Raw genomic sequence first — 57671 nt, forward strand, 5'->3', positions numbered from 1 at the left:
AATTCTTCTTCTAACTCTTGTAGCTTCTGGGTCGTTTTTATATACAACACGTAATAACCTTGCTTTGCGCCTAAGTAAACCTTAGACAGATTAATAGCTGCTTATCTTGCTTAAGGCCAGTATATTTAGCCGACAATAATACCATCTCAACTCACTTCACCCTATACTAGTCGCCATTACATTACGGATCTCAGTGTTATGGCAGAAAAATGACAGAAATCACCACCCTTAGCCAGTTTTTATCGACAGCAAATACCCAGTTTCAAGTCTATGATATGGGCAGAAGAGTGCAAAATATTGATATAATGGCGTTTCACCAATTCGAGAATCTAACATCGCCTTATCCATATCCAATTCAAGGACATGCTCAGTTCGCTATCGTATTTTGGGATGTGAGCCAACAGCATTATATCTGGTTTCTAAAACTCGCATTAGATGAACGCGGCCTACTGTCACCCGCCCCCAGAACCCAATTCATCAAGATGATCATAGAAGCCTTAGGCCGAGATCCAGCTAAAGAGTTATCAGAAGCAGAGCAACAAAAGCTCGCTAACCATCCTTTCGCTTTTAAACCGTCGGCAGAAAAACTGGCACAGTTTAATGCGCTAGTTAGGAAGCAGCTTAACGGTAAAGCCTCTCCTCAATATGAGTATGCGTACCAATACCTCTCAGGACAAGTCTCAGCCGAAAAGTGGCAACAAGTCGGTCTTCAGGGAATTGCCGATATCTGTGTTAGAGCCAACGAACTCGATCATCTCCAGCAGCTAATCAATAGCTTTGACTACAGTGCTATTGAAGTTCAGATAGCCCTGTGCCAATGTTTAGAGCATCTCACTCTTGAAAGTAGCCTTGCCGACAAAGTGTTTGAACAACTACTGAGTACCGATAAACAAAATAAACTCTATTTTTTACGTGCACTGGCATCGAATGATGAATTATCGCAACAAGCGATTTCATATCTTCAGCAACAAGGATTACTCAATGCCGAAGCTTTGATCACTATTGCGGCAAGAAATTGGACTGCGCTTAAGCATGAACAAACCAGAACTATTTTCTTAGAAGCCCTGGCAAAACAAGAACAACAATTCTTCAATCAAGTATTTGCAGACATTGTAGCAATCCCCTCTTTGCGACCACAGATCCTCGCAGAGCTACGTAATCCAAATCGAAGCCCACAATTAGCATCTGCTATTGGTGGGTTATTTAAGGTCATAAAATCATGATGACAGATTTTTTACTTATCGTTGCACTCGTGGTTGTTGCAGCATTTTTTTGGCAATTAAGACAGATGGCAGAAATTAGTCGCATTTTTGCCCAGAGAGAATGCCAGAAGCAAAAGATACAACTGCTTGCCATTGCTATGGAATCTGCTAAGCCAAGCATAGGCGGCAGTAGTGGACTCACATGGAAGGCAAAATACCTGCTTGAATTTAGTACCGATGGAATTAATCAGTATCAAGCTGAAATATGGATGCACGGAAAAAAAGTTCAGAGGGTTAAATGGCCAATTTTTCCTGAACCAGAATGGCTCGATACACCAGAATCACGCGGCTCAGTCGGTGGTAGCTGTGGCTCTAAAGGCAGCTGTAATACAGGAAAATGCAAATAAGGCTGTAAGGCTGTAAGGCTGTAAGGCTGTAAGGCTGTAAGGCTGTAAGGCTGTAAGGCTGTAAGGCTGTAAGGCAAACATAAAAAAAGAATCTGTGGAAAAGAAAAAGCGCAGCTTCTAGAAGCCGCGCTTTTTGTCTCTTTTGTTAAGCAATCCTGCTATTTATTGTGCTCCCTGCACCATCCATGCGTTCAATATGCTCCCTGCATCATCCCTGTAACTTCCTGTTAGTTCCCTGTAGCAGTGAATATAAATATTAACTGCTACTTCTCCATTTACTCGATAATCCATTAATCGAGCTTACTCAATCCTTGAGCGTGTCCCTTAAAGCCATCCTTGTATATCCGTATAAAGTTCCATTTACTCGATAATCCATTAACCGAGCTTACTCATTCCATGAGCGTGTTCCATTAAAGCCATCCTTGTAAATCCGTTTTGATATATCCCTAGCTTGATAATCCATTTACCAAGCTAACTCATTCCATGAGCGTGTTCCTTTAAAGCCATCCTTGCTGATTCCGTTCAGTACTTTCCATGTATACAACCTTCCAGATTGCAAACTTTCCATCCTGGATAATTTTGCTTCCTTTTAGCATAACGCTCAATCCTAGAGCGGCTCATCCTTGATTGAATCCTTTCTGTGACACTCCCTCTACCACTGCTGATCATCCTGATCACTGTATCCATTCACTTCATACATTTCCTTGTACGAGTTAAATTCTAGATGATCTTGATAATAATAATGCTTAAATACTAAACACTAACATCAGCGCTAACTTGTAGCTACAACACCGATAAAAACAAGTCATTGTTTTTCAAGGTTATATTGTTAATTTTGTGGCGTAACTATGACAAAACAATTCTCTTGGCTTACATTCATGTAAGAGATCTCTTACGCAAGCTAAAGCAAATAAAGATGAAGAGCCACTCAGATTCATCAATTCTGTGCGTATTGCTGTAGAAATACTTGATAGAATAATGCAGGAGCAATTATCAAGGTCGAAGCAGAATTGCACAAGAATATGGATATAGGACCTAGAGTAACGCAGGATAAATTACCGAGAAGCTGGATATAGACCTTGCTTACAGCGCTTTTACTCCCGCTGAAAGATCACATATTTAATAGGGTTGGTATTAAAGATTGGTACATGAAAATGCCGCGCAAAAGAAAGGGCACACCATTAGGCGTGCCCGATACTCATACTCTTTAGCTATCCTGCTAACCTACATGCTCCCTGCATCATCCTTAATTACTTAGCTTGCTTCCTTTCTCTTCCCTGGGTCCATTTATCTGGTGATCCTTATACCAAATCATACTCAATCCTTGAGCGTGTCCTTCTCTCGTTCCTTGAGCCATCTTTTAATCTATCCATGAAATTCACATTCAATATTAGACTCATTATTCACTTTGAAGTGTGAGCTGCATATCAGCTATTCTGTCCATTTAAATGCTCATTAAATCCCTTTAAAAGCGTTCTAACAACAGATTCGATTTCATCCTAAAATCTTTTAACTCGCTGTCATCAACTTAATAACAATGATAATAGCGATAACAGTTATATACTTCAGCTATAAGAAAAACGGTAAGACCTCAGTCACAAGAATATTAAGGGAAACAAATTAACACATTGAATTTAAACAACTAATATTATTCACCATATAAAACAGTGAGTTTTATACCACTTTATCCCACGCAGCTGTAAGAGATATCTCACAGAGGCTCAGGACTATGTTTACTTCACATATTTCTCAGATTTGTGAGTAGAAATGAAAGATTAGCTGAAGAATAAAATAACTTAATTCAGTAATATTAGTATTAGCGGGCTATCCTTGGATTTTGCAGGTTTATCTTTTAAAGACTTGTAAAACTCCTTGGACTAACATCACCCAATCCGCCATAAAACTATACAATGGATATTGAAAAGTTGCCGGGCGGTTTTTCTCAAACATGAAATGGCCCACCCAAGCGCAGCCATAGCCCACTATAGGTAGCAGGATAAGCAGTTGATAATTACCGCTAAAAATACTTACAAAGAAGATAAGCAGTACCAAAATACTACCTAAATAATGCAAATTTCGACAAATTGGATCTTTATGCTGAGAAAGATAGAAAGGATAAAACTCTTTAAACGATTGGTACCGTATAGGCTCTCCCTTATTCATCATTCCTCCTCAAAATATTTTCAATATTAGGATTACTCATTGTCTTGTCCTCGGTAAAACAGTAATTCCCCCTCAACTTTACCGATGAAGAGAGTCTCTAGGACAGTAAAACCATACTGGCTGAACAGTTGAGCATGCTTATGCTCGCTGGCAAAAACACCAACACCATCCATTTCAGGTTGCTCATCACACCAGCTCAATACCGCTTGCACCAACTTGCTACCTAAGCCTTTTTTCTGTTCAATGGGCGAAACAGCGATAAATTGTAAAATGCCACAATTCGGACTCGGCAGGTGCTCTAACAAACAGGATTCTTTCTTGATCAAAGCTTGTGTGGATTGCCAGCCAGTACTGATAAGCATCTTTAAACGCCAATGCCAATACCGTGACTCCCCCAGAGGTAGTTGCTGAGACACAATACATGCAACCCCAAGCATTCTCTCTCCCTCGAATAACCCTATTAACGTCTGTTCTTGTTGCCACAATTCATTTAACTCTTCTCTAATAGCTCCCCTAAGCTTTTGCTCATACATGGAAAGATCACCAGAGTGAAATGATTCAATGAAAAAAGGGTCATCGTGGTATGCATTGTAAAGTATCGAAGCTGCCACACGAAGATCTTCGGCCGTCAGGTATACCGCTCGATAGGATTCTAATATTTGATTATCTGTTGCCATCGGTTTAAGTTATCCCTTGATCTAAATCAATTAACAACCAATGTAGCAAGCAAGTTAAAGCGTGTAAATATTAATCACAAATAGCTTTTTATCCGTCAAATTAATGAAGTTTGATCCATACTAATACTTAAGCCACTAATGTTATTCAGATAAGCAATAGGAAGCCAATAAATGGACACAACACCTCAAGATCTAAGTCATCTTTTTGATCAGTTAGGATTAGATAATAGCGAGCAGAGCATTGCCACATTTATCGCGAACCATACAGTACCGGCACACGTTCTACTCTGTCAGGCTGATTTCTGGAATGATTCTCAGAAGAGTTTCTTAAAGGAAGCAATTGAAGAGGACGCCCAATGGTCAGAGTTAATCGATCACTTAGACGCCCAGCTTAGATAATTAAATTTGAAAACTAGATATTTTTGTAGGCCATATTTCCCCAACCTACTACTGCATTATTACTGATAACCACAGGAGTACATTCATCTTTTGTGGTTTTACCATCCCCCTTGGTACGCTGTGTCCGATAAAAAAGCACATGGACCTCTTTGTCTGTTTGAATATAGGCTTCATTAAAGTCGGCAGTTCCCATCAAGACGGTGACTTGCTCTCGACTCATACCTAGGCTCAACCTTGCCAAGTTTCCACGATTTATATCCTGAGTCTCTTCCCATCCCTCTTGACCATTCCACCCAGTTTCTCCATCACCGATATTGAGTACGCAGCCAGATAAGCTTAAACTAGCAATCCCAATAAATGCCAAACCAATTAAATTTGTTTTCACTATGACTTCCTATTTCTTTATTATGGTTAACTCTGAGAAAAGCAAAGAATAGGCCAATATCGTATCCAATTGTTTAACAAGGATTTAACGAATGTTATTCACGTCACATTGGTCACATTTACTAAACAAGTGAGAAGAATAACTAACTATGAGTCCAATAGAACACGTACTCTCAGCCGCAAAGTCAGTCGCCATGACAGGTAAAATTCCTAGCCTTGCACTGATCAAAACAAAACTCGGCAGCAGTATCCCTATGCCCATACTGATCCAAGGGCTACAGCAATTTAAGGCGATGGACACGAGCGCAGTAGAGAAAATTACAAACCTAAATGAATTGCACACTGCATCCGTTGATAAAGATGAAAAATCAGAATTTGATCAGTTGAAAACAGAGTTTGCTCAATTAAAGCAAGCCTACCAAAACCTTAATTCGCGATTAGAAAAGCTTGAAAACGATAGAATAAAGGCGAATCAATAATGCATGTTGTTGAATTAAGGTTCGAGTGTTTTGACAACACCACCATAACAGCAGCCGAAAAAGCGATTAATGGTTTACTCGAAGCCTATAGAGCTAATGGTCAAATTTTAGGTCGAGAATTCGCCGTTGCATTCAAGGATGGAGAGTTCAATTCTAGGCTATTGATGCCAGAGAAAAGCAGTTTAGCTAAACGTTTTAGTAGCCCCTGGGTTGAGCGTGCACTCTCAGAGCTAACGGATGCTAAATTGCTCGCCCCAAGAGAAAAATACATAGGCCAAGACATCAACTCAGAAGTCAGCAGCTCTGAAACACCCAGCTGGCAGCTCGTTTATACCAGCTATGTGCACATGTGCTCGCCGGTACGAAATGGTGATACCCTGCAGCCCATTCCACTCTACCAACTGCCGGCAACTTTCAATGGCGATCATAAACGCATCATTCGCTGGCAAATTGAGTGGCAAGCCTGTGACGAACTGCAGATGGCTGCAGCAACCAAGGCTGAATTTGCGGCTTTAGAGGAGCTAACTTCTACTTCAAGTGATCTCTTTCGCCGAGGCTGGGATTTGAGAGGTCGCATTGAACACTTAACGCAAATTCCAACCTATTATTACCTCTACCGGGTCGGTGGAGGTAATTTAGCAAGCGAGAAAGCCCGCCCTTGTCCCCGTTGCGGTAATAAAAATTGGCTACTCGATGAGCCTTTATTAGACATGTTTCACTTTCGCTGTGACAGCTGTCGAATCGTGTCAAACATCTCTTGGGATCATCTTTAAAAGAAGGTATGAGTTCCTAGGAACCTAGGAACTCGCGCATAATACCTTGTTACTTTCCGCGCAGGTTGCGCCACATTAATTTAATTCGATTCAAAATTCCCGGATGGTCCAACTCAGTCATAGATTCTTCGATATGAAGTTCAGGAGGCGCCACTCGCGGGGTTAGCTGGGCAATAAATTCATTTAAACTGTTAGTTAATTTTTCAGATGGCGCTTCACCAGGGATCTCAATCCAGATGCTGCCATCGCTGTTATCCACTGTTAGCATCTTATCTCCATCACCCAACACACCGATAAACCAAGTGGGTGCTTGTTTTAATTTCTTCTTCATCATCAAATGACCGATAATATTTTGCTGTAGATATTCAAAATCCGTTTGATTCCATACCTGTAACAGCTCCCCTTCTCCCCACTCGCAATTAAACAACAGAGGGGCAGAGAAATATTCGCCAAAGAATACATCGATTTCAGTGCCGAGCTCAATGTCTAACGCAGTCTCGACATTAGTAAAAGAGCCAGGCTTCTCCCTTTTTACCGGCTTCCAACATACGGTTAACTCTTCATTCGACTCATCGTAATTATTGGTATCGAACTCACCTTCAATACAAAGTGATTCTTCACCTCTAGGATAGTAACGTGGAGATTCACCTAGCTTTTCAAGATAGGTCAGTTGATAAATTTTCAAGAAATTATCTAAAGCAGGTAAAGAAGACACTTAGCAGAAGCCCAAATTTTGAGTATAATATGCGCCTATTTTGACATGGAATTTCTATTGATGACACAAGTTCATGATCCTTATACGGATGCAGAGGCACTCAGTGGCTTAACACTTGGTAAAGCAACGGGCTATCAGTCCGAGTATGAGGCCTCTTTGCTGCAAGGGGTTCCGCGTAAACTTAATCGTGATGCAATCGAACTCAATGAAAGTTTGCCTTTTCATGGTACAGATATCTGGACGGGTTACGAACTTTCCTGGCTCAATGCTAAGGGCAAGCCTGTCGTTGCCATAGCCGAGTTTCAACTCAGCTTTGACAGCGAAAACTTGATTGAATCAAAGTCATTTAAACTGTATCTCAATAGCTTCAATCAAACTAAATTCGACAATCTAGAACAAGTACAAGCCACCTTGACTCAAGACTTGTCAAACTGTGCCGTAGGTAATGTCAGCGTTAAGGTATTTGAACCGAAACAGTTCGCGAGCCAACGCATAGTTGAACTTCCGGGTACTTGCATTGACGATCTCGATATAGAAGTTGATGACTACAAGTTTAACCCTCAATACCTTGAGAACAGTACAGATGAGAAAGCGGTCGTTGCCGAAACGCTTAACTCTAACCTGCTTAAATCGAACTGTTTGATCACTTCTCAGCCAGACTGGGGTAGCGTGATGATCCGTTATCAGGGGCCAAAAATCGATAGAGAAAAGCTGCTTAGGTATCTCATCTCATTTCGCCAACATAATGAGTTTCATGAGCAGTGTATCGAACGTATCTTTGTCGACCTAAAACGTTTTTGTCATTGCGCAAAACTCACGGTTTATGCACGCTACACACGACGTGGTGGCTTAGATATTAACCCTTACCGTAGTGATTTCGAGACGCCACCAGAAAACCATCGTTTAGCCAGACAATAAGCGAAAGAGTTTTAAGATTTTAATAAAAGGATGAGCAACGGCTCATCTTTTTTATTCTCTAGCATTTATCAAAAAAACTCCCCAGTCATCACATTTGACAACCAGAGAGAAAATGAGAGCCTTGCAGCTCTTTGGCTGCTCTATAAGTTTTATCAGTTATCTCCGCAAATTATTGTATTTAACGTATCGGCAGCTCGCAACTCAAGAATATTGATTTACCACTTAAATGAAAGGCCGAACTCATAGAAGTTTTCTCTGTCGGAAAAATAGGTATAGGTAAAATAGGGAGAGAATTTCCAAACCTGCGTCGTAAATGTAATATCGTGATAGTTAAAATTGCCCTTATTGCAATTGATATCTAAAAAACACTGCTTATGGATACCGAGTTCAGGCAAGGTCACCCAGCTATTACCACCTCGTGTATCATAAACATGGTTATAGCTATAACTTACATTCAAACGTTGATGGGCACTCCAGGATACACCCAGCATAATATCGATGGTATCAGAGGGAGTAAAACCTAGCTCGCCCTGATAATCATCACCAAGCTCAAACCCAAGTCTGAATTCATCGGTATACCAGTTATAATTAGTATCGGCCATCAAGATGACCGTTTCACTCACGGGAATACCAGCAAAAACACCCGCACTGTAACCTGCACTATTTGCTTTCGCCGTGACTTCGGTAAACATTAATGAGGTATAAAAGCTTTTACCTACACCCACTTCCCAAAACTCATTGCTGTCATATTCACCAAATACACGCCAGGTCTCACCAAGATCAAAACTCGCATTAAGGGTATACACAGCTTCACCATCTTGAATTTTTACATCTACACCAACTGACTTGTATAAAGGATCACCTTCAACACCTTGTTCTATGACTATGCCTTTAGGCGGAAAGATCAGTTCGATATCATTAGCAATGGAAGTGGCATAAATATTTGCAGAAAAGCCCCCAGCTAAACCATATACAGCGAAAATAAAAAACTTATTCATAGAGCTCTCAATACGTTTAATTTCTAAAGAGCCTACTTTAAGAATAAGAAGACTAAATTATTAGGCGAATCGATTCGATAAAATAAAAAATGGCAGCCCCTCATGGGGCTGCCATTTAGCTGGAATCACTTAATTTTAACGCTTCAATTGAGATTGAACGCGCGCTTTAGCAGCTTGCACTTTCGATTTGATGTTAGACTTCTGAGATGTCGTTAACTTAGAAGCAGCTTTTTCAATATCGAACTTCTTGATGACATGAACAACTCCATTTTCACTCACATTGGCAAAATAAAAGGCATTGGAATCATCACGAGTGATTACATAGACCCCTGAATTTCCAATCTGATGTACTTTACCTACCTCGTCTGTACCTTTATGGATCACACCTTCAGAGTCTATATGGCCAATAATATCGCCATTATTAAATACATAACCGTTATCATTAATTGAGATGTGATTGATGCCGAAATCAGGTACATCATCTGTTGGCGGTAAATCAACAGGTGGTTTAGTCACATCCCAGCCACCGTCAACGGTCGATTTAGCCCAATCCACCGAGATCACGCCATTAGTGACATCAACGTGAAATTGTAGACCATCATTACCAGTTATAAGATACTCATTTTTACCCGAAGACTTTACTGGTTCAACTGTTGCGTATTCTTTACCACCTACATAAAGCTTCCCATCATCATAATGACCTAGAAGCTCTCCATTCATTTTAATGTAACCATCTTCAGTAATTGAAAAATGATTAAGTTCATTACTAGGAACATCTTCGATAGGAGGTAACTCATTATCTGGAACTCCTTCAATCGGATTAGCTGGCGTTCCAGGTATTTCAATTGGATTTTCTAAGCCTGGATTGCTGAAATCTGGATCAGTATTATCAGTTCCGGTTGATGACGTTGAAGAACAGCCTACTAAAAACAGAACTGACATTAAAGCCGTTGCAACGCTAGTCTTTTTAAAATTCATAATATGCTCTCAATTAGGTATACATAGGGAAAAGACAATTTATGACATCCCCAAAATTAATTGGTTGCCTAACAACAGAGCCAAACAAGACAAGCTTATAATCGACCGTATAGGTAACCATCAAACATCCCACGGAATAATTGTGTAAATCACAAATGGAATATACACCTGATATTCCGACTTAAAATTCAACGATGTTTAGAGGTCACTACTATATAAAAAGACTGTATATAAATAATTAGCGCTAGAAGCCGTTAAGACATTCAGCTTGTGAATGTATCAACCTTAATATTGCGGTTTTATTATCCATTAATTAATGTAAACAAGCACTTGAACAAACAATCATCAAAATACCTCAGTACACAACTAAACTTTAACACCTGTAGATTGATGTCATTAGCAAGGCTAATTTCGGGGAGGTTGAACATATTGAATAGCTAAGATAACTAGCTATTTTAATTAAATTGAGTTCCCAACTACCTCACATATTTTATCTCTAAGCCAGATATGAGCCGGATTCTTGTTGTGTTTTCGCTTCCACACCATCTCAATTTCGATATTACGCATCTTAAATGGGGGTTGAACGAGCTTTAAGTTAAACATTTCAAGGTAGTCTTCAACATATCTTTTTGGAGATACACTGATAGCTTCCCCGGCAGAGATAGTATCGAAAGCTGTTAATAGTGAAGACTTAATGCTGTGTACTTTACGTGTAGGCAGGACTTCATCAGTCAATAGATCAACCGCCGTGAGATTGAAACGCCTCATCTTGATTACGACATGCCTCTCATCGAAGTATTCATCCCAAGATATCTCATCCCCAATACGGGGATGGTTTTTTCTCACAACACATACTGGCGTCTCGCTCATGATAAGCTGTTTTTCGAAACGAAGATCCATTGGCAATTGCATATCGATGACAAGATCGGCCTGCTCCTGATAAAGTTTTTCCATGATATCTTCATCATAATCGGGAGGTTCACGAAAAATAATTTCAATAGGGAGGTCTTTAACTATCTCTTCTAACGCCGGCTGTAAGAAGTGAGTAACAACATCCCCAGCTAAAATAACAAACTGGCGCTCAGAGGTGATTGGATCAAATCCCTCAAGCCCCGAAATAGTTTGCTCTATATTAGTGAAGGAATCGTTGAGCTGCTCATAGAGATAATTGGCCATGGCTGTAGGCTTGATGTTACGGCCCGCCCGAACGAAGAGTTCCTCACCTATAACGGCCTTAAAGCGTGTGATGGCATTGCTCACTGAGGGTTGAGTTAAATCTAACTCTTCTGCTGCTAAGGTATATGACCCTGTGCGGCAGACAGCCAAAAATACCCTCAATAAATTTACGTCAAACTGTTTTTGCTGTGCCATTTTCCATTCTCACTTTAACCCTTAATTTCACAAATTACTTATCACTAGATAAGTAATTGTCATATTAATATATCTAAATTTTCAATTAGATATACTTACCCTTGATTCAATAAGACCCAGCAGTGTATTCCTTAGCCACATATTAGCTGGATTTCTGGTTAGTTTACAGCTCCACACCATGTGATATTTGATAGGATTTACATCTAAGGGCAGTGATAATATCTGGAGACCAAGCAATTCAGCATACTGCTTAGCATAAGAGTTCGAAGCTAACGTAATCGCATCACTGTTAGCAGCTGTCGCTAACATGGCCAGTATCGATGCTTGCTCTGAATACATCTCCCTTGTCGGCAGCACCTCATCAGTGAGCAGATCCACCATACTCAAGTTCCCCCGTTTCATATTGAGGACGATGTGCTTTTCGGAAAAATATTGCGCGCGGCTAATCGAACCAGAGATCCTTGGATGCTCTTTTCTCACTACGCAAACAAGTTTATCTGTCATCACCTCCAGGCTATTAAAAGAGGCTAATTCAGGTTTGATCATATCTATGGCTAAATCGACAGTCTCAAGCTGTAGATCTAACTGCAATTGCTGCTCTTGAACTGGGGTCTCCCGAAAGATCAGCTTGATATTCGTTGATTTAAGCCACTGTTCAGCCCCATGATGCAATAAACCAATCATAATTTCATTGGCATAAATATAAAATGTTCGTCGGCTATTTTTCGGGTCAAATGCATCTATGCCTTGCAAACTCTGCTCAATACTAGCCAGTGGTGACTCAAACTGCTCATAAAGACTCAGCGCTGCCGATGTTGGTTTTACCCCCCTACCGACACGAATAAACAGCTCCTCACCAACCGTACGCTTAAGACGGGCAATAGCGTTACTCACCGAAGATTGAGTGAGATCCAATTCTTCCGCGGCTCGGCTAAACGAAGCCTTCTGCAAACCGTTGCAAACACACGTAAAAGGTTAAGATCAAACTGTTTCTGTTGAGGCATAGAACATCCATAAGAATACGTTATTACAACATTAACATTCATAATATAAATATTAGATCAAAGGTTAGCCCCGATTATTCATTAATTCAAGCTGGATATACTGATGTCAATGCATACACTTTGACTAAGGTAAACCCATGAAAAATCTCTTATCTCTGCATCAATAATAGCGGTACTGTCTTTCAACAGTCTTGCCGCTCAACATGAACACGAAAGTATCACCGTCAGCTATCAGGGCAAAGATGCCACAGCTCACACAGCTAAAGCCAATAACGACTTCGCCAAGCAGCTAAACTTCTCAGATACGGCGGCCTTCGATCAGGCCTCAAAAAACCTCATTGCTAAGCTAGATGACAAGGCCGCAGCCATTTTACGCGCCGACTTTGAATATATCAGCGGTAAGGCCCCGGATACAGTCAACCCATCTCTTTACCGTCAGGCGAAATTGAATATGGTCGCCGATGGCCTCTATAAAGTGCGCGAAGGCATCTACCAGGTCCGCGGCACCGATCTGGCTAACTTGACCCTTATCCGTTCAGATCATGGTTGGATAGCCTATGATGTCTTGTTAACCAAGGAAGCAGCCAAGATCTCACTGGAATTTGCCATGAAGAATATGCCCGAAGGTGGTGATCTACCGGTAGTTGCCATGATCTATTCTCACAGCCATGTCGATCACTTCGGCGGTTCCCGAGGGGTGCAGGAACTTTACCCCAATGTGAAAGTATACGGTTCCAATAATATCACCAAGGAAATTGTTGATGAGAATGTATTAGCAGGTAACGCCATGAGCCGCCGGGTCGCCTATCAATACGGCGCGACTTTAGGTATAAACTCTCACGGTATCGTCGATGCAGCCCTCGGTAAGGGTCTGTCCAAAGGTGAGATCACCTATGTTAAACCTGACTACACCTTAAACAGTAAAGGCAAGTGGGAAGCCTTGACCATAGATGGTCTGGATATGATATTTATGGACGCCTCAGGCACCGAAGCCACCTCGGAGATGACCACTTATATTCCGTCGATGAAGGCCTTATGGACAGCCGAGCTAACCTATCAAGGCATGCATAATATCTATACCTTGCGCGGTGCCAAGGTACGTGATGCCCAGAAGTGGTCCAAAGACATCAATGCGATGATCGATGCTTTCGGCGGCGAAGTCGAGACCCTTTTCTCAGCCCACACCGCACCCATTTGGGGTAATGGCGAGATCAACGACTTCCTAAGACTCCAGCGCGATAACTATGGTTTAATCCACAACCAGACACTGCGCCTAGCTAACCAAGGTGTCACTATTCAGGATATAGGCGATGCTATTCAAGACACTATCCCCAAGGCTATCCGCAAGTCTTGGCACACCAACGGTTATCATGGCTCTTACAGTCATAATGCCAAGGCTGTCTACAACATGTATTTAGGCTATTTCGATATGAATCCGGCTAACCTCAATCCTCTACCTACCCACCCAGAAGCCGCAAAGTTTGTCGAATACATGGGCGGTGCCGATGCAGTAGTTAAACGTGCTAAGTCAGACTACTCTCAGGGCGAATACCGTTTCGTAGCTACTGCGCTGAACAAGGTTGTCATGGCGCAACCGGGCAACGATCAAGCACGTCAATTACTTGCCGATACCTATGAACAGCTAGGTTATCAGTCTGAAACCGCTGGTTGGAGAAACATCTACCTTACCGGTGCCCAAGAGCTACGCATAGGTATTCAACCCGGTGCGCCAAAAACAGCGTCAGCTGATGTGATCAGTGAAATGGACATGCCAACCCTGTTCGATTTCTTAGCGGTCAAAATAGATAGCATAAAAGCGGCCAAACAGGGCAAGGTCACGCTCAATGTCGTCACTCCGGATGATAATCGAATTTTATATGTAGAGATGAGTAACGGTAACTTGAATAACATCGAAGTAACAAAGGTTAAGCAAGCCGATGCAACGCTTACAATCAATAAATCCGATGTGACCCGTATACTAATGGGCCAAACTAAACTCAAAACACTACTGGCCGATGGCACAGCAAAATTAAGTGGTGATAAAACAACAATAGATAAAATATCTTCTAGTCTGGTCGAGTTTAAAACAGACTTTGAAATCGTCCCTTTAAAACCTGAACAAGCAAAAAATTAACAAGAAGTATGCCACCTTTTATAAAACTGGCAGATTATAACTAACCTATAAAACACCTAAGGTTTCACCTTGGGTGTTTTATAGCATCAACAGATTCATACCCGTCATTTAATTTTAACTTTCCCTCCTAGGGAGGACTGACAAACCGTCCAAGTTTAGATTTATAATCCAATCTTATTTATCAAGATAAACCATCAAAAGCTAATTTAGATAAAACTAAAAATACTACTTTATAGGTAAGGTTAAGTCTAGGTAAGTCAATGATCTTCGTCACACTTATTACCGTCATATCAAAATCATAGATTAAGTTTGTTTCAGATCAAACAAACCACTGCAATTCACATCTATAACAGTCACAGAGCAATGACGAAACATAAGGACTACACAATGAAAGTTCGTGCACTGACCCTAGCAATTTTAGCTTCTCTTTCAGCCTCTGCTGTTGCCACTGACAGCGTAGACCCATTAAAGAAAGCCTTTATCGATGATTCAAAAATCAACTTACAGTTCCGCTTACGCTACGAAGATGCCGATGTAGATACGGTAGATAATCAGAATCAAACCACATTACGTACCCGATTAACCTACCAAACTGGTGATATCTACAAGCTGTTTGCACTGACTGAAGTCGATGATGTACGCTCCACCGATAATGAACCACTGATAGGCGATTACGAATACACCCAGATCAATCAGGCATTCATCGGCTATCGAGGTCCAGCTGAAACCTTAGTAAAATATGGTCGTCAGCGGATATTATTGGATAATCAAAGATTCGTTGGTGGCGTAGGTTTCCGTCAAAATGAGCAAACTTATGACGCCTTCTCGGTAAAAAATACCGCCATTGAAAACCTTACCGCTTACTATTCTTATATTAACAACGTAAACCGCATCTTCTCCGAAGACTCAGGCAAAGATGAGCATAAGAATAAAACCAGCCTGCTTAACGTGAACTACAAAGCCAGTGAAATTGCCAATATTACAGGCTATGCCTACTTAATTGATAACATGGACGTTGCAGCTTTCTCAAGTGATACCTACGGTATTCGTGCAACGGGCAAACTCAAACTTGATGCAGTCAAACTCAGCTACGAAGCTGAATATGCCCAACAGTCAGAGGGAGAGAATAACCCGACAAGCTATACCGCTAATTATTATAAATTGGGTGCAGGTGTTGGGTTCGAAGGCTTTGGCGCAAAAATAGGTTACGAAGTATTGGGGTCAGATGATGGCAATGCTGGATTTATCACACCATTAGCAACGCTGCACGCCTTCAACGGTTGGACTGATAAATTTCTCTTCGGCGGTATGGGAAACTGGGAGAATGGTCTCGTGGATGCCCACGTCGTACTCACGGCAAAAGTTGCGGGGCTTAAGCTACTCGCCAAATACCATAAGTTTGATTCTGACTACGGTGATATCGATATGGGTAAAGAATGGGGCATAGCAGCCACTTACCCTTTTGCGGAGCACTATGATGTTGGCGTTAAATATGCCAGCTTCAGTGGCGCCGATGCAGGTTACGGCTTCTCGAATGATACCGACAAGCTATGGTTAACATTGCAGGCCAAGTACTAACTCTAAGCTAGAAAGAGCGCGATAAGGTCTTATTTAGGTTACTCCTGCCTATATTAAGGCTTATTTATCCCTCCCTCTTCGAGCAGAGATGGCATTTATGTTGTCACTCTGCTCTTTTTTCATTGTTCGTATACGAATAAAATTATTTTAACAGTTCCGTGATTTCCAGTTTCCGCGCATGGATATCAAGTTTTGAATCGACATCTACACTCACAGCAAATCGATAATCTTCGTTTAACTTGCCGAATAACACCGACCAAGTATCAGCCAACTTTACCGACTCACCCCGGTGAAGATTAAGTTGGATCTCTTCAAAGATAGGTAAGACATTAATACAAGTATCTTTTGCAAATAAATCTAATTTTTTCTTTTTAATCGCAGAAAAATCGAAGCTGAATGATTTAAGAGATAAAGCCAGGCCAAGGCCTTTTGCCTTGATATAGGACTCCTTCAGTGTCCATAAATCGAAGAAGCGTTCTCTTTGCTTATCATTAGGAAGCGCAAGCAAGGCCTCAGACTCTTCATTAGTAAAATAATGATTTAAGATAGGATAGATGTTCGTCGTTTGCCTACATCTCTCTATATCTACCCCTAGTTCACTAATATTATTATGTTCAGCTTTCCCCATCACAGCAACCACCAACCAGTCGCCACTATGACTAATATTAAAGTGCAGCCCACTTTGAACTTGCTGCTCACTAACTAAGGTAGGCTTTCCTTTCTTGCCATATTCGAAACACCAATCCGCCGGAGAAATAGACTCTCCATTTGTACTAGTTTCTTTAGCAACCAGAGATAAGATTCCTCTCAAGAACCCTCTAACCATCAAACCTTTATCTCTGGCTGAAAGCTGAATATAACGTGCGACCTTAATCTGCTCATCTTCGGGTAGCCAATGTCTAATCGAGTCGGCCTGCTCAGATGTCAAAAGTTCATGTTCGAGTGGACAGAAAAAAAGACTAAGCTTCTCTTTGCCGAACTCCAGGGCTGAAATGGATTGACTCAAACTGACTCCGAAATAGTAAAGTAAACTGAAGCGATACTATCAAAGCCAAAGCTGTAGAGATACTAAAAAGCCTCGAAGAAACGAGGCTTTAGTTGAGGTCAATTTCGATATCATCGAACACTTATACCAATTGCTATTATGAACATGAACCGCAGCATACACCTGATTCACCATGTTTTAGCTTATTATCAGCCTCTACTTTTTCATCAGCATAACTAGCGCCTTGCTTCAAATTTTGAATAGACTCCAGCTCAGTTTGAGTGTTTTTTTCTGCCGCACTTTTCTTTTTGAAAAAACTAATAGCCATTAGGATCTCCTTTGACAATGGACCTTAAACATGTATTTTTATAGCATGTTATTAATTCCGACATATTTAGTCAAGTACCTAGTACTAGTTTATGGAACAAGGATTCAAATATCAGAGAATGATGAGTGAAGAATATCGACTAAATCTTACCCTTAGGAAATAACAGAACTAAAAACTCCATTTTAGCTGCACAAACCCAAGTGTCGATGCGCTCTGTGAAAACAAGCTGCCACTGCTACCATCGAATCGCTGCAATACCATCAGCATGGTCCACTCATTTGCCAATGAATAACTCATATTAGCCCCATAAAAGTAGGAGCCATCATCATAAAAGCTATTGCTAAAGGTGAGTCGACTCAGTGGTGAAATGTCGAACCCAAGCTCCAGATAACTGGTCCAGTGAGTAAAACTTAAGGTTCTCGCAGTCAAAGGAATATTTAAATAAAGCAAGGCGCTATCTGACTCAGTGGGTTCTGAGATATGCAGCACAGAGCCTCTGACCATCCAGTTTCTCGCTCCGGTAAAGCTATAATCCATCTCTAGTGTGGCGACACTGGTTGCCTCTAGTCTCTGAGCTCTAGGAGATAAACTCGCTCCATTAGCTAAAGGGTTTATGCCTGTCGGTATGTTAGCGATAGAATCATAAGGAACAGGTTCTTCTATTGGCCAATAATCATATTGAGGCTCAAAATAGCTCACTTCACCTCTAAAGCCTGCGCCGCCAATATCGCCGGAAAAACCAGCGCCCAAAACATGATCAAATCCAGATTTCCCGATTAAAAACTGCAGATCCCAGCTAGCATAGTTAGTTAAATAACGGGCCGCATAGCTGGTTAGTTTGCTATCTTGATTAGGGTTATAAACAAAATCTAATGAGCTAGCAAAGCCAAGTTTACGGCTAATAAGTACAGCATCGGCACCACTGCGCTCCTCATAATCAAAATCATATATCGAATACGCATTGAAGATATCGTTTGGATTCCACAGGGTGCTCATCGCCCAATTAATACGAAAACGCCCGACTCTTGCTTGCCAATCTCCACCAGCAAACTCGCTGGGCTTCCAATCGATATAGGCGCGATCAAACTGGGTATTACCCACCCAGCCTTCGGTATCTAGCCAGGTTGCCGACATATCCCAGTAACCAGGATCTAAGCCTATAAGATCGCCATAACCAGGAATTTTTGCACTATCTCCATAGAACACTCTATTTCGCATCGAGGCATTGAATCTAAGCTCACTGTCGAAGCGATACTCAAAGTTAAATCGCTGATGCAATAGATGATCGACGCTATCGGAAGCAGAGTCTGGATAGGAGATCGTGCCCATATACTTCACATAGCCATCGAGATCCCAATTTTTAGCAGGTTCAAGACCCGGAATAGTAGAAGCTGTCGCCGGGTGCAAGAGTAAAATCGATGAGGTAAGCAATACTGGTACAGTGAAACTCACTGAACTCTTTACTGCACTCTTCACTGCACTTGCTCTTGTGCTCTTAACTGCACAGTTTCCTGTACTGGTTCCTGCACACGGTCCTCAGTTAACTGACCATCTTCAAATACGATGACTCGGCGGGCACGCTTGATAACTCTTGGATCATGAGTTGAGAAGATAAATGTCGTCCCTTCATTTTCATTAAGCTGCTGCATAATATCCAGTAGCTCAGAAGTGCTAGCCGCATCTAAGTTTGCAGTAGGCTCATCGGCCATCACAAACCTAGGTCTAGGTGCTAATGCACGCGCCACAGCCACTCGCTGCTGTTGACCACCTGATAGTTTAGATGGCACCTTATGCAGATGCTCCCCGAGTCCCACACGCTTTAGAAGGTCAGTTGCGCGTGCTCGACACTCATCTTCAGAATGCCCCTGAAGCTGCATCACAAACTCGACATTCTCTAATGCGGTAAGCACCGGCAGCAGACTGTAATCCTGAAAGATAAAACCCACATGATCACGACGAAAACCAATCAAGTCTTTATCACTTAACTGACAGATATCATTACCATCGATAATAACCGTGCCGGATGTTGGCTCATCGATGCCGCTAATCATGTTGAGCAAGGTGGTTTTACCTGAGCCGGAAGGTCCCATCACGGCAACAAACTCCCCCTGTTCAATATTGAGATCTAATGCCTTAACCGCATGCACAGGAAAGTCGGTATCTTGGTTATAAGTTTTACACAGTTGAGTTGTTTGAATACTCATAGTTACCCTTTTCGTTCTTAACGACTGACAATCGATCACTCAATAACGTCATAACTTGCGACGAGCATTAATGTTTTTCAGCCATGGCATCGACCGGACTAAGTTTTAAGATCTGCCTTGCCGGATACAGAGCCGCAAACAGGCTTACTACAATGACAGTGACAAAGGTAGAAAAATACTCCAGCACAGAAACTTGAGGATACAAAGTGGTATCCACGCCTAAAGCGCCGACGCCTTCAGCCATACCACCAAGCTCAATACCGGTAATTTGCAAAATATTAACTAAAATAGAAGCACCGCAGACACCTAAAAGCCCCCCAGTAACACCGAGTAGCCCCGTCTCTAATATGATCAGTGTAAAAACCTTATGCTTTTGCATACCGACAGCCATCAAGACACCAAACTCGCGGGTCCGCTCAAATACCGACATCAACATGATATTGATAATGCCGAAGCCCATTGCCAGCATAAAGATGGCCAGCACAATGGCGTTACTCACGCCAATCTGAGAGATGATAGTTGCCAGCATAGGTTGGATCTTCTGCCAATCTCTGATGCTATTGAGATTGCCTTTGTTAGCAATTTCAAGCTTAGCTTTCACCTGAAGGGCGAGTTCATTGGAGAAGTGACTGCCAATTTTACTGCTAGTGGTATTCAGCACCACAGCTATCTCATGCACGCCATCAAGTCCCGCCATCTTCATCAGATCGCCGCGTCTGACATAGAGGTTGCCATCATCGAAACCTGTTGAAGGCGTTTTGAAAATACCGGCGACTCTAAAGGCCGCGCCGGTGACATCTTTCTCAACATTGCTAGAGGTTAAAACCACTTTTGAGCCTAAACGTAATTTCAATCGGTCAGCCGTTTTTTGAGACACCAGCACAGGGTGTCTGCCCTCAATAGGTAGCCAAGTCCCCGTAACCAGTTTACTGGCAAGTGGGGTAACTTTAGCTTCGTCATCGATATCGACACCATTGATACGGATCCCACGGCTAGAGCGTGCCGATGCCACCATGCCATCGACCAAAAACCGTGAAGACCAGGCTTTGACTTCTGGCATACTCGCTAACGCTTTGGTGACATTTTCAGGGGAATGGATAAGAAGTTTAAGCTCTGGATTATCAACATACTGACGATTATGAACTTGAAGATCACTGGTTTGCCAGGCAATAGCATTATCGATCATATTACCGTACATGCCAGTCATAAACCCCATCATGGTCACCACGCCAATAAGGCCAAACACCATAGCACTGAGCATAATGGAGGTACGTAGTTTATTTCTCCAAAGATTTCGCCAGGCTAAATTAATCAACATAACTAGCCCTCCGTTCAAGCAAGGCAGATATACTTAGATGGTTATAATTATTACGTCGCCAAAGATTCTTCCAAACGAGTTTAACCAACATAGCCAGCCCTCCGTTCAAGCAAGGCAGATATACTTAGATGGTTATAATAAATACGTCGCCAAAGGTTTTTCCACGCTAGCTTAATGAGCATGATCACCTCCCTTTAGCGCGGTCACCAAATCTAAATGGTAAACCCGCCATAGTGGATAGATTAAGCACAACAACATCAGAACGAGTACAATCAGTATCTGGTCGATAAACAGCCATGGCGCTAACATCATAGGAATTATCGGCTCCCAGCCCATGTCTAGCATCAATTGTGCAGTTTCCCCGGTTAACTGTATTGGGTGAAGATTAAACCAGACAAGTATGGGCGTGGCCACAAGCAGGCCAAATACAATACCAAGAAGAGAGATAAATCCAGATTCAAGCATGACTAAGGCAAGCAGCTTGGGCCTTAACAGGCCCGTGGCTAACATAACGCCAAACTCTCGCTGCCGCTCTAAGGTCATCATCAAAATAGTGGCAAACAGCCCAAAGCCTACGACACCATAAAGTAAATACATCATGAATATCCCACCAGCCTTATCCATGGCTATCTGCTGCGCCATCTCTGGAGATAACGCCTTCCAATCACGTACATTGACCTTGTCTGTAAAACCTGCAGCCTTACCTTGCTCGCTATAAACCTGCTTTAACCGATTAACAGTTTGTTCAATCTGAGACAGATTTTTGGTATGCAACACCCAAGCCGTTACCTGTTTATTTGTGCTAAAGAGGGTTTGTGCCAGTGGTAGTGGCATATAGACGAGCTGGTTATCGAGTCCTGATACAGGGAAATGTAGTATACCTTTAATGGTGTAAAGCCCGGCTGCAGTCTGCCCCCGATATCCTTGCCCATACAGCACTATTTCATCGCCAACAGTTAACTCAAAATATTCAGCCAGACCTTGGCCAATTAGTACCTGTTTATCATCTTGCTTAAGGAATCTTCCAGCCACAAGCTTACTGGTAATCCCCGAGTAATCATCTTCAAGCTCAGGCATGACGCCCAGCACCATAACGCCTTTGGACTTATCAGCCGCTGCGGCCAATGAAAAGGACTCTATGCGAGGCAGGACTCGCTCTACATCTGGTAGCTGTTTAGCAATATCGATAAAGGCATCACTTTGGGGCAAAAGATCATCAATACTCTGCGTCTCAGCAAAATTCGGATCTTGCAGCTGAATCAGTCCTGTGGAGAAACGAGCGCTGTTTTCGATATTATTGGCATAGCTCCCCTCTTGGGTGCTACGCATGACTAGAGAGAGGATTAACGCTAAAGCGAGCGCACAAGCTGTGAGTATTGTGCGCCGCTTCTGTCGCCACAGATTTCGCCAAGCAAGTTTTAGTAACATAGATCTCCCTAAAATCAGCTACGAGTAGCGAGTAAAGCTCGTAGCTCGTAACTAAAACCTTAATCCCTTAACGCTTTCATCTGACTTTGAGAGAAAAATTCATCGCCAATATCGAAGTCAAACTGAGCTTCATGGGTGAGCATCTCGGTTTTATTGCCAGGCTTATCGGCTGGAGTCATGGTCATCCGAGTGGCTATTAACCGCCCTCCCATCTTTTTAATATCGAAGGTTTCCATGGTATTGACCAAGTCATCGAATTCATCATAAAACTCAACTTTTCGCTGCAGATAACTATCTTTTGAGATCCATAACCTCACCTTGCTCCACACCACTGGTGCATCGGGTTTCGCGATAGCATCGATAACATAGCTAGCCTCGCCGTCGATAACCTGCGCTTCGACTAACCTATGGTCATAATCGACAACAATGGAGGACTGGTTGATAAGATCATCATTGGTAAAGTCAGAACCCATCCAGGATTGACTCAACATAGATGGGGCAATTTTAACGACACGTTCGATACTCGGGATCCAGTTCCACATCTCTTTTTGACGTTTAAGCGATGCACTGCCTTTATCTTTTGCCGGAGCAGTCACCAGTACCAGTGATAAGTCTTGCCCCTTGGTCCAACTTTTCATGCTCATGGAGCGGATCCAATCTGGGCGAATGATATTCATGGTCGACACAGTATAACTAGCATCCCCGCGCATCTGCTTATCAGATTCAGCCACAATTTCAGTAGCGGACTTAGCCAAAACGAAACTCGGCAGTAATGTAGATAACAGCAAAGTTAAACAAAGATGGATTTTGACGTTTTTTTTCAATGAAAATGGCATAAGTCGTTTCCTCACTACGGTTCCTGTGATCTAACGAGATAGTTGATGCTGGAATAAGTACACAAGAGATAAGCTACTATAAACTACTGAACCAAAACTGAAACATAGATAGGTATGAGTTTACATTGGAATATTTAAATTGTTGTAAGCTAGCACCAGAGGTAATATCTAGCCTTTAAGTCTAAGTCAGTTAAACGCCAAACAATAACTCATAAAAGTGGATAAACAGACTCTCCATTGTGCTCTATAAGTCAGCTTCAAAAACTAGTAGTTTGAACATCTTGATGTTTAATCGCTGCTATTATTTATTCTAAATGTATCCAAGGAACAAAATATGAAAAAGTTAGTAATAATGTTACTTATATCGTTATCCGTTTCTGGTTGTGCAGGCATTGCAACGATTGGGGCCGTGATGTATTACAAGAGTCAAAATCATGAAGTGGCGTCCGTTGACATAGAAGCGCCAGCTAAAAATGTTTACCAAGTCGCTATCAAAACGATTCAAGGAAAACCTAATGTCACTATCGTCAATAAAAACGACTCAGCTATGCAGCTCGACATACTCAAAAATGAGACCAGTGGCAGTATCAAAGTTACGGCTCTTAATTCAAAGTTATCACAATTAACGATTGTTTCAGATCTAACAGCAGATAATGAAACAACACCATTATCTGCTGTATTGAAAATCTGTAACGAACTAAAAGTTAAGTGCGAACAAACTAAGTAACTAAATATTATTTTTCATGTAACTTTGTCAGGGCTTTAATTTTCTGTTTTAATCTAAAGCTCTGGCTTCCATGAAATTAATAGAAGTAGCTGATACTTACGGCGGCAAAGTTAGTATCATCTTGTTGATCATCAAATTGTTTGCTTCCACGTAATGTCGAAAACAATACTCCCCAGCTCTCCCAGCGCATAGCAAAGCCTAAGCTAAATTGATTCTGCTCATGAATTAAGTCGACAGAATGACTATCTTCGAAAGTATTACCGTTTAAGGTAATATCGTTTAAGACATAACGGCCATGCAATGACATAAATACCTGCCAGTAAAAACCATGACCAGATACTAACGTATAGGGGTTAGCACTATGGGAAGCGGTTGGACTCACTAGAGAAAAGGTCTCATCCAGTCCGCTCCCGAGTCTAAAAATTAATGCCATACTGACATCGCTTCTAAGGTTGCCGATACCAGCTTGAGCATAGAAATTAAGATCACTGACAATACTATCTGACAGTGGAAAATCTGCTAACCGCTTTACATATTCAGACCCGACTCGAAATACTGGTTCATTGTTAATTTGATTGTCCCAACCATTTGCCATTGTCGCCGAAATAACACTGTGAATAGCTGTTTGTGTTGGCTCAGCCAGAGCTGCTGGTCCCACAACGCCTACATCGATAATTAGACTTGTTGCAACATTTTTATCAAACTGGCGCAATTTAGCTTGCCATATTAAGACCCCTGCATATGGCCTATCATCAACAATCAATGACTCCTCTTCCAAGTTTGTAGGCGTATACATGCCTTGTTGGATCGAATAACTTACAGTGTAACTCCCATCCTCACCTCGATTGATGTAAGTCCAGTCACTGATATAATGCAACCAAGCTGGAATGTTAACGTCCTCGAAGCTGTTAACTTGGGCTTCTCCCCAAGAATAGGCAACACCGTTAGTGTAACCGTCGTCACTGGGCTCAAGTACGCCAAAAGCATCATTTTCAAAAGTGAATTGCCCCCAACTTGAGGAGGGGGAAAGTACATCAGCGGCATTGGCATCAGTTAAAATAAAAAATGGCAGTGTGAGTGATATAGCAATGATATATTTAAGCATTTCTGTTCAGTAATCTACTTCAGTGCATCTTGATGTGCTTCATAGGCTGCGGAGAAAATAAACATTCTTGTTTCTTGCACGAAATTATCTACATTTGTTCTAATCTGTTCATAATTCAAATGACTGCTACTGTTCTCCAGTACGCCCGATGCTTTAATCACAGCGACACGCTCCGCAAGCGGTTTTAAAGTGACACTATCTACAATTTGCGTCTCTATAATGATCCTAACGTTCTTATCCCGCGTACCTAATGCCATCTTCACCGAGCCAATCACAGCCCCTATTGGGATAATTTCCGTTAACTTGAGATCTTCAGGTTCGGTTGTAGCTCGGCTAATTCGAATGTTCACTTGCGCCACATTTTCACCCGCTTTATCAACAAGTTTCATTGAGGGGGAGATCTCTTGCCGTAAGTGCCCTGTTATCTCATTAGCAAGCTTCTCTAATACCGATTCGGGGATCTGCTTGTCCTGAGTTGAGTCTCGTTTTAGCTCCACCTTAGGCACCAATAAAGCCTTGTAGTAGTGGGGGACTATTGATTTTGACACCCACTGCACGCCCTTCTTATCAGTATCATAATCCACCTCATGTAGCGGTTTATTGGTCAAAGCATCTGTTGTAGCGAGATCTGTTGCTGTTGGCGTTAGACTCGAGCACCCAGTCAAGAGCACGAGTACCAGAGCCAATGTTAAATGTATTATTTTCTTCATAAGAATGTCCTGTTTAAATCAGTTTAAGGGGGCTAAGTTAAGCTAAACGAGATTTAAGCTTTCGCTATTAAGATGAGTTGAAGCCAGCAGCCATTCAACCTGTCCCTGGCTAGCCCATATTTCCTTAATCGCAAAGTTCTTTACTCACTTAGTCCAATAGCAACCTCACTCCTTTGAGCATCACCTGTTTCTATTTCTTGCTGCTTTTTATGATCTTGCGCTAAAAAGGTATAAACCGTCGGCACAACAAACAAGGTAAACAAGGTGCCAATCGACATACCGACGGTGATCACTAAACCGATGGAGAAGCGGCTCTGTGCACCTGCACCTGATGCTATCAGTAATGGCACTACACCTATCACCATAGCCGCAGTGGTCATCAGCACAGGTCTTAAGCGGACTGATGCGGATTTCAGTGCCGCTTCATATTTGCTGCAACTTGTCTCTCTTTGCAGCTGATTGGCAAACTCGACAATTAAGATCCCATGCTTACTAATCAGTCCGATTAGCGTCACTAGACCCACTTCCGTGTAGATATTTAAGGTATCAACACCAAAATAAAGCGGTAGCATGGCACCAAAGATTGACAAAGGGACACTGGTCAAGACGATTAAGGGATCGCGAAAGCTCTCAAACTGCGCCGCCAACACCAGATAGATGATGATCAGGGCTAAGAAGAAGGTTGCCACCAGAGATGAACCTTCCTGTAGGTACTGGCGTAATTGGCCCGACGAGTCTACAGAATAGGACTGAGGTAAAATCTGCTTTGCGCCCTGCTCCATCACCTTATATGCCTCACCTATGCTCACACCCGGCATCATTTTAGCCTCAATCATGGCGCTGTTGAGTTGTTGGAACTGATCGATATTTGAAGGCTGTACACTCTTGGTAATAGTGACTAATGACGCTAATGGCACCATCTCATGGCTCTGAGACTCGACATAATACTGATTCAAATCTGTTGCTGTGTTTCTATCTTCCTGAGGCACTTGAGTAATGACCTGATAACTCCTGCCGTCTAAGGAGAAGTAATTAATGAATCCCTCACTTAAATAGCGAGACAAGACCACACCTATGTCTTGGGCACTGACATTCATCAGCGCCGCTTTATCGCGATTTATAATGACCTCTATCTGCGGCTTACTGAAATTCAAATCGTTTTGAACATAAATAAACTTGCCACTTTTCATCGCGTAATCTTTTAATTTTTCTGCATATTGGTAGAGGTCTTTATAATTTCCCGTGGGTGTTTTCAAAATCATCTGGAATGGCAGCCCTTGTGGCGTACCAGGTAAGTCGGGTGGCGAAAAAGTATAGATCTGCACACCAGGCAAGGTCTTACTGTCGGCTTGAAAACGCTGCATTACCTCTTTCGCAGTCGCTTGTCGCTCACTCCAATCTTTAAGTACAGTTAAACCAAAAAATGTATGATTATTTTGATAGCCGTTGACCATCATATCCATCTGCTTTTCCGGATATTGATTAACAACTTGAGTGAGAGATTGGGTGAAATGCGCTAAATAATCGGTATTGGCCTGAACGGGTCCCTTACCCATCATCATCACCACGCCTTGATCCTCTTGAGGAGCAAGCTCTGATGAAGTATGAGTAAACATAAATACCAGCGCCAATAAGATAGTGCCGGCTAAGGGCCATACCATAGCTCTATTATCCAATACTAAGCTCAAAAGCCTCGTATATTTTTGAGTGATCCCAGCCATAACTGAATCAACACGCTTAACCAACTTCCCCTCTAACACGCTCTTTGACAAAACCTTCGAGCACATCATCGGCGTTAACGTTAACGCGATGAAACCTGAAATCAACACAGAACCTGCCAAGGTAAAGGCGAACTCGGTGAATAATTTCCCCGTAAGACCGCCCATAAAGCCTATGGGTGCGTAAACCGCTGCTAAGGTGATGGTCATAGCAATCACGGGCCCGGCTATCTCTCTTGCACTGACCATTGCAGCTTGTACGGGACTCAATCCATCCTCTAAATGCCTGAATGTATTCTCCACCACCACAATCGCATCATCCACCACCAAGGAGATGGCAAGCACCATAGCCAAGAGCGTCAGTAGGTTGATACTAAAGCCCAAAATCAACATGAAGAATAACGAGCCAATTAAAGACAGAGGTATAGTTACAAGTGGGATCAGCATGGCTCTCATGGAACCTAGAAATGCAAAGATAACGATCACCACGATTAATGCCGCCTCAATTAATGTCTTAGCCACTTCATCTATTGAGGTAGTAATAAACTGAGTCGAATCATAGACAACTGACCCATGCATCCCCTCAGGCAAGCTATCTATAATGTCTGGAAGCACTTTATAGACATCGGCAACTACAGTGAGCGGATTGGAGTTAGAGGTATTGCTGATTGCCGTTAACACCGCAGGCTTGCCATTAAAGTTAACTTGGGCATCATAGGAATTCGCCCCTAACTCTACAGTCGCGATATCCCGCAGATGTATTAAACGGCCGTCGGCCTCTTTTAAGCTGATATTGTTAAAATCGGCAACCGAAGATGCATCGGTATGTGCATTAATGTCCACCTCGATGTATTCATCTTTAATCTTGCCTGCCGCGCTGACGGTATTGTTGCCTTTTATGGCATTTTGCACATCACTGGCAGTGAGCCCTAAAGCCGCCATCTTGGTTGGGTTAAGCCAAATACGCATGGCAAAATCACGTTGCCCAAGAATATCGACTTTAGAGACACCATTCACCGTCGACAAGGTAGGCTTAACGACGCGACTAATATAATCAGAGATCTGCTCCGTAGCCAGATTATCACTAGAAAATGACAGATACAGGATTGGCGATTGAGACGTCGACTTTAAAATACTGGGGTCTTGCACGCCAGTGGGAAGTCGATACTTCACTTGCTGTACCAAAGATAAAATTTCAGTTAAGGCTTTACCTGAGGGATAGTCCAACTTGAGATAGACAGTGATCAAAGACTTACCTAAACTGCTATTAGAGGTCATATAATCGATACCTTCAGCCTGGGCAACCTGCGCCTGTAAAGGCTGTGTCACATAGCCCTGAACACTCGACGAACTGGCTCCCGGATACTGGGTACTAATGGTTATCACTCCGGTTTCAAGCTTTGGATATTGCCTCACCTGCAACATGTCATATGCCTTGAATCCAAGCACTAATAAGATAAGACTCAACACAAGCGATAAAACGGGGCGTTTTATAAAAATATCAGTAAACTTCATCATTATTCCCCCTGGCTATGGTTAACTTCAGCGCTGTTACTACTCACTCTCTTTGGAGAAAATTGAGCTTGACCCACTGATGTTTTATCGGAGTTAGCTGCCACAGCGAACGCCTTGCTGTTATTGAGCAAAACCTTACTGCCTGGTTTTAGTTGCTGCTGATTAGAGGTCACCACTTGCTCACCTACCTTTAAACCTTTGAGTATTCCAAGGTTCCCTCCCCTTTTGCGGCCTACTTGAACGGCGCGGCGCTCAACCTGATACTCAAACATGCCTTCATGTTCTTTACTAGCGAACTTAGTCTCTGGCTTAAGCACATAGACGGCATCACCATAAAGAGAATATGTCACCGCGATACTGGGCAATGGGATCACATGGGCCATGTGATTACTTTGAATGTTGGCTTCAACATACATACCTGAGATAAGCGGTACTCTGGAATCCAGCACCTGAGCACGTATATCTAAGTTATGTGAAACACTGTCGACCATTGGGTCGATGGCTGTGATGCTGGCTATGAAATCCTCATCTGGATAAGTATCGGTTGAGAAGTGAACTTGCTGTTTTAACGCGACCTTAGACAGATAGGCTTCAGGAATTGAAAAATCGATAAATTGATTATCTTGATTTTGTAGCTCAACAATCGATGTCCCCGGCTGAACGTAATCACCTAGGTTCACGTTTCTTATGCCAAGCCGACCAGAAAATGGTGCCTTGATGGCCATAAAGTCCATCTGGGTTTGAATATATTCGACATCAGCCTGACTGGTTGAAAGCTTGGCAAATGACGAATCTACAGCATCTTGGGATGTACTATGAGTCTTTAACAGCTTTAACTGACGTTGGTACTCGAGCTCTGCCAACATCAGATTAGCCAGACTGGTCTTTAGGTTTGCCTTTAGCAGGCTGGTATCTAACTGCACTATAAGTTGGCCCTTCTCAACATACTCACCAGAGCTAAACGCTATTCGCTTAATTTGTCCTGACAATTGCGGAGTAATATTCACTTCTTGGTTAGCTGTCACATGGCCAACAGCCTTGATCTCTTCGAGCCAGTCTTCTTTATGAGTACTCACAGACGTCACAGCGACTGGGGGAAACGAGAAATCCGCCAACTTAGTTTTAATCATGTACTGCTTAAAAAAATAAAAGCCAAACACCAATAAAAGAATAATAGCGATTAATGAAAAGGTAGCGATCACAAACGCCTTCGACATCTTACCCGTTACTTTTCCAAACGCATTCTTTGATACTTCTTCTGACACTAATCTAGACATAGGGGCCCCTGCTCAATCGAAATTCATTTCATAGGGCAGATATTAGTGAATGAGGAAATACAAAAACTAAACTATTTATAAGTTAAACATAATGAATATATTACCTACATTCCTCTCGAGCAATGAGGGCCTCCCTAAATCTGAATTAAGTATTTACCTTCTCGACTCACGAACATAAAACAAACCTCTAAAACAAAATAACTTAGTAATAAAACTTATGACTTTATATATTCTTTATCTAAAGGTTATGTATCTAAGCTTGATTAATAAAGAATTTTTAACTACATTTCGCCAATTAAGCTCGACAAAACTAAAAGTAGTAAAGAGATGATTTCCGTATGATCAATAGAAAATATTTAACTTCAGTATTTATTGCAGCCTGTTTAAGTGTTTCCGGCTGCATAAGTCCCCCTCAAGTTCAAGAAGAACCGACCCCCTTCAACAGTACTGCATCTATGAAGAAACACCTTCAACTCACGACTGCTCAAATTGCAAAAATTAAAACAATTAACCAAAAATACAATGCAAAATCAGCCTCACTTGCGTCTCAAGATCTACGCTTTTTAGAAAGAAAAAGAATGACGAAACAACTTGAGAAAACCCGTAATATGGAGCTTCAGCAAGTACTCTCACCTCAACAGTTAGAAATATTTCAACAAGAAATAAAGAAGCTCAGACGAGATAAAGCCAAGAAGATTATGTGGCACATCTAAAAAACCACATAACTAATAACAAATAAAAACCACTACATACAATGAGTTGACAATAAACCCATTGATTTTATATATTCTTTATCTACAATTTATGTATCTAAAGCCAAGAGAACATAGCCTAGATCTCTAATAACTTTTCCTTAAAGTGGTTTTAGGAGTTAAAAATGAAAAAATTGGCTATAACCTTATTAGCATTAACCTCATTGACAGCCTCAGCAGCCAACTTGGACAGCAACAGCAAGGACTTGAAAATATTCAATAAGAGTATGAGTCAGCTCGAGCAAGTGGATATAAAAAATAGTATTTACATTTCCACCGCTTCCACTCACTTCGATGATATAACCCGTGAAACTGAGTACATGTATGAATTCACTAGCGTAGACAGAGTGAGTGATAAACAGGCTGCTCAGATGAAGCTCAATAAGGCTAAGTCCTATTATATCTACGGTATCAGTGGCCTTAAAAACTTAACCAGCAGCCTATCTAAACGCTTGAGTAAAGATAAGCCAGACTATTTCTCTGCCAGCCTACTGCAAGGCAACAAATACTATAACGGCTTCAGCGAATATATCGCCAAAGTGACGGAGTACAGCCAAGCACTCCCCCCAATCCTTAATTAAAACCAAGATGAGATAAGTCCATAGGCTAAAGCTATGGGCTTATCTCATCTTGGCATAGGTTAGTACCTAGCCCATCTTTTAACGAATCCGAAATCGAAACTGTAGAGTACAAAAATATGCCTCCACTATTAGCTAAAAGTTCGACCAGTATTATCTTTTTATTTGCTAAAATAGGCGCTATCAGCTTGCTGCTGTTTGCTGCACTGACGCCGAATGTGTTTGCCGCAGATTCATACGCTTCTGTCAGTTATGGCACCGTCCAAGAAGCCAATGAGATCGCTAACCCTTGGTATGCTAGCGCAACCTACGGCTATACCATAAAGATGATAGGAGCTGAGAAGCTTGTTCGTATAGAAAGTCAAACTAACAAGATCATGCAAGGCGATTGTGTAGCAATCGACTCAAGTGATAAAGGCAAGTCAGTCAGGCGCACCAACAACAGTTATTGCGCCATTAAGGTCAATGACACAAGTAGCGATAATGAAACTGCGATTAAGTCAGAAACAAGTGTGAAACAGGCTAAAACTGAACATAAAAATAGCCCAAAAAAGGCTAGCAATAACAGCAAGTCAACTGAAATATCTGAAGCATGCCAATCAGCCATAGATCTGATGAAGCAGAAAGATTTTGGTCCAGAGCGCCGTAAAGCCCGCCAGCATGCCTATCAGGTATGTGAAAAGCCCAACTAATCACAACACGCTTTTACACATTCATTTTTGGCCACCTTTCATAGGTGGCTTTACTCGTAATGAGGCTCAATAATTGATATTTATCAGAAACAGCCTAGTATGGCTCATAGATACAATAAGTTAGGAATATAGATGGCAAAGGTAAACTACCAAATTGATAACTGGATCTTCATCCCCCACGAAAACAAGCTCATACTAGACGGGCTGGAAACACTTATCGACAACCGTTTATCTAACCTCTTGTTATATCTCTGCCAAAACCCTATGACCACCTTGAGTCGTGATGAATTGATTGATGAGGTATGGAAGGGCTTAGTACTAACTGATCAAGTCATCACTCAAGCGATATTTGAGTTGAGAAAAATTCTTAAAACCAACCATAAACACCTTCAGGGATATATTATCACCGTCCCGAAGCGTGGTTATAAACTCGACATTGACGTCCAGGTTTTACCTTCAACAAATAAAACAGACACTCACACCGAAAAAGAGAGTCTTGCAGATGGCCACATAACTCATGTGGCCGGAATTAGGCAAGAAGCAAACCCAGATGATAAAAAGCATATCGACTCTATTTCAAATGAAACGGCCGTAGACAAACAAAATATTCAATTAAACCAAGCTAGTGGTTCAAGCAATGCTAAAACTGAAAGTCTTAGCAAGCAGACTCAAAATGATGAAAAGCAGTCAGCCAGGAAAACAACCAGATTAAAAGGGCCTGTTGTCATTACAGCGCTCATATTCTGCCTCATTTTATTGGTCTTTATTAGCCAGTATTCACTCAAATATATTGATCCGGTATCACAAGATAGCTCTCCAGAAGGGCAAGACAAGGCAAATCAGGCCAGCTCAGGAGTCATCTATAACAACTTAGAACCCAGATTTATTCGAGCCAGAATCAGTACCGATTTATCCTCGACACAAGTCCAACATGGGGTCATTTTTAAGATCGTTGAATACCTGAAATATAAGGTGAATTTTCGCATAGCTTTCCATAATACCCCTCACAATGATGCCGCTAAAGAGCTAACGTTTATCATTACCGAAGAAAATAGGCGTTGTTGATCAAATCCTCGCTATAGATGCAGCTACTCCAAGGGTTTGAGCTAACTAGGCAGCCTGTTTCCTAACTGGCATTCCTAGTCTTATGACTTTGTTCATTGCCTTTACACCTGCCAGCGCTTCACCTACTTGAGCATTATAATCTCGTAGGCTAAGTTTCGGACTAATTAGTTGCTTATATCGGTACATTGCTGTTTCAGATAGTGACCGTAAGTGATAGTCATTTTCCTTCTTCCATTGCGCTAACTCATTATTTTTGAGGGCTCTCACAGCCTCGTTTCGAGGGTGCCCATCCTCCCAAAACCCAGCACTGCTTCTTGGTGGGATAGTGGGTTTGCAACCTTTACGCTGAAGGAGTTTGTGACACGCTTTGGTGTCGTATGCTCCATCAGCAGAAACTTGTTTAATCTGTCTTCTTAACGGCTTGATTAATGTGGGTAACACTTCATTATCAGCAACGTTAACCAGAGTGACTTCTGCTGCTACGACTTCATGCGTATTAGCATCTACTGCGAGGTGTAACTTACGCCAGGTACGACGCTTTTCTTTACCATACTTTCGAGTCTTCCATTCTCCCTCGCCGTAAACTTTAAGGCCCGTTGAATCAATCACTACATGTGCCACAGAGCCACGACTCGGTGAGCGATATTTGATATTTACGGTCTTGGCACGTTTGCTAATGCAGCTATAGCTTGGTGAGGTTAGTGGCACATTCATAAGCTGGAAAACCGAGGTAGTGAAACCTTCTAGTGCTCTCAGTGATAAGTTGAATACACCTTTAACAACCAATGCAGTTTCAATAGCAACATCAGAGTAAATATACCCACGGCCACGGCGGCCGTGATGTTCAGAGCAACACCAAGAGCTAATGGCGTGCTCATCAATCCAAAAGGTCAAGGACCCTCGATTAATCAATGCCTTGTTGTACTGAGACCAATTGGTCATTTTACGCTTAGCTTTACCCATCTTGATGTTTCCAATAACCACATTGGAAGATCAGATCACATAAGCTGCAAAAGGTTCAATCGATTTAGGAAACAAGGCCAGAAGAAAATGGTACCAATTATATCAATGTAGAGTACTTCAATCGTATCTCGCAATACCAACATCTGGATCGTAAATACCGAATCGATAATAACAATTTAAAGCCTACAATTAATCGTATGCTAAGCGATATTCTCACTTCTTTTAATGTAGAAGTTAGCAAAGCGCAAATTAATGAATTATTAAGTTCTATGCCTGAGCAGCCACAAGCATTGGTCTATACATTAAAGACTTTAGCAGCCCTACATGCCCCCCGAGATCAGTTGAAGTCCATTGACTTGATGAGGAAGGCTCTGGAACTCGCGCCAGACAATCATTACCTGCTCTCCACCAATTACATCTACAGCATGGTGGTCACCTATCTCAATAAAGATAAGGAGCCTCAGCAAACAGTCGACAGACTCAATCAAGAGTTTGAGAAAATCATTCCTGTTTTAATCAAGGGAAACAGATCCGATAAAGCCAATGAAGCATTGGCCATGAATGCGTTATCTAAAGATCGGCCCATTGAAGCGTTAAAATATCTCAAAGCCATACCGAACAGCCATGAAACAGTTATCACATATATACTTAAAGCCAAGCTATCTGAAAGCTTCGGTAACCCCGCCACAGCCGAAGAGTATTACTATCAGGCAATACATGAGTCTGAAACACCTCGGGTATTGGAAATCGCCGAGAGTTTATTTTTCTACAGCGACCTCTCTAAAATGAAGAGCAAGATGAAGGCACAAATTCATTAATATAAGAAGCAGATGTTAAAGAGCTTATTCTCTCGCATGTGCGACTAGTTGCCGCTGCACATGCTCGGGCGTCACGTCATAACGGCTAAACACCATCGAAAATTGACCGTCTCCGCCTGTCATAGACTTAAGCCGTGTTGAGTAATCATCAACTGAAGCAAGGGGCGCCTCGACGCTTACCTCAATCTTTTGTCCATCCTTTGCTTTAGTACCACACACCATTCCCCGGCAAGCACTGATATCACCGGTGATATCCCCCACATGCTCACTCGCAACACAAATTTGCATCTCGACTATGGGTTCTAAAATAACCGAGGTAGCCTGACTTACTGCATCGATAAAGGCTTTCTTACCAGCCATCACAAAAGCGACCTCTTTAGAGTCAACACTGTGATGTTTACCATCGAGCAGGCTCACCTTAATATCTTGCATGGGAAACCCTGCTAGCAGACCATGCAACATGGCCTCTTTCACTCCCTTCTCAACAGCAGATACATACTGTCCAGGAACTGAACCACCGACCACCTTACTGACAAACTCAAAACCTGCGCCTCTTGGGAGAGGTTCAATACAAAGCTCTACTTCACCAAACTGACCCGAGCCACCTGATTGCTTCTTATGTCGGTAACGAGCTAGGGCACTTGCCGTGATCGTTTCTCGATAAGCCACGGCGGGTTTATCGGTATCCATATCCACATGAAATAGGTCATGAGCTTTCTCGATTGCAATCTGCAGATGCAGCTCTCCTTGTCCTTGCAGTACAACCTGCCCCTCAGAGGCATGACCAGCTAAGTTAGCCCCCCCAAAACTAGAGTGCCCCAGACTCAAACTGGGATCTTCCACGACTAATTTATGTAACACTTCAGCAATTTTGTGCTCGTCACCACGACGCTTAGGCGTCACAGCTAAGCCAAAAATTGGTTGAGGCAAGCTCATTTCAGGCAGATGAAACTTATCTTCATCATGGCTATCGTGTAGTACAGCGCCCACCTCAAGTTCATCTATTTTGGCCAACGCGATAATATCCCCAGGTACAGCCCTTGGTACACCAACATGTTTATCTCCTTGCAGCCTAAACAGATGAGTAACTTTGACAGGTTTACGCCCCTCTCCAATAAATAATTTCATGCCGATAGTCATAGTACCTTGATGTAGCCTCACTACCCCGGTACGGCCAAAAAATGGATCAATAGAGACACTAAAAACATGGGCTAACACGTGGTCATTGGCTTTTTGTGTCACGTCGACAGGCAACATGGCATCACCAAAACCATTAACAAACTGAGGTGGATTTGCCTCAAACGGGTTGGGCATAAGTTTAGTGATCATCTCGAGCAAGGAATCAATACCCACTTCAGTTTCAGCACTGGTGAAACAGACTGGAACCAGATGACCCATTCTTAACGCCGTTTCTAATGGTTCATGAAGCTGCTCAGGGGTCAATTGTTCCCCTTGCTCCAAATACATCTCCATCAAGGCTTCATCTTCCTCAAGCACAGTATCAACCAGCTCATCACGAGCCGTTATTGCCGAATGAAACAAAGGATCTCTTTGACTGTCCGCTTCATTTTCACTGTGTAAGTAACAGTCTATAACGTCATCGATTGATACATTAGGTAGATTGACCGGAAGGCAACGAGCACCAAAATGAGTTTGAATATCATCGAGCAGCTCAGGCAACTTATTTTGGTTACCGTCGATATGGTTAATTACTATCAAGACGACTTTACCTTGAGTTCTGGCAGCCTCAAATGCTCTGTGCGTGATAGTTTCAATCCCGCAGGCCGCATTAATGACTAACAATACTGACTCAACCCCAGGCAAAGGCTGCAGCGCGCGGCCAAAGAGATCGGGTAATCCTGGAGTATCGATAAGATTGATATGGTGTTGGTTGAAATCGAGATTTAGAAAGGAAGGTTCAAGGCTATGATGGTGGGACTGTTCTTGGGCAGTGAAATCAGCATGATTTGTGCCCCTATCCACCCTGCCCTTTTGGCTTATCGCCTTTGCGCGGTAGAGTAAGGCCTCAATCAACGAAGACTTCCCAGCTCCTGAATGTCCGAGCACAGCAATATTTCTGATCTGCTCGGTAATAAACTCAGCCATAACCAACTCCTGAAGTTAATGAGGGCAGATTGTTATCCATTAACAGACAATCTAACCATTCTAATGAAGTAAATCGGATCAGTAGCTAAAGTATAGACCTGTAAGCTCTGTCATTATTTGACCTAATCATTTTCCTTCCCTCACTTCATAGAAATGCTAGGTTAGAGAATATTCAAATTTAGTTTTATCTTAAAAATGCAAAATGGGGAGAAATATGATGATAGAGAAATTTTAGTTAGGTAAAATTATGAAGATAAATGCTCTATATTTATAGAGCATGAATTAAAAGATGAGTAAGAGAATTAGTTTGACTGTGGTGGTGCTCCATTGACAATATCATCTACCATCTTTTGCGCATCTTGTTTACGATCATCACGTTGCTGTCTCGTATTGCAAATCTTAATAGGAATATTTGATCCCGTTTGCTTTACTCTTTTACAACGATAGCCAGACTCGGCAAGTATTTGCTCATTTTTTTCTTTCAGTGCACGTTGCTCTTCAGTCATGGCCTCATCAGCAACTGAGGTGCACCCAGTTGCTGCTAAGATGATCGTAACCAAAACCCCTGATTTTATGAAGTTGAGATCTAATTTAGACACTAACTTCTCCTTATTTGATTCTTCCTTAAAATAAATTCACCTAAATGAATTTTCGGTCCAACTCTTAAACCGATCCAAAACCTAACTTTGAAACGCCTTAACAGAACAAAAAAGTTACACACTGGCAACAAGTTTGCAAATAAATCCCACACTTGATATTCATATCGATAACGTCAGCCTGTACAGTTTTTTTTACTAAAAAGACATTTTAATTAAGACTAAAGAACTACAGACAGCTCCAAAACCAGCTTATTTTAAGGCTATATATCCTCGTAAACTATGCTTGATATTTAGCACTAAAGGCCAAACTAATTTGAAGTGGACATCTATCTAGCAATACCCCTTCAACATTTTACATAATCTGAACTTAACTATTAATACAGATCAACAAAAGCGCACACTCGTACGCTCAAACTGGTCTGAAGAGAAACTATTCAGTCCCAGGTGATTGTATTGCTATTAAAGCTCAGGTAATGTGCTCAACCATTGGCCAAACAATACTGATTAAATCACGATAGAATGGGAACTTCTGCAGAGTACCTCAGTCATAAAGTCGTATTTAGTCCCAGTACATTATTAACGGAACACCGCTAATTTAATGGTAGAACAAACTCGCAAAAAGCTTATTTCAGATAATTTAAATCAGGGTAAGCGTACGCAAACCGCAACAGAGACTCGGCATAGCAATGCCACCACGACACCAGAGATGCGTCGATTCATTCAGGAATCTGACTTTTCTGTGAGTCAACTTGCTAAAGTGCTGAACATCAGCGAAGCCACCGTACGTAAGTGGCGTAAGCGCGATTCTGTCGAAAATACCCCAAATACACCTCATCATCTCAACACCACACTCACCCCATTGCAGGAGTATGTTGTGGTTGGTCTCAGGTATCAGCTAAAAACGCCTCTAGACAAGCTCCTCAAGGTGACGCAAAAATTTATCAATCCCAATGTGTCACGTTCTGGATTAGCCCGTTGCCTGAAACGATATGGGGTATCTAAGGTAGGCTGTATCGAAAGTCCTTTGGTACCCGAACGTTATTTCAATCAGCTACCTGTCATTCTGGGTAGTAATATCGAGACCTACACCTTACATCCGGATACTTTGGCCAAGACCATAGCCGACGATGATCAAACCAGCGTGGTTCAGGTTGTGTCACTAACCATACCGCCACAACTAACCAATGAGGAACCCAGCTCGATACTGCTCGGCATAGACACAAGCAGTGACTGGATGTACTTAGATATTTACCAAGATGGCAATACCCACGCCACCAATCGATACATCGCCTATGTCTTAAAACACGGGCCGTTTCATCTGCGTAAGTTGCTCGTTCGCAACTACCACACCTTTTTACAGCGTTTTCCAGGTGCCAGACTCAGTCATGGGCATGTCACACAAAACGTTGAAACTAACAATAAGACACCTGAAAATCAGGCACCCAGTGGAGACTCATAATGAGCCAGACCTCTAAACCTTCAAAGAAGCCTTTAGCGAGTGATAAAAAATCAGCACCAGAGTCGGTACAAGACTCGACAGCCGATAAGCGTCTAAACAAACGTCTTAAAGATATGCCCATCGCCATCGTAGGCATGGCAAGTATCTTTGCTAACTCTCGTTACCTGAATAAATTCTGGGATTTGATCAGTGAAAAAATCGATGCGATAACCGAATTGCCATCGACTCATTGGCAACCAGAAGATTATTACGATGCTAACAAGAGCACACCAGATAAGAGCTATTGTAAGCGTGGTGGATTCTTGCCAGATGTTGATTTCAACCCAATGGAGTTTGGCTTACCGCCAAATATCCTAGAGTTAACTGATACATCACAGCTGCTGTCTTTGATCGTTGCTAAAGAGGTCTTGGCCGATGCAAACCTTGCAGAAGGTTATGACAGGGATAAGATTGGTATCACACTCGGTGTCGGTGGTGGTCAGAAAATCAGCCACAGCTTAACCGCTCGTCTTCAGTACCCAGTACTTAAGAAAGTATTCAAAAATAGCGGTATCAGCGACGAAGATAGCGCCATGCTGATCAAGAAGTTTCAAGATCAGTACGTTCACTGGGAAGAGAACTCGTTCCCAGGTTCACTGGGTAACGTTATCTCAGGTCGTATCGCCAACCGTTTCGATTTAGGCGGCATGAACTGTGTGGTTGATGCTGCATGTGCAGGCTCCCTTGCCGCCATGCGTATGGCACTAAGCGAGCTTGTTGAAGGTCGCTCAGAGATGATGATCACAGGTGGTGTATGTACCGATAACTCACCGTCTATGTACATGAGCTTCTCAAAGACGCCTGCATTTACCACCAACGAAACCATTCAGCCCTTTGATATCGACTCGAAAGGCATGATGATCGGTGAAGGTATCGGTATGATCGCACTTAAGCGTCTAGAAGATGCTGAACGTGACGGCGATAGAATCTACTCAGTGATTAAAGGTGTAGGCTCATCATCAGATGGTAAGTTTAAGTCTATCTACGCACCACGCCCAGAAGGTCAGGCTAAAGCCCTAAGACGTGCTTATGATGACGCAGGTTTTGAGCCACATACATTGGGTCTTATCGAAGCACACGGTACAGGTACCGCTGCAGGTGATGCAGCAGAATTTGCCGGTCTTTGCTCAGTATTTGCTGATGGCAACGACACTAAGCAACACATTGCCTTAGGTTCGGTGAAGTCTCAAATTGGTCACACTAAGTCTACAGCAGGTACAGCAGGTCTGATTAAGGCATCACTGGCACTACACCATAAGGTGTTACCAGCGACAATTAACATCAGCCAGCCAAGCCCTAAACTTGAGATTGAAAACTCACCATTTTACCTCAATACCGAGACTCGTCCTTGGTTACCACGCGCCGATGGAACGCCACGCCGTGCGGGTATCAGCTCATTTGGTTTTGGTGGCACGAACTTCCACTTCGTACTGGAAGAGTACAGTAAAGAACATAGCCGCCTCGATAGCGAAAAAGCAAAATACCGTCAACGTCAAGTTGCTCAAAGCTTCTTAGTAAGTGCCCCATCGAAAGATGCACTTATCACTGAGCTAAACAGCTTGGCTGCAGCGACAACACGTGAACAGTTCATGCTTGCCACTGCTGCGGCTGATTATGCACTACGTGAACTTGATGCTAACGCGCCTCGACTCGGTTTAGTGGCTAACACAAGTGAAGAACTAGCAACACAGATCAAGCAAGCTATCGCTAAGCTAACCATCAGTGATATTCTTGCCGACCAAGAAGGCTGGCAACTACCTGGTGGCACTAGCTTCCGCGCATCGAGTGTTGAAGGTAAAGTTGCAGCCTTGTTTGCTGGTCAAGGTTCACAGTACCTCAACATGGGCCGCGATCTAGCTTGCTACTACCCAGAGATTCGCCAGCAATTTGTAGCTGCAGATAAAGTCTTTGCCGCAAATAATAAGACGCCACTTTCACAGACGCTTTATCCAAAGCCAGTCTTTAATAGAGACGATGTTAAAGCTCAAGAAGCTATACTGACTAACACTGCTAATGCACAAAGTGCAATCGGTGCTATCTCTATGGGTCAGTACGAGCTATTCACCGCTGCTGGTTTCAATGCCGATATGGTTGCAGGACACAGCTTTGGTGAGCTAACAGCTCTTTGCGCATCTGGCGCTATCTCAACTGAAGACTATTATAAGCTAGCATTTGCCCGTGGCGATGCCATGGCCACTAAAGCCCCGACTAAAGACGGCGTAGAAGCTGACACTGGTGCTATGTTCGCCATCATTACCAAGAATGCAGCAGATCTTGAAGCCGTTGAAACTACTATCGCCAAATTCGATGGTGTAAAAGTGGCTAACTACAATGCACCGACACAATCTGTCATTGCAGGCCCAACAGCCTCTACAGCTGATGCCGCTAAAGCACTGAGTGAGCTTGGATATAAGGCGATAAACTTGCCTGTATCTGGCGCCTTCCACACTGAGCTCGTTGGTCACGCCCAAGCGCCATTTGCCAAAGCCATTGATGCCGCTAAGTTCAGCAAACCTACTCGCTCGCTTTACTCAAACGCAACAGGTGAGCTTTACGATAACACCGCCGCAAAGATAAAGGCCTCGTTCAAGAAGCATATGCTTCAATCAGTACGCTTTACCGCTGAGCTTGAAGCCATGTATGACGCTGGCGCTCGCGTATTTGTTGAGTTTGGTCCTAAGAACATACTTCAAAAGCTGGTTCAGGGAACACTTGCTGATAAAGCGGGAATAGTCGCTATCTCTATCAACCCAAGCCCTAAAGGCGATAGCGATCTACAACTTAAGCAAGCTGCAGTGCAGCTCGCGGTTGCTGGTATCAAGCTTGATAATATCGACCCTTACCAAGCCGATATCGCAGCCCCTGAGAAGAAGTCGCCAATGAGCATCTCTCTCAATGCCGTTAACCATATCAGCAAGTCAACTCGCGCCAAAATGGCCAAGTCTCTCGAAACTGGCACAGTCACCAGCTCTACTATCGTAGAAGAGAAGATAGTTGAAGTTGAGAAAGTGATTGAAGTTGAGAAGATCGTAGAAATTGAAAAAGTCGTCGAAAAAATTGTAGAAGTCCCAACAATTATAGAGAGTCAAGTAGTGTCTCAAAACGCACCTGTTTTAAATAAAGAGCCATCAGCGGTTCTTAGCCATGAGCCAACAGCGGCTGTTAGTGTCGGCAGCGATGCGCTAACTAACTTCTTTGCAGCGCAGCAGCAAGCTGCACAGCTTCATCAACAGTTCCTTGAGATCCCACAGCAGTACGGTGAGACCTTCACAACCTTGATGACTGAGCAAACGAAACTTACTACTTCAGGTATTGCTATTCCAGAGAGCCTACAGCGCTCAATGGAGCAGTTCCACCAGCTACAAGCTCAAACAGTGCAAAGTCATACTCAGTTCCTTGAGATGCAAGCAGGTAGTAACACTGCAGCGCTTAGCATGCTAAACGGCACGCCAGCACCAATTCAAGCGGTTCAGTCTGTAGTTCAACCAGCCATCATCCAAGCAGCACCAGTGGCTCAGCCAGTTCCTGCTCAAGTAGCGACTCCAGTGCAAGCAGCTCCATTAGCACCAGTTCAAGCCCAACGTCCTGTAGTTACAGCCCCCACAGTTGTTCGGGCTGCACCGGTACAAACAGTAACAGTAGCCCCTGTTGCTGCACCGGCTCCAGTCGTCGCTCCTGTAGCAACTAACACAAGTGCAGCTGAAGGCGTACTCTCTGCTGAAAAGGTTCAAGCCACCATGCTTGAAGTAGTTGCCGAGAAGACCGGTTACCCAACTGAAATGTTAGAGCTTGAGATGGATATGGAAGCCGATCTTGGTATCGACTCTATCAAGCGTGTTGAAATTCTAGGTACTGTTCAAGATGAGCTTCCAGGCCTTCCAGAGCTAAGCCCAGAAGATCTAGCCGAGTGTCGTACACTAGGTGAAATCGTAGCGTACATGAACAGCAAGCTGACTAATACAAGTGCCGCCGCGGCGCCTGCTTCGACTAACACAAGTGCAGCTGAAGGCTCACTTTCTGTTGAGACAACCTTGAGCGCACAAACAGCCTTGAGCTCAGAGAAGGTTCAAGCGACCATGATGTCAGTAGTTGCTGAGAAAACTGGCTACCCTACAGAGATGCTAGAGCTTGAGATGGACATGGAAGCGGACCTTGGTATCGACTCTATCAAGCGTGTTGAAATTCTAGGAACGGTTCAAGATGAGCTTCCAGGCCTGCCTGAACTAAGCCCAGAAGATCTAGCTGAGTGTAGAACTTTAGGTGAAATCGTTACCTATATGGGAAGCAAGCTTCCAGCCGAAGGCTCTATGAACTCTCAGCCAGCTATCACTGCAGCTGTTCCCGTTGCTAATGGTCTTTCTGCAACGCAAGTGCAAAGCACTATGATGTCTGTGGTAGCTGAGAAAACTGGCTACCCAACTGAGATGGCTAGAGCTTGAGATGGATATGGAAGCCGATCTTGGTATCGACTCTATCAAGCGCGTTGAAATTCTAGGAACGGTTCAAGATGAGCTACCGGGCCTGCCTGAGCTAAACCCTGAAGATCTAGCCGAGTGTCGTACACTGGGTGAAATCGTTACTTATATGAACTCTAAGCTTCCTGCGACGAATAGCGCCGCGGCGGCTCCTCATGTTAGTGCCGATGAAGGCTCACTCTCTGCGACTCTTTCTTCCGAGAAGGTCCAAGCAACCATGATGTCAGTAGTAGCTGAGAAAACTGGCTACCCAACTGAGATGCTAGAACTTAGCATGGATATGGAAGCCGACCTTGGTATCGACTCTATCAAGCGAGTTGAAATCTTAGGTACTGTTCAAGATGAGCTTCCAGGTCTGCCTGAGCTAAACCCTGAAGATCTTGCTGAGTGCCGTACTCTGGGCGAAATCGTTAGCTACATGAACTCTAAGCTTCCAGCTGCGGGCTCTACTAATACAAGTGTCGCTGCGGCACCTTCACAAGCCGCTGCAGGCGCTTCTGCTGAGACAGCCCTGAGCGCCGAGACTGTCCAAGCAACCATGATGTCAGTAGTAGCTGAGAAAACTGGCTACCCAACTGAGATGCTAGAACTTAGCATGGATATGGAAGCTGACCTTGGTATCGACTCTATCAAGCGTGTTGAAATTCTAGGTACAGTTCAAGATGAGCTTCCAGGCTTACCTGAGCTAAATCCTGAAGATCTAGCTGAGTGTCGTACACTGGGCGAAATCGTAGCGTATATGAACTCTAAGCTTCCTGCGACGAATAGCGCCGCGGCGGCTCCTAATGTTAGTGCCGCTGAGGGCTTGCTCTCTGCTGAGACAGCCTTGAGCGCGCAAGAAGTACAAGGCACTATGATGTCAGTGGTTGCCGAGAAGACTGGCTACCCAACTGAGATGCTAGAACTGAGCATGGATATGGAAGCCGATTTAGGTATCGACTCTATCAAGCGTGTTGAAATTCTAGGTACTGTTCAAGATGAGCTTCCAGGTCTGCCAGAGCTAAACCCAGAAGATCTTGCTGAGTGTCGTACACTGGGCGAAATCGTAAGCTACATGAACTCTAAACTATCTACAAGTGCCGCCGCAGGCGCTGCAGCTTTTGGTTCAGCAAGCGCTGCTGTAACTGGTGCAGTTAAGTCAGTTGCAGACACAATCACCTCTTCAACTAATGCTTCACTTGGGCTTCCTCCTCACAGCGAGGTAGCGCTAAAAAAGCTTAAAGCGGCGGATCAAATCAATGTTGATTCTAACGAGAAGTTCGCCGCTCTTTATGGAAATAGCGCAACCCTTGTGATCACAGATGATGGCCACAACGCAGGCGTTTTAGCAGAGAAACTAACAAAAAAAGGCCTGAAAGTAGCCGTTGTACGTCTACCAAAAGGCGCAGCTCAATCACCGTTAAGCAGTGATGTAGCAAGCTTCCAAGCAAAGAGTATTGATGAGTCTGGGATCAGCGCTGTTATTGCCCAAATCGAGCAGCAACTAGGTCAAATTAGTGGGTTTATTCACCTGCAACCAGAAGCTAACGAAGATAACCTGAATGATGCCGTTAACTTAAGCAGTGAAAGCTTCACTCACGTTAGCCAAGCCTTCCTTTGGGCCAAACTGCTACAACCTAAGCTGACAAGCTCAAGTGATAAGCGTCGTAGCTTTATCACTGTTAGCCGTATCGATGGTGGCTTTGGCTACTTAAACACTAAACAGCTAGAAAACGCTGAGCTAAACCAAGCAGCACTTGCGGGTTTAACTAAGACACTAGGCCATGAGTGGCCAACAGTCTTCTGCCGTGCGCTAGATGTCGCAACTAACTTAGATGCAACTCACCTTAGCGACGCGATCACTAACGAGTTGTTCGATAGTAACACTCAACTGCCAGAAGTAGGTATCTCACTCGATGCTAAGGGTAACCTTGAACGTACAACCCTAATAGCAGGTGAAGCAAGCAGTAAACATGCTGGTTCATCACTTAATAGTGCAGATAAAATACTGGTGACCGGGGGAGCAAAAGGTGTGACATTCGAATGTGCCCTTGCATTAGCCAAGCGTACTCAGTCTCACTTTATCCTTGCTGGACGTAGCGAGCTACTGGCTATCCCAACATGGGCGACGGCTAAGCAAATTAGCGAGCTAAAACCCGCTGCTATTGCCCACATAATCTCCACAGGTAATAAGCCAACACCTAAGCAGGTTGAAGCCTTAGTTTGGACAGTTAAAAGCTCTATCGAGATAAACACAGCCCTTGAAGCCTTTGCTCAAGTTGGCGCAAGTGCTGAATATGTCAGCATGGATGTGACTAACACCGCCGCTATTACAGCAGCGCTCAAAGGTCGCTCAAATGAGATCACCGGTCTTATTCACGGTGCTGGCGTACTTGCCGATAAGCATATTCAAGATAAGACAATAGAAGAGTTAGGTCGCGTCTACGGTACTAAGGTCAATGGCCTTAAAGCCCTGCTTGCAGCACTTGATTCAAGCAAGATAAAACTGCTAGCGATGTTCTCATCTGCTGCTGGTTTCTACGGCAATACAGGTCAAAGCGATTACGCTATGTCAAATGACATCCTTAACAAGGCGGCGCTGCAGTTCACTGCACGTAACCCACAGGCTAAAGTGATGAGCTTTAACTGGGGTCCTTGGGATGGCGGCATGGTTACCGATGCGCTTAAGAAGATGTTCACCGACCGCGGTGTGTACGTTATCCCACTAAAAGCAGGGGCTGAGCTGTTTGCCACCCAACTGCTAAGTGAGACCGGCGCTCAACTGCTTATTGGTACCTCTATGCAAGGTGGCGACTCAAATAGTAAAGACGCTGAAGGCTCTACTACAGGAAACGCTTCTGTAAAAAAGCTTAATGCGGGTGAGGTGCAACTTGCATCGCACCCGCTAGCACCTGTCTCTCTAACTAGAGCGTTGAACCCTAATGCGATGGTCTTTATCCAAGACCACCGCATTAGCGGTAACCCAGTGCTTCCCACTGTATGTGCAATACAGTGGATGCGCGAGGCAGCGAGTGAGATGCTCGGCGCTCAAGTTAAGGTGCTCGACTATAAGCTACTTAAAGGGATCATCTTCGACAGCAGCGATGTTCAAGAGGTGACCCTTGAGTTAACGCCCATAGAAAGCGAGCCTTCAGCGGTTCTTGGAAGTAGTGGCCAAATGACTGCGTTAATTAGTAGCCAAGGTCGTCCGCAGTACAAAGCGACACTTGCAGTATCAAGTGAGATCTTTGCCACTAAGTCTATAAAGTTGAGCGGCGATGCCGTCACAACAGATGCTGAGCTCTACAGCAACGGAAGCCTATTCCACGGGCCACGTCTGCAGGGCATCAAGCAAGTGTTTAAGTTTGATGACGCAGGCCTGTTAGCCAATTGTCAACTTCCACAAGTCGATGACAGTGATTGCGGCCAGTTTGTTGCAACGCGGCATATTGGTGGCAGCCAGCCATTTGCAGAAGATCTTTTGCTACAGGCGATGCTGGTATGGGCAAGGCTTAAGTACGGTTCAGCGAGCTTACCATCAGCCATAGGCGAGTTTATCTCAAACAAGCCACTGGCATTTGGTGATAAGGCAGTGCTTGAGCTAAAGGTCGTTAAGACAAGCAGCCGCTCACTTGAAGCTAATGTCGCGCTTTACCATGAAAATGGTGAACTTAGCGCGATGATGAAAGGGGCGAAAGTCACTATCAGCAAGAGCCTCAATAGCGCCTTCCTCAATGAAAGCAAGGAGGCAGCCTTGAGCGCCCCTGGAGGAAAGTCGTAATGGTTCACTCGACACTCCCCGTTAGTAAAGCTAGCGTCAGTGATCAAGTAATCAAGAGTGAGATGCCTCTGCGCATCGCACTCTTGGTGCTGCCGGCATCACTTGATTTAAGCAAGAGTTTAGACGCAGATACACTTAGTCTTGAAACACCAGAGGTGGCTAAGCAGCTATCTGTGCTATTGCCAGATCTGCATAACTCTACATTGCTACAAACCACCGAGCTTGTCTCTATCAAGGTTGATGATTTTGAGGCTAACTTAACTGCCACTATCGAGTCGATAGAGCAAGGTAAGCTAGTACAAATCTCAACACCGACTAGCTCATTGTTGATGATGCATGCACTAAAAGCGGCGCAAAATAGAATTCACCCCCATGCGCAACTTGCTGCAATGCAGATGCAAGCTGGATCTGATTCAGCAGCCTCTGCAGATGCTTGTATGGCTGATGCTTGTATGGAGAGTGCGTTAAGCCAAGCAAAGCGTAAACCTGACAGCGTCAGCAAGCGCTTTGATCTACCAGAGCTTAACAGTACCGAGCAGTTTGATGCGGTATGTGAACTCATCAAAGATCTTGCCTCGCGTACACACCATAGAGATGCAGCAGCGATTGGCCCTAAACAAGCCACCAGCCACTACTGGTTTACCGATCACCATCAAGCACGTGTGGTCGCCATTAACCTAACTAATTCTGTACAGAATCGCGCTTCACAAAGCAGCTCATCAAACTGCATCAGCTTCGTGGTCTCCCAAGGCACAGGCTTTATCGCACCAAGATCGATTATCCATGCCAATCGATTACAGTTTGTGGTCTCATCTGATACCCAAGCAGGGCTTATTGATGCACTAGGTTCACTAAAGGCTCAATTGGCAAACAATTCGACGAGTGAATCTCTGCTTACCTTGATGCGTGATAACCTATTTGCCTTTGAAGCAAACGGGAGTACTGACACATACGCCATTGCCCTGCAAGCAAGTTCAGTTGAAGCCATGCTTCAAGAGCTCAAAGCAATGGTTGAGACTCTGCCTAAGGTCATGGCTGAAAAAGGCCAAGCTCACTCATCTCAATCCTCACTTCAATATAAGACGCCAGCAGGCAGCTACTTTACTGCAGAGCCTTTAGGTTCATCTGCTCAAAGTGGTCTTGCATTTGTCTACCCAGGTGTGGGCACGGTTTACAGCGATATGTTCAGTGAGCTACATGGATACTTCCCGTCACTCTATTCTCAACTCGAGCGTGAGGGTGATTTGAAGTCGATGTTCCAAGCCGATGCTATTTATAACTTAGACCCTAAAGTCACTCCAGCTATGCCCCTTGGCGATCTCGCTATTGCCGGTGTAGGTAGCAGCTATCTACTGACTCAGTTATTGGTCAAAGAGTTTGATATCACACCTAACTTTGCTCTGGGTTACTCCATGGGTGAAGCATCGATGTGGGCAAGTCTGGGAGTCTGGAACGACCCACACTCCTTGATAGAGAAGACTAAAACCGATCCGTTATTTACAACCGCGATCTCAGGCAAGTTGACTGCTGTTCGCAAAGCGTGGCAGCTCGATAATCGTGATGCCGATATCGTCTGGAATAGCTTTGTGGTTCGATCAAAAGCCGCGCCAATTAAAACGCTTCTGCCTGAGTTCCCCCACGCTTATTTAGCGATTGTTCAGGGTGACACCTGTGTGATTGCAGGCTGTGAAACTCAGTGCCGCGAACTATTAGCACGGATGAAAAAGCGTGGCATTGCAGCCAATCGAGTCACGGCAATGCACACCTCTCCTGCGATGGAAGAACATGCCAATGTAGAGCAGTTTTATCATCAGCCGCTGCTTGAGAGTTTGCCAACTGACATTAAGTTTATCAGCGCAGCTTCAGGTGATACTTGTGTATCAAATGCTAGAGGTGGGTTAGACAGTCAAGTGGTTTCCCGCTCAATTGCCGACACTTTCTGCAACACCTTAGACTTTACTGCGCTTATTCATAGCGCTCAAAAACAAGGCGTAAAGCTATTCGTCGAATTAGGCGCAGATAGACAGAACTGCACACTTATCGACAAAATCGCTAAACAAGATCATCAATGTGGCGGCGAGTCGACCGACTTCCCATGCTGCACAGTGCCAGTGAATGCCAAAGGCGGAGATGATATTACCACCCTACTCAAGGCATTAGGCCAGCTCATTAGTCATCGAGTGCCACTCACTGTCACGCCGCTTATTGATGGAATAAATCGTGAAATCGCGCTATCTCAATTGAAGGCTGCTGCGATCATGAAGCAGATCAAGAGTGAACAGATGTCGAATCTAACATTACAAGGGGAAGTTTAATGCCTTCTTCAGACAACAACGCTAACTCCAAAAAAATGGCTAAGCAAAGCAAGATCGCCATTGTCGGTCTCGCAACGCTCTACCCTGATGCTAAGACTCCCGCTGAGTTTTGGCAGAACCTGCTCGATAAACGAGATTCACGCACGACCTTAACCAATGAAAAACTCGGTGCGACTAGCCACGACTATCAAGGTGTGCAGGGGCAATCAGACCGCTTTTACTGTGATAAAGGCGGCTATATTGAGAACTTCAGCTTCGATGCTGGCGGTTATCAACTACCGGCAGAGAGCTTAACAGGACTGGATGACAGCTTCCTTTGGGCACTAGACACCAGCCGTAAAGCACTGATTGATGCGGGTATGACCCTAAAGAGCGACTCACTTGCTCGTACCGGTATCATCATGGGCGCCCTCTCGTTCCCAACAACTCGTTCCAACGATCTGTTTCTACCTATTTATCACAGTGCGGTTGAAAAAGCCCTGCAAGATAAGCTGGGAAACAGCGCTTTCAAGCTAAACCCAACCAATGCCCATACCGTGCGCAGTCAAAGCGAAACAGCTTTAGATAACGCCAACGGTGCTATCGCCCACAACGCCTCAAAGGTTGTTGCTGACGCATTAGGTCTAGGCGGCGCACAACTTAGCCTAGATGCTGCCTGTGCAAGCTCAGTCTACTCACTCAAACTTGCCTGTGATTACTTAAGCGCAGGCAAAGCCGATGTGATGCTAGCCGGCGCAGTATCTGGTGCAGATCCCTTCTTTATCAACATGGGTTTCTCCATCTTCCACGCTTATCCGGATCACGGTGTATCGGTACCCTTTGATAGCGACAGCAAAGGTTTGTTTGCTGGCGAAGGCGCGGGTGTATTAGTACTTAAGCGATTAGAAGATGCTGAGCGCGATAACGATAAGATCTATGCTGTTGTCAGTGGTGTTGGCCTATCTAACGATGGTAAGGGACAGTTTGTGCTTAGCCCTAACCCTAAAGGTCAGGTAAAAGCCTTCGAACGTGCTTATGCTGCTAGTGATATCGAGCCTAAAGATATCGAAGTGATTGAGTGTCACGCAACGGGGACTCCGCTAGGTGACAAGATTGAGCTCACCTCGATGGAGACCTTTTTCGAAGATAAGTTAGCTGGCACTAAAGCGCCGCTAATAGGCTCAGCTAAATCTAACTTAGGCCATCTGCTGACTGCCGCTGGCATGCCTGGGATCATGAAGATGATCTTCGCCATGAAAGAGGGAGCACTGCCGCCAAGTATTAATATTAGCGATGCGATATCTTCGCCAAATAGCCTATTTGATGCCGGCACGCTACCTAATCAAGTACAGTCATGGCCTGTAAAAGCGGGTAATGATAAGCGCCATGCAGGTGTGTCGGTATTTGGCTTCGGTGGCTGTAACGCTCACCTGCTGCTAGAGTCCTACTCACATAATCAAGCCGCAAGTGCTCAAACAGCAATAGCTAGCCATCAGCCGGTTATTGCACCAAAGCCGCAGGCGATGAAGATAAGCGGTCTTGCCTCTCACTTTGGTCCTCTTAGCAGCATAAATCAGCTCAATGATGCCCTAGTATCAAACAGCAATGGCTTTATCTCGCTCCCAAAGAAGCGCTGGAAAGGGTTAGAGAAACACCAAGAGTTGCTCGCTGAATTTGGTCTTAGCGCTGCGCCAAAGGGTGCCTATGTCGACAGTTTCGACTTAGACTTCCTACGCTTCAAACTGCCACCCAATGAAGATGATCGCCTGATCTCACAACAGCTAATGCTGATGAAGGTCACCGATGAAGCTATTCGTGATGCCAAGTTAAAACCAGGGCAAAAAGTTGCAGTACTGGTTGCCATGGAAACTGAGCTTGAACTTCACCAGTTCCGCGGCCGCGTTAACTTACATACTCAACTTGAACAGAGCTTATCAGCGCTAGGCGTCACCTTAAGCACTAATGAGTACCAAGAGCTCGAAGCTATCACTATGGATAGTGTTCTCGATGCGGCTAAGCTCAACCAGTACACTAGCTTTATCGGCAACATCATGGCCTCACGTATCGCATCTTTGTGGGATTTTAATGGCCCAGCATTTACTATCTCTGCCGCTGAGCAGTCGGTAAGTCGCTGTATCGATGTCGCGCAAAATATGATGGCCAGTGAAGCACTTGATGCTGTGGTTATTGCAGCAGTTGACCTCTCGGGTAGTTTCGAGCAGGTAATACTGAAAAACAGTATTGAGCCTGTATCTATCGATGCCAGCGCCACTCAAAGTAATCGTGGCTGGAATGTCGGTGAAGGTGCTGGCTCTGTGGTACTGGTGCCAGCTGATGCTAACTCAGCGAAATCATACGGTAGCCTTGATGCACTAGCCTTTGGCAGAATAACTGAAGCGAACCTAGTTACTGATAACTTGTTGACCCAAGCAGGCATTGATATCAACACGGTTAAGGTGGTTGAGACAAGTATCGCACCAGGCAGCATCGCTTCTGAGTCTGTATGTACGCTATTCCCAAATGCTATTAGCACCAGTGCAGATGAGCGTGTCGGCCACAGTTTTGCAGCTGCTGGGATGGCAGGTCTACTTCATGGCCTGCTTAGTCTGTCGATTCAGAATCAGTCTCAGCACTCTCAGTCCCAAAGTCAGTCTGGCGCTGCAATCGTTGCTAACAGCAGTGAGAATCTAGTCTCGCAGCTATTAATCAGCCAAAGCTCAACTGAAAACAGCGCTCTTTGTGCTCGTTTAAGCAGTGAGCTTAAATCTGATGCCAAACACCAGCTACTCAAGCAGGTAACACTAGGTGGCCGTGATATCTATCAACATATCGTCGATACACCACTTGTGGCTCAAGCTTCAATTCAAGGCAAACTTGCGGCCGGCAGCACTTCAACAGTTGTGAAGCAGCACAAGCCTATCATCTCACGCACAGCACCCGTATTAGCTGCTCCTGCATTAGCAGCTAATACGACTGACCCCAAATTAACAGCACCTGTAAGCCCTACTCCAGTTTTAGGTACCCTTATGACAAATAAAGTAATTACAACGCCTAGCAAAACAATTGACGTTTCAGCTGGTGACATGGCAGCATTTGCGCAAAACCAACAACTGACTCAAGAAGCTCATCAGGCATTTTTAAAGAGCCGTTCAGCAGGCATGAAAGTGGCCGATGCTCTGCTTAAGCAGCAGCTTGCTCAAGTACTAATACAAGAGCCGGGTCAAGCACCAGCACCTGTCTCTAGCACAGTAATCTCTGCACCGGTTTCATACGCTAACACCTTGAGCACCACGCCAGAGCTAGCGCCGGATCACGCTAACGTGCCCGCATACATAGCACCAACACCTGAGCTTAAGTCATGTATCTGGAACTATGCCGATCTTGTTGAGTACGCAGAGGGTGATATTGCCAATGTATTTGGCTCAGATTACGCCATCATCGACAGCTATTCACGTCGCGTACGCCTACCAACCACAGATTACCTACTGGTCTCTCGCGTCACTAAGCTTGACGCTACAATGAATGAGTTCAAACCTTGTTCGATGACCACAGAGTATGATATCCCGATTGATGCGCCATACCTTATTGATGGTCAGATCCCATGGGCCGTCGCGGTTGAATCAGGTCAATGTGACTTAATGCTCATTAGCTACCTAGGTATTGATTTTGAGAACAAGGGCGAGCGCGTTTATCGCTTACTTGACTGTACCCTTACCTTCCTAGGCGATCTGCCACGTGGCGGCGATACGCTGCGCTACGATATTAAAATCAACAACTACGCCCGTAACGGCGAAACCTTGCTGTTCTTCTTCTCTTACGAGTGTTTCGTTGGCGATACCATGGTCCTGAAAATGGATGGCGGTTGTGCAGGCTTCTTCACCGACGAAGAACTTGCCGACGGTAAAGGCGTTATCCGCAGCGAAGATGAATTGAAAGCACGCGCACTAGCGGTTAAAAAGACCTTCAACCCGCTGATTGATTGTCCTAAAACTAGCTTCAGTTATGGCGATATCCATAAACTACTGACTGCCGATATTGAAGGCTGTTTCGGCCCAGCTCATGCAGGCCCTGCACAACCTTCACTGTGTTTCGCATCAGAGAAGTTCTTGATGATCGAGCAGGTCAGCAAAGTTGAACGTAACGGCGGTATTTGGGGACTTGGCTTAATCGAAGGTCATAAGCAGCTTGAAGCTGATCACTGGTACTTCCCGTGTCATTTCCAGGGCGACCAAGTGATGGCAGGCTCGTTAATGGCAGAAGGTTGTGGCCAGTTGCTACAGTTCTTTATGTTGCATTTAGGCATGCACACACAAACCAAGAATGGTCGTTTCCAGCCACTTGAAAACGCTTCACAGCAGGTGCGTTGTCGCGGACAGGTTCTGCCACAATCTGGCACCCTAACCTACCGCATGGAAGTGACTGAAATTGGCTTTAGCCCACGCCCATATGCGAAAGCGAATATCGATATCTTACTGAACGGTAAGCCTGTCGTCGACTTCCAAAACCTAGGTGTGATGATCAAAGAGGAAGATGAGTGTGTTCGTTACCCGACTCTGACAACTAACGCTATTACATCGACAGCGCCTGCGGCTCCCGTAAAGAGTGAGCCTTCTGCGGCACTTAATAAGAAAGCCTACCAGCCAGCATCAGCTAACGCGCCATTGATGGCTCAAATTCCTGATCTGACTAAAGCGCCAAACAAGGGCGTGATACCTATTTCACACGTTGAAGCGCCAATCACGCCAGATTATCCGAACCGTGTACCTGATACCGTGCCATTTACGCCGTATCATATGTTTGAGTTTGCGACCGGTAACATCGAAAACTGTTTCGGGCCTGAGTTCTCAATCTATCGCGGCATGATCCCACCACGTACTCCCTGTGGCGATCTACAGGTGACTACTCGTGTTATCGAAGTCAACGGCAAGCGCGGCGAATTTAAGAAGCCATCTTCATGTATCGCTGAATATGAAGTACCACAGGATGCATGGTATTTCGATAAGAACAACCATGAAGCGGTAATGCCTTACTCCATCTTGATGGAGATATCGCTACAGCCAAACGGCTTTATCTCAGGTTACATGGGCACCACATTAGGTTTCCCAGGCCTTGAATTGTTCTTCCGTAACTTAGACGGTGCAGGTGAATTACTGCGAGAAGTGGACCTTCGCGGCAAGACTATCCGCAATGACTCACGTCTACTATCAACGGTTATGGCAGGCACTAACATCATCCAGAGCTTCAGCTTTGAGCTAAGCACAGATGGCGAGCCTTTCTATCGCGGTACAGCGGTATTTGGTTACTTCAAGGGTGATGCACTGAAAGATCAGCTTGGTCTTGATAACGGTAAGGTTACTCAACCTTGGCATGTAGCTAAAGGGATTGCGGCAGATACGACTGTGAACCTACTCGACAAGAGCAGCCGTCACTTTAACGCCCCAGCGAGCCAGCCACACTACCGACTAGCCGGTGGTCAGCTGAACTTTATCGACTCTGTCGAAATCGTCGATAACGGTGGCACCGAAGGCCTTGGCTACCTGTATGCTGAGCGCACCATCGACCCAAGTGATTGGTTCTTCCAGTTCCACTTCCACCAAGATCCAGTTATGCCTGGCTCTTTGGGAGTTGAAGCGATTATCGAAACCATGCAGACTTACGCCATCAGTAAAGATCTTGGCGCTGGATTTAAAAATCCTAAGTTTGGTCAGATTCTGTCGAACATCAAGTGGAAGTATCGCGGTCAGATCAACCCACTGAACAAGCAGATGTCTATGGATGTCAGTATCACCTCAGTTAAAGATGTTGATGGCAAGAAAGTGGTCACAGGTAATGCGAGCCTAAGTAAAGATGGTCTGCGTATTTACGAAGTGTTTGATATAGCAATCTGCATCGAAGAAGCCTAAAATCTGCGCTTTTTTGCTTGAGTTAATGGCTAAAGAGACGAGCTCTTTAGCCATTAAAAGCTTACGAATTAGACAAGAGTTGCTATAAGCGCTCTCGACATCGAACTAAAAAGAATTACTTTAAGGGTCAACAATGAATCCTACGACAACAAATGAAAAGCTTTCTCCATGGCCTTGGTCGGTAACCGATGCCAACATCAATTTTGATGTGAACACCATGGAGCAGCAACTTAAAGATTTCAGCCGTGGCTGTTATGTCATTAACCACAGCGAGAAAGGTGTGGGTATCGCTCAAGATGCAACGATTGCATCAACCAAAGGTACTAACGGTAACGCGCATCCAGTCAGTGCTTTCGCACCAGCACTTGGTACAGAGAGCTTAGGCGACAGTAACTTCCGCCGCGTTCACGGTGTTAAGTACGCCTACTACGCTGGCGCCATGGCTAACGGTATCTCATCTGAAGAGTTAGTGATAGCCTTAGGTCAAGCGGGCATTTTATGTTCATTTGGCGCAGCGGGTCTTATTCCCAGCCGCGTAGAAGCTGCAATTAATCGCATTCAAAAGGCGCTGCCAAATGGCCCGTACATGTTTAACCTTATCCATAGCCCAAGCGAGCCAGCATTAGAGCGTGGCAGCGTTGAGCTATTTATTAAGCATAAGGTACGTACAGTTGAAGCATCAGCTTTCCTTGGCCTTACACCACAAATCGTCTACTACCGCGCAGCAGGTCTTAGCCGTGATAGCCATGGCAATATCATTATTGCTAACAAGGTTATCGCTAAAGTCAGCCGCACCGAAGTGGCTGAAAAATTCATGATGCCAGCGCCAGCTAAGATGCTACAGAAATTGGTCGATGATGGATCCATCACCCCTGAGCAGATGGAACTAGCACAGCTTGTGCCTATGAGCGACGACATCACAGCCGAAGCCGACTCTGGCGGGCACACAGATAACCGTCCATTAGTGACGCTTCTGCCGACAATTCTGGCATTAAAAGAAGAGATCCAGGCCAAATATCAATACGACACACCGATCCGTGTCGGTTGTGGCGGCGGTGTGGGCACACCAGATGCAGCACTGGCTACCTTCAACATGGGCGCTGCTTATATCGTTACAGGTTCAGTCAATCAAGCCTGCGTCGAAGCCGGAGCCAGTGAGCACACTCGCAAGCTACTGGCAAACACTGAGATGGCCGATGTGACCATGGCTCCTGCGGCAGACATGTTCGAAATGGGCGTCAAGCTTCAAGTAGTCAAGCGCGGTACGCTTTTCCCAATGCGAGCTAATAAGCTATATGAGCTTTACACACGTTACGACTCTATCGAAGCGATTCCAGCAGCTGAGCGTGAGAAACTTGAGAAGCAAGTTTTCCGCTCAACACTTGATGAGATCTGGGCAGGTACAGTAGCGCACTTCAATGAACGTGACCCTAAGCAGATCGAGCGCGCCGAGGGCAACCCTAAGCGTAAGATGGCACTGATCTTCCGCTGGTACTTAGGGCTATCAAGTCGCTGGTCAAACTCTGGCGAAGTCGGCCGTGAGATGGATTATCAAATCTGGGCAGGCCCAGCACTGGGCGCATTTAACCAGTGGGCGAAAGACAGTTACTTAGATAACTATCAAGACCGTAACGCCGTCGATGTAGCCAAGCACCTGATGTATGGTGCTGCTTATCTTAACCGCGTTAACAGCCTCACCTCACAAGGTGTGAAGTTACCGACTCAGCTATTGCGCTGGAAGCCAAGCCAGAGAATGGCTTAAGGGCAGTTTCGAGGGAAAGCAGCTGCGAGGAAGAGTCAGCCCTAAGCGGTTCTTGTAAAGAGTCATCCTTGAGCG

41 protein-coding genes and 1 pseudogene (1 of these 42 only partly in view) are annotated in these 57671 nt (G+C 44.1%); 19 read left to right on the forward strand and 23 right to left on the reverse strand.

All coding sequences use genetic code 11. From position 1 onward, the window contains the following. Positions 1 to 50, reverse strand: the 5' portion of a protein-coding gene (locus sps_RS10545) for a YqcC family protein (RefSeq protein WP_077752488.1). 271 nt of this gene lie to the left of the window's left edge; the window shows 50 of its 321 coding nt (coding positions 1-50); it begins with the start codon at positions 48 to 50; its stop codon lies beyond the left edge, outside the window. 159 nt (positions 51 to 209) lie between these two features. Here sps_RS10545 and sps_RS10550 point away from each other — a divergent pair, with 159 nt between their 5' ends. Both sps_RS10550 and sps_RS10555 read left to right on the forward strand, forming a co-directional pair. Then, positions 210 to 1223 (forward strand): DUF3549 family protein, encoded by a 1014-nt coding sequence (locus sps_RS10550; protein WP_077752489.1) that lies wholly within the window; start codon positions 210 to 212, stop codon positions 1221 to 1223. Next, entirely contained in the window at positions 1220 to 1609 is a 390-nt protein-coding gene (locus sps_RS10555; RefSeq protein WP_077752490.1) for a DUF3301 domain-containing protein, read from the forward strand. The genes sps_RS10550 and sps_RS10555 overlap by 4 nt, the downstream gene beginning before the upstream one ends. Before the next feature lie 1845 nt (positions 1610 to 3454). Here the strand turns inward: sps_RS10555 and sps_RS10560 are convergent. Both sps_RS10560 and sps_RS10565 read right to left on the reverse strand, forming a co-directional pair. Next, entirely contained in the window at positions 3455 to 3772 is a 318-nt protein-coding gene (locus tag sps_RS10560) for an Mpo1-like protein (protein WP_077752491.1), read from the reverse strand. Positions 3773 to 3804: 32 nt separating this feature from the next. Next, a complete protein-coding gene (locus tag sps_RS10565) occupies positions 3805 to 4449 on the reverse strand; it encodes a GNAT family N-acetyltransferase (protein WP_077752492.1) in 645 nt (214 codons plus the stop codon). Between the two features lie 171 nt (positions 4450 to 4620). On the opposite strand from sps_RS10565, the gene sps_RS10570 reads away from it, so the two are divergent. Beyond that, positions 4621 to 4848 carry a DUF2789 domain-containing protein gene (locus sps_RS10570; RefSeq protein WP_077752493.1) on the forward strand — a complete coding sequence of 76 codons (228 nt, stop codon included), beginning with the start codon at positions 4621 to 4623 and terminating at the stop codon, positions 4846 to 4848. Positions 4849 to 4861: 13 nt separating this feature from the next. On the opposite strand, the gene sps_RS10575 is transcribed toward sps_RS10570, so the two are convergent. Next, positions 4862 to 5233 carry a DUF3192 domain-containing protein gene (locus sps_RS10575; protein ID WP_077752494.1) on the reverse strand — a complete coding sequence of 124 codons (372 nt, stop codon included), beginning with the start codon at positions 5231 to 5233 and terminating at the stop codon, positions 4862 to 4864. A 148-nt stretch (positions 5234 to 5381) separates the two neighbouring features. Between sps_RS10575 and sps_RS10580 the strand changes: the two genes are divergently transcribed. Together sps_RS10580 and sps_RS10585 are read left to right on the forward strand one after the other, a co-directional pair. Next, complete coding sequence (locus sps_RS10580) at positions 5382 to 5711, forward strand: hypothetical protein (protein ID WP_077752495.1); 330 nt, start codon at positions 5382 to 5384, stop codon at positions 5709 to 5711. Next, positions 5711 to 6484 carry a Zn-ribbon-containing protein gene (locus sps_RS10585; protein ID WP_077752496.1) on the forward strand — a complete coding sequence of 258 codons (774 nt, stop codon included), beginning with the start codon at positions 5711 to 5713 and terminating at the stop codon, positions 6482 to 6484. The genes sps_RS10580 and sps_RS10585 overlap by 1 nt, the downstream gene beginning before the upstream one ends. A 49-nt stretch (positions 6485 to 6533) precedes the next feature. Here the strand turns inward: sps_RS10585 and syd are convergent, their stop codons facing one another. Further along, positions 6534 to 7199: a SecY-interacting protein gene (syd, locus tag sps_RS10590; RefSeq protein ID WP_077752497.1), complete on the reverse strand. Its 666-nt coding sequence runs from the start codon at positions 7197 to 7199 to the stop codon at positions 6534 to 6536. Positions 7200 to 7259: 60 nt separating this feature from the next. Between syd and queF the strand changes: the two genes are divergently transcribed. Beyond that, positions 7260 to 8117 carry an NADPH-dependent 7-cyano-7-deazaguanine reductase QueF gene (gene queF / locus sps_RS10595; protein WP_179948397.1) on the forward strand — a complete coding sequence of 286 codons (858 nt, stop codon included), beginning with the start codon at positions 7260 to 7262 and terminating at the stop codon, positions 8115 to 8117. Between the two features lie 215 nt (positions 8118 to 8332). On the opposite strand, the gene sps_RS10600 is transcribed toward queF, so the two are convergent. The 4 genes from sps_RS10600 to sps_RS10615 all read right to left on the reverse strand — a co-directional run bounded on the left by sps_RS10600 (position 8333) and on the right by sps_RS10615 (position 12415). After that, positions 8333 to 9115 (reverse strand): hypothetical protein, encoded by a 783-nt coding sequence (locus tag sps_RS10600; protein WP_077752499.1) that lies wholly within the window; start codon positions 9113 to 9115, stop codon positions 8333 to 8335. Positions 9116 to 9250: 135 nt separating this feature from the next. Next, entirely contained in the window at positions 9251 to 10093 is an 843-nt protein-coding gene (locus tag sps_RS28100) for a PDC sensor domain-containing protein (protein WP_149027261.1), read from the reverse strand. Positions 10094 to 10552: 459 nt separating this feature from the next. Next, positions 10553 to 11464, reverse strand: a complete 912-nt coding sequence (locus sps_RS10610; protein WP_077752500.1) for a LysR family transcriptional regulator — start codon at positions 11462 to 11464, stop codon at positions 10553 to 10555. 81 nt (positions 11465 to 11545) lie between these two features. Beyond that, positions 11546 to 12415 carry a LysR family transcriptional regulator gene (locus sps_RS10615; RefSeq protein ID WP_418346729.1) on the reverse strand — a complete coding sequence of 290 codons (870 nt, stop codon included), beginning with the start codon at positions 12413 to 12415 and terminating at the stop codon, positions 11546 to 11548. Between the two features lie 504 nt (positions 12416 to 12919). Here sps_RS10615 and sps_RS10620 point away from each other — a divergent pair. Both sps_RS10620 and sps_RS10625 read left to right on the forward strand, forming a co-directional pair. Further along, complete coding sequence (locus sps_RS10620) at positions 12920 to 14602, forward strand: alkyl/aryl-sulfatase (RefSeq protein ID WP_237158104.1); 1683 nt, start codon at positions 12920 to 12922, stop codon at positions 14600 to 14602. A gap of 387 nt (positions 14603 to 14989) precedes the next feature. Then, positions 14990 to 16180 (forward strand): alginate export family protein, encoded by a 1191-nt coding sequence (locus tag sps_RS10625; protein WP_077752502.1) that lies wholly within the window; start codon positions 14990 to 14992, stop codon positions 16178 to 16180. Positions 16181 to 16322: 142 nt separating this feature from the next. Here sps_RS10625 and sps_RS10630 read toward each other — a convergent pair whose 3' ends face one another. From sps_RS10630 to sps_RS10660, 7 genes are all read right to left on the reverse strand, one after another. Next, the gene (locus sps_RS10630) at positions 16323 to 17186 is read right to left on the reverse strand and encodes a 4'-phosphopantetheinyl transferase family protein (protein WP_077752503.1); all 864 of its coding nucleotides are present in this window, start codon (positions 17184 to 17186) and stop codon (positions 16323 to 16325) included. A gap of 136 nt (positions 17187 to 17322) precedes the next feature. Then, entirely contained in the window at positions 17323 to 17493 is a 171-nt protein-coding gene (locus tag sps_RS10635) for a CCGSCS motif protein (RefSeq protein ID WP_077752504.1), read from the reverse strand. A gap of 168 nt (positions 17494 to 17661) precedes the next feature. Further along, positions 17662 to 18969: a hypothetical protein gene (locus tag sps_RS10640; protein WP_237158053.1), complete on the reverse strand. Its 1308-nt coding sequence runs from the start codon at positions 18967 to 18969 to the stop codon at positions 17662 to 17664. Next, on the reverse strand, positions 18966 to 19697 hold the full coding sequence (locus tag sps_RS10645) for an ABC transporter ATP-binding protein (protein ID WP_077752505.1): 732 nt from the start codon (positions 19695 to 19697) through the stop codon (positions 18966 to 18968). The genes sps_RS10640 and sps_RS10645 overlap by 4 nt, the downstream gene beginning before the upstream one ends. A gap of 67 nt (positions 19698 to 19764) precedes the next feature. Continuing rightward, positions 19765 to 21015: an ABC transporter permease gene (locus tag sps_RS10650; protein WP_077752506.1), complete on the reverse strand. Its 1251-nt coding sequence runs from the start codon at positions 21013 to 21015 to the stop codon at positions 19765 to 19767. 171 nt (positions 21016 to 21186) lie between these two features. After that, positions 21187 to 22443: an ABC transporter permease gene (locus sps_RS10655; protein ID WP_077752507.1), complete on the reverse strand. Its 1257-nt coding sequence runs from the start codon at positions 22441 to 22443 to the stop codon at positions 21187 to 21189. Positions 22444 to 22502: 59 nt separating this feature from the next. Then, positions 22503 to 23279, reverse strand: coding sequence for an outer membrane lipoprotein-sorting protein (locus tag sps_RS10660; RefSeq protein ID WP_077752508.1), 777 nt, complete (start codon positions 23277 to 23279; stop codon positions 22503 to 22505). A 334-nt stretch (positions 23280 to 23613) separates the two neighbouring features. On the opposite strand from sps_RS10660, the gene sps_RS10665 reads away from it, so the two are divergent. Continuing rightward, on the forward strand, positions 23614 to 24006 hold the full coding sequence (locus sps_RS10665; protein ID WP_077752509.1) for a DUF3568 domain-containing protein: 393 nt from the start codon (positions 23614 to 23616) through the stop codon (positions 24004 to 24006). Between the two features lie 76 nt (positions 24007 to 24082). Here the strand turns inward: sps_RS10665 and sps_RS10670 are convergent, their stop codons facing one another. The 4 genes from sps_RS10670 to sps_RS10685 all read right to left on the reverse strand — a co-directional run bounded on the left by sps_RS10670 (position 24083) and on the right by sps_RS10685 (position 30331). Continuing rightward, a complete protein-coding gene (locus sps_RS10670) occupies positions 24083 to 25111 on the reverse strand; it encodes a lipid A deacylase LpxR family protein (RefSeq protein ID WP_077752510.1) in 1029 nt (342 codons plus the stop codon). A 14-nt stretch (positions 25112 to 25125) separates the two neighbouring features. Then, positions 25126 to 25821 (reverse strand): DUF3313 family protein, encoded by a 696-nt coding sequence (locus tag sps_RS10675; RefSeq protein WP_077752511.1) that lies wholly within the window; start codon positions 25819 to 25821, stop codon positions 25126 to 25128. Between the two features lie 140 nt (positions 25822 to 25961). Continuing rightward, positions 25962 to 29057: an efflux RND transporter permease subunit gene (locus sps_RS10680; protein ID WP_237158054.1), complete on the reverse strand. Its 3096-nt coding sequence runs from the start codon at positions 29055 to 29057 to the stop codon at positions 25962 to 25964. Then, on the reverse strand, positions 29057 to 30331 hold the full coding sequence (locus sps_RS10685; RefSeq protein WP_077752512.1) for an efflux RND transporter periplasmic adaptor subunit: 1275 nt from the start codon (positions 30329 to 30331) through the stop codon (positions 29057 to 29059). The genes sps_RS10680 and sps_RS10685 overlap by 1 nt, the downstream gene beginning before the upstream one ends. Before the next feature lie 338 nt (positions 30332 to 30669). Here sps_RS10685 and sps_RS10690 point away from each other — a divergent pair, with 338 nt between their 5' ends. The 4 genes from sps_RS10690 to sps_RS10705 all read left to right on the forward strand — a co-directional run bounded on the left by sps_RS10690 (position 30670) and on the right by sps_RS10705 (position 33418). Continuing rightward, on the forward strand, positions 30670 to 31044 hold the full coding sequence (locus sps_RS10690; protein ID WP_077752513.1) for a YajG family lipoprotein: 375 nt from the start codon (positions 30670 to 30672) through the stop codon (positions 31042 to 31044). A 164-nt stretch (positions 31045 to 31208) separates the two neighbouring features. Continuing rightward, complete coding sequence (locus tag sps_RS10695) at positions 31209 to 31664, forward strand: hypothetical protein (protein WP_077752514.1); 456 nt, start codon at positions 31209 to 31211, stop codon at positions 31662 to 31664. A 116-nt stretch (positions 31665 to 31780) separates the two neighbouring features. After that, positions 31781 to 32353 carry a hypothetical protein gene (locus sps_RS10700; RefSeq protein ID WP_077752515.1) on the forward strand — a complete coding sequence of 191 codons (573 nt, stop codon included), beginning with the start codon at positions 31781 to 31783 and terminating at the stop codon, positions 32351 to 32353. A gap of 132 nt (positions 32354 to 32485) precedes the next feature. Further along, positions 32486 to 33418 (forward strand): winged helix-turn-helix domain-containing protein, encoded by a 933-nt coding sequence (locus sps_RS10705; protein WP_077752516.1) that lies wholly within the window; start codon positions 32486 to 32488, stop codon positions 33416 to 33418. Positions 33419 to 33463: 45 nt separating this feature from the next. Here sps_RS10705 and sps_RS10710 read toward each other — a convergent pair whose 3' ends face one another. Further along, entirely contained in the window at positions 33464 to 34381 is a 918-nt protein-coding gene (locus sps_RS10710; protein WP_077750614.1) for an IS5 family transposase, read from the reverse strand. A gap of 269 nt (positions 34382 to 34650) precedes the next feature. Between sps_RS10710 and sps_RS10715 the strand changes: the two genes are divergently transcribed. Further along, positions 34651 to 35199, forward strand: coding sequence for a hypothetical protein (locus sps_RS10715; RefSeq protein WP_149027262.1), 549 nt, complete (start codon positions 34651 to 34653; stop codon positions 35197 to 35199). 24 nt (positions 35200 to 35223) lie between these two features. Here the strand turns inward: sps_RS10715 and fusA are convergent, their stop codons facing one another. Together fusA and sps_RS10725 are read right to left on the reverse strand one after the other, a co-directional pair. Beyond that, positions 35224 to 37305, reverse strand: a complete 2082-nt coding sequence (fusA, locus tag sps_RS10720) for an elongation factor G (protein ID WP_077752518.1) — start codon at positions 37303 to 37305, stop codon at positions 35224 to 35226. 302 nt (positions 37306 to 37607) lie between these two features. Continuing rightward, complete coding sequence (locus tag sps_RS10725) at positions 37608 to 37904, reverse strand: hypothetical protein (protein WP_077752519.1); 297 nt, start codon at positions 37902 to 37904, stop codon at positions 37608 to 37610. A gap of 598 nt (positions 37905 to 38502) precedes the next feature. Here sps_RS10725 and sps_RS10730 point away from each other — a divergent pair. From sps_RS10730 to pfaD, 5 genes and pseudogenes are all read left to right on the forward strand, one after another. Continuing rightward, positions 38503 to 39363: a transcriptional regulator gene (locus sps_RS10730; protein WP_169915740.1), complete on the forward strand. Its 861-nt coding sequence runs from the start codon at positions 38503 to 38505 to the stop codon at positions 39361 to 39363. Next, a pseudogene (locus tag sps_RS10735) lies at positions 39363 to 47637 on the forward strand (phosphopantetheine-binding protein). The gene sps_RS10730 and the pseudogene sps_RS10735 overlap by 1 nt, the downstream one beginning before the upstream one ends. Then, positions 47637 to 49952 (forward strand): PfaB family protein, encoded by a 2316-nt coding sequence (locus sps_RS10740; protein ID WP_077752520.1) that lies wholly within the window; start codon positions 47637 to 47639, stop codon positions 49950 to 49952. The pseudogene sps_RS10735 and the gene sps_RS10740 overlap by 1 nt, the downstream one beginning before the upstream one ends. Next, a complete protein-coding gene (locus sps_RS10745) occupies positions 49952 to 55834 on the forward strand; it encodes a beta-ketoacyl synthase N-terminal-like domain-containing protein (RefSeq protein WP_077752521.1) in 5883 nt (1960 codons plus the stop codon). Before sps_RS10740 ends, sps_RS10745 begins: the two co-directional genes overlap by 1 nt. 133 nt (positions 55835 to 55967) lie before the next feature. Further along, positions 55968 to 57596 carry an eicosapentaenoate synthase subunit PfaD gene (gene pfaD, locus sps_RS10750; protein ID WP_077752522.1) on the forward strand — a complete coding sequence of 543 codons (1629 nt, stop codon included), beginning with the start codon at positions 55968 to 55970 and terminating at the stop codon, positions 57594 to 57596. Positions 57597 to 57671 lie beyond the last annotated feature (75 nt).

Source organism: Shewanella psychrophila (assembly GCF_002005305.1).
Taxonomy (GTDB): domain Bacteria; phylum Pseudomonadota; class Gammaproteobacteria; order Enterobacterales; family Shewanellaceae; genus Shewanella; species Shewanella psychrophila.

Bases quoted from the DNA above. Each gene is read 5' to 3' on its own strand.
- sps_RS10550 (WP_077752489.1), top strand. From the start codon at position 210: ATGACAGAAATCACCACCCTTAGCCAGTTTTTATCGACAGCAAATACC.
- sps_RS10555 (WP_077752490.1), top strand. From the start codon at position 1,220: ATGATGACAGATTTTTTACTTATCGTTGCACTCGTGGTTGTTGCAGCA.
- sps_RS10560 (WP_077752491.1), bottom strand. From the start codon at position 3,772: ATGAATAAGGGAGAGCCTATACGGTACCAATCGTTTAAAGAGTTTTAT.
- sps_RS10565 (WP_077752492.1), bottom strand. From the start codon at position 4,449: ATGGCAACAGATAATCAAATATTAGAATCCTATCGAGCGGTATACCTG.
- sps_RS10570 (WP_077752493.1), top strand. From the start codon at position 4,621: ATGGACACAACACCTCAAGATCTAAGTCATCTTTTTGATCAGTTAGGA.
- sps_RS10580 (WP_077752495.1), top strand. From the start codon at position 5,382: ATGAGTCCAATAGAACACGTACTCTCAGCCGCAAAGTCAGTCGCCATG.
- sps_RS10585 (WP_077752496.1), top strand. From the start codon at position 5,711: ATGCATGTTGTTGAATTAAGGTTCGAGTGTTTTGACAACACCACCATA.
- queF (WP_179948397.1), top strand. From the start codon at position 7,260: ATGACACAAGTTCATGATCCTTATACGGATGCAGAGGCACTCAGTGGC.
- sps_RS10600 (WP_077752499.1), bottom strand. From the start codon at position 9,115: ATGAATAAGTTTTTTATTTTCGCTGTATATGGTTTAGCTGGGGGCTTT.
- sps_RS28100 (WP_149027261.1), bottom strand. From the start codon at position 10,093: ATGAATTTTAAAAAGACTAGCGTTGCAACGGCTTTAATGTCAGTTCTG.
- sps_RS10610 (WP_077752500.1), bottom strand. From the start codon at position 11,464: ATGGCACAGCAAAAACAGTTTGACGTAAATTTATTGAGGGTATTTTTG.
- sps_RS10620 (WP_237158104.1), top strand. From the start codon at position 12,920: ATGGTCGCCGATGGCCTCTATAAAGTGCGCGAAGGCATCTACCAGGTC.
- sps_RS10625 (WP_077752502.1), top strand. From the start codon at position 14,990: ATGAAAGTTCGTGCACTGACCCTAGCAATTTTAGCTTCTCTTTCAGCC.
- sps_RS10635 (WP_077752504.1), bottom strand. From the start codon at position 17,493: ATGGCTATTAGTTTTTTCAAAAAGAAAAGTGCGGCAGAAAAAAACACT.
- sps_RS10645 (WP_077752505.1), bottom strand. From the start codon at position 19,697: ATGAGTATTCAAACAACTCAACTGTGTAAAACTTATAACCAAGATACC.
- sps_RS10650 (WP_077752506.1), bottom strand. From the start codon at position 21,015: ATGTTGATTAATTTAGCCTGGCGAAATCTTTGGAGAAATAAACTACGT.
- sps_RS10655 (WP_077752507.1), bottom strand. From the start codon at position 22,443: ATGTTACTAAAACTTGCTTGGCGAAATCTGTGGCGACAGAAGCGGCGC.
- sps_RS10660 (WP_077752508.1), bottom strand. From the start codon at position 23,279: ATGCCATTTTCATTGAAAAAAAACGTCAAAATCCATCTTTGTTTAACT.
- sps_RS10665 (WP_077752509.1), top strand. From the start codon at position 23,614: ATGAAAAAGTTAGTAATAATGTTACTTATATCGTTATCCGTTTCTGGT.
- sps_RS10670 (WP_077752510.1), bottom strand. From the start codon at position 25,111: ATGCTTAAATATATCATTGCTATATCACTCACACTGCCATTTTTTATT.
- sps_RS10675 (WP_077752511.1), bottom strand. From the start codon at position 25,821: ATGAAGAAAATAATACATTTAACATTGGCTCTGGTACTCGTGCTCTTG.
- sps_RS10680 (WP_237158054.1), bottom strand. From the start codon at position 29,057: ATGATGAAGTTTACTGATATTTTTATAAAACGCCCCGTTTTATCGCTT.
- sps_RS10685 (WP_077752512.1), bottom strand. From the start codon at position 30,331: ATGTCTAGATTAGTGTCAGAAGAAGTATCAAAGAATGCGTTTGGAAAA.
- sps_RS10690 (WP_077752513.1), top strand. From the start codon at position 30,670: ATGATCAATAGAAAATATTTAACTTCAGTATTTATTGCAGCCTGTTTA.
- sps_RS10695 (WP_077752514.1), top strand. From the start codon at position 31,209: ATGAAAAAATTGGCTATAACCTTATTAGCATTAACCTCATTGACAGCC.
- sps_RS10700 (WP_077752515.1), top strand. From the start codon at position 31,781: ATGCCTCCACTATTAGCTAAAAGTTCGACCAGTATTATCTTTTTATTT.
- sps_RS10705 (WP_077752516.1), top strand. From the start codon at position 32,486: ATGGCAAAGGTAAACTACCAAATTGATAACTGGATCTTCATCCCCCAC.
- sps_RS10710 (WP_077750614.1), bottom strand. From the start codon at position 34,381: ATGGGTAAAGCTAAGCGTAAAATGACCAATTGGTCTCAGTACAACAAG.
- sps_RS10715 (WP_149027262.1), top strand. From the start codon at position 34,651: ATGCCTGAGCAGCCACAAGCATTGGTCTATACATTAAAGACTTTAGCA.
- fusA (WP_077752518.1), bottom strand. From the start codon at position 37,305: ATGGCTGAGTTTATTACCGAGCAGATCAGAAATATTGCTGTGCTCGGA.
- sps_RS10730 (WP_169915740.1), top strand. From the start codon at position 38,503: ATGGTAGAACAAACTCGCAAAAAGCTTATTTCAGATAATTTAAATCAG.
- sps_RS10740 (WP_077752520.1), top strand. From the start codon at position 47,637: ATGGTTCACTCGACACTCCCCGTTAGTAAAGCTAGCGTCAGTGATCAA.
- sps_RS10745 (WP_077752521.1), top strand. From the start codon at position 49,952: ATGCCTTCTTCAGACAACAACGCTAACTCCAAAAAAATGGCTAAGCAA.
- pfaD (WP_077752522.1), top strand. From the start codon at position 55,968: ATGAATCCTACGACAACAAATGAAAAGCTTTCTCCATGGCCTTGGTCG.